General features: G+C 70.9%; 47 protein-coding genes, 1 tRNA gene and 1 other RNA gene. 21 read left to right on the top strand and 28 right to left on the bottom strand.

The genetic code is table 11. The annotated features are described in order from the left end of the window. Positions 1–109: 109 nt before the first annotated feature. The 3 genes from BL253_RS22595 (at position 110) to BL253_RS22590 (ending at position 2,729) form a co-directional block, all read left to right on the top strand. Positions 110–925, top strand: a complete 816-nt coding sequence (locus tag BL253_RS22595; protein WP_338013739.1) for an SDR family NAD(P)-dependent oxidoreductase — start codon at positions 110–112, stop codon at positions 923–925. 525 nt (positions 926–1,450) lie between these two features. Next, positions 1,451–1,681 (top strand): hypothetical protein, encoded by a 231-nt coding sequence (locus BL253_RS41850; protein WP_131831548.1) that lies wholly within the window; start codon positions 1,451–1,453, stop codon positions 1,679–1,681. Positions 1,682–1,739: 58 nt separating this feature from the next. After that, positions 1,740–2,729 (top strand): hypothetical protein, encoded by a 990-nt coding sequence (locus tag BL253_RS22590; protein WP_076819131.1) that lies wholly within the window; start codon positions 1,740–1,742, stop codon positions 2,727–2,729. 12 nt (positions 2,730–2,741) lie between these two features. Here the strand turns inward: BL253_RS22590 and BL253_RS44840 are convergent, their stop codons facing one another. Then, positions 2,742–2,876: a hypothetical protein gene (locus BL253_RS44840; protein WP_274535238.1), complete on the bottom strand. Its 135-nt coding sequence runs from the start codon at positions 2,874–2,876 to the stop codon at positions 2,742–2,744. Between the two features lie 400 nt (positions 2,877–3,276). Between BL253_RS44840 and BL253_RS22585 the strand changes: the two genes are divergently transcribed. Further along, positions 3,277–3,558 (top strand): hypothetical protein, encoded by a 282-nt coding sequence (locus BL253_RS22585; RefSeq protein ID WP_076819130.1) that lies wholly within the window; start codon positions 3,277–3,279, stop codon positions 3,556–3,558. A gap of 142 nt (positions 3,559–3,700) precedes the next feature. On the opposite strand, the gene BL253_RS22580 is transcribed toward BL253_RS22585, so the two are convergent. Continuing rightward, positions 3,701–5,263 carry a plasmid pRiA4b ORF-3 family protein gene (locus BL253_RS22580; RefSeq protein WP_081438577.1) on the bottom strand — a complete coding sequence of 521 codons (1,563 nt, stop codon included), beginning with the start codon at positions 5,261–5,263 and terminating at the stop codon, positions 3,701–3,703. Positions 5,264–5,603: 340 nt separating this feature from the next. On the opposite strand from BL253_RS22580, the gene BL253_RS22575 reads away from it, so the two are divergent. Beyond that, positions 5,604–6,179, top strand: a complete 576-nt coding sequence (locus tag BL253_RS22575) for an HhH-GPD-type base excision DNA repair protein (RefSeq protein ID WP_198946361.1) — start codon at positions 5,604–5,606, stop codon at positions 6,177–6,179. A gap of 401 nt (positions 6,180–6,580) precedes the next feature. Here the strand turns inward: BL253_RS22575 and BL253_RS22570 are convergent, their stop codons facing one another. Further along, positions 6,581–7,498 (bottom strand): NADP-dependent oxidoreductase, encoded by a 918-nt coding sequence (locus tag BL253_RS22570; protein WP_076819127.1) that lies wholly within the window; start codon positions 7,496–7,498, stop codon positions 6,581–6,583. A gap of 404 nt (positions 7,499–7,902) precedes the next feature. Then, complete coding sequence (locus tag BL253_RS22565; RefSeq protein WP_076819126.1) at positions 7,903–8,883, bottom strand: carbon-nitrogen hydrolase family protein; 981 nt, start codon at positions 8,881–8,883, stop codon at positions 7,903–7,905. A 455-nt stretch (positions 8,884–9,338) separates the two neighbouring features. Between BL253_RS22565 and BL253_RS22560 the strand changes: the two genes are divergently transcribed. From BL253_RS22560 to BL253_RS22555, 3 genes are read left to right on the top strand one after another with little or no spacing between them, the layout of a single operon-like run. After that, positions 9,339–9,983 (top strand): DUF3592 domain-containing protein, encoded by a 645-nt coding sequence (locus BL253_RS22560; protein WP_241835017.1) that lies wholly within the window; start codon positions 9,339–9,341, stop codon positions 9,981–9,983. A gap of 19 nt (positions 9,984–10,002) precedes the next feature. Then, entirely contained in the window at positions 10,003–10,179 is a 177-nt protein-coding gene (locus BL253_RS45890; RefSeq protein WP_338013738.1) for a hypothetical protein, read from the top strand. Beyond that, a complete protein-coding gene (locus BL253_RS22555) occupies positions 10,146–10,538 on the top strand; it encodes an HhH-GPD-type base excision DNA repair protein (RefSeq protein ID WP_338013737.1) in 393 nt (130 codons plus the stop codon). The genes BL253_RS45890 and BL253_RS22555 overlap by 34 nt, the downstream gene beginning before the upstream one ends. Positions 10,539–10,699: 161 nt before the next feature. Here BL253_RS22555 and BL253_RS42980 read toward each other — a convergent pair whose 3' ends face one another. Beyond that, entirely contained in the window at positions 10,700–10,852 is a 153-nt protein-coding gene (locus BL253_RS42980) for a hypothetical protein (protein WP_198946360.1), read from the bottom strand. A gap of 366 nt (positions 10,853–11,218) precedes the next feature. Between BL253_RS42980 and BL253_RS22545 the strand changes: the two genes are divergently transcribed. Together BL253_RS22545 and BL253_RS22540 are read left to right on the top strand one after the other, a co-directional pair. Further along, a complete protein-coding gene (locus BL253_RS22545) occupies positions 11,219–11,884 on the top strand; it encodes a DUF2599 domain-containing protein (protein ID WP_081438576.1) in 666 nt (221 codons plus the stop codon). A 98-nt stretch (positions 11,885–11,982) separates the two neighbouring features. Continuing rightward, positions 11,983–12,534, top strand: a complete 552-nt coding sequence (locus tag BL253_RS22540) for a methylated-DNA--[protein]-cysteine S-methyltransferase (protein WP_076819122.1) — start codon at positions 11,983–11,985, stop codon at positions 12,532–12,534. A gap of 115 nt (positions 12,535–12,649) precedes the next feature. On the opposite strand, the gene BL253_RS22535 is transcribed toward BL253_RS22540, so the two are convergent. Then, the gene (locus BL253_RS22535) at positions 12,650–13,651 is read right to left on the bottom strand and encodes a hypothetical protein (protein WP_076819121.1); all 1,002 of its coding nucleotides are present in this window, start codon (positions 13,649–13,651) and stop codon (positions 12,650–12,652) included. Positions 13,652–14,157: 506 nt separating this feature from the next. Between BL253_RS22535 and BL253_RS22530 the strand changes: the two genes are divergently transcribed. Further along, on the top strand, positions 14,158–15,669 hold the full coding sequence (locus BL253_RS22530) for an MFS transporter (protein ID WP_076819120.1): 1,512 nt from the start codon (positions 14,158–14,160) through the stop codon (positions 15,667–15,669). Between the two features lie 148 nt (positions 15,670–15,817). Here the strand turns inward: BL253_RS22530 and BL253_RS22525 are convergent, their stop codons facing one another. The 3 genes from BL253_RS22525 to BL253_RS22515 form a co-directional block, all read right to left on the bottom strand. Beyond that, on the bottom strand, positions 15,818–16,612 hold the full coding sequence (locus tag BL253_RS22525; RefSeq protein ID WP_076819119.1) for a type 1 glutamine amidotransferase: 795 nt from the start codon (positions 16,610–16,612) through the stop codon (positions 15,818–15,820). Between the two features lie 406 nt (positions 16,613–17,018). Then, positions 17,019–18,320, bottom strand: coding sequence for a M56 family metallopeptidase (locus tag BL253_RS22520; RefSeq protein ID WP_076819118.1), 1,302 nt, complete (start codon positions 18,318–18,320; stop codon positions 17,019–17,021). After that, positions 18,317–18,832, bottom strand: a complete 516-nt coding sequence (locus tag BL253_RS22515) for a BlaI/MecI/CopY family transcriptional regulator (RefSeq protein ID WP_076819117.1) — start codon at positions 18,830–18,832, stop codon at positions 18,317–18,319. Before BL253_RS22515 ends, BL253_RS22520 begins: the two co-directional genes overlap by 4 nt. A 288-nt stretch (positions 18,833–19,120) precedes the next feature. Here BL253_RS22515 and BL253_RS22510 point away from each other — a divergent pair, with 288 nt between their 5' ends. From BL253_RS22510 to BL253_RS22495, 4 genes are all read left to right on the top strand, one after another. Next, positions 19,121–20,026, top strand: a complete 906-nt coding sequence (locus tag BL253_RS22510; RefSeq protein ID WP_420801703.1) for a CPBP family intramembrane glutamic endopeptidase — start codon at positions 19,121–19,123, stop codon at positions 20,024–20,026. A gap of 218 nt (positions 20,027–20,244) precedes the next feature. Then, a complete protein-coding gene (locus BL253_RS22505) occupies positions 20,245–21,912 on the top strand; it encodes a CYTH and CHAD domain-containing protein (protein ID WP_076819116.1) in 1,668 nt (555 codons plus the stop codon). A 163-nt stretch (positions 21,913–22,075) separates the two neighbouring features. Beyond that, the gene (locus tag BL253_RS22500) at positions 22,076–23,299 is read left to right on the top strand and encodes a trans-sulfuration enzyme family protein (RefSeq protein WP_081438587.1); all 1,224 of its coding nucleotides are present in this window, start codon (positions 22,076–22,078) and stop codon (positions 23,297–23,299) included. Positions 23,300–23,710: 411 nt separating this feature from the next. Beyond that, positions 23,711–23,914, top strand: coding sequence for a cold-shock protein (locus tag BL253_RS22495; protein ID WP_007513152.1), 204 nt, complete (start codon positions 23,711–23,713; stop codon positions 23,912–23,914). A gap of 469 nt (positions 23,915–24,383) precedes the next feature. Here BL253_RS22495 and BL253_RS22490 read toward each other — a convergent pair whose 3' ends face one another. From BL253_RS22490 to BL253_RS22465, 6 genes are all read right to left on the bottom strand, one after another. Continuing rightward, positions 24,384–25,457, bottom strand: a complete 1,074-nt coding sequence (locus tag BL253_RS22490; RefSeq protein WP_076819115.1) for an aspartate-semialdehyde dehydrogenase — start codon at positions 25,455–25,457, stop codon at positions 24,384–24,386. Between the two features lie 145 nt (positions 25,458–25,602). Beyond that, positions 25,603–26,871, bottom strand: a complete 1,269-nt coding sequence (locus BL253_RS22485; RefSeq protein WP_076819114.1) for an aspartate kinase — start codon at positions 26,869–26,871, stop codon at positions 25,603–25,605. A 130-nt stretch (positions 26,872–27,001) separates the two neighbouring features. Next, positions 27,002–27,613, bottom strand: coding sequence for a response regulator transcription factor (locus tag BL253_RS22480; protein WP_076819171.1), 612 nt, complete (start codon positions 27,611–27,613; stop codon positions 27,002–27,004). 37 nt (positions 27,614–27,650) lie between these two features. After that, positions 27,651–28,916 (bottom strand): sensor histidine kinase, encoded by a 1,266-nt coding sequence (locus BL253_RS22475; protein WP_076819113.1) that lies wholly within the window; start codon positions 28,914–28,916, stop codon positions 27,651–27,653. Between the two features lie 138 nt (positions 28,917–29,054). Next, positions 29,055–29,801: an ABC transporter permease gene (locus BL253_RS22470; protein ID WP_076819112.1), complete on the bottom strand. Its 747-nt coding sequence runs from the start codon at positions 29,799–29,801 to the stop codon at positions 29,055–29,057. Then, positions 29,798–30,778 carry an ABC transporter ATP-binding protein gene (locus tag BL253_RS22465; protein ID WP_241835014.1) on the bottom strand — a complete coding sequence of 327 codons (981 nt, stop codon included), beginning with the start codon at positions 30,776–30,778 and terminating at the stop codon, positions 29,798–29,800. The genes BL253_RS22470 and BL253_RS22465 overlap by 4 nt, the downstream gene beginning before the upstream one ends. A gap of 483 nt (positions 30,779–31,261) precedes the next feature. Here BL253_RS22465 and BL253_RS22460 point away from each other — a divergent pair, with 483 nt between their 5' ends. Together BL253_RS22460 and BL253_RS22455 are read left to right on the top strand one after the other, a co-directional pair. Next, entirely contained in the window at positions 31,262–31,846 is a 585-nt protein-coding gene (locus BL253_RS22460; protein ID WP_076819111.1) for a TerD family protein, read from the top strand. Between the two features lie 338 nt (positions 31,847–32,184). Then, positions 32,185–33,222: a zinc-binding alcohol dehydrogenase family protein gene (locus BL253_RS22455; protein WP_076819169.1), complete on the top strand. Its 1,038-nt coding sequence runs from the start codon at positions 32,185–32,187 to the stop codon at positions 33,220–33,222. Positions 33,223–33,397: 175 nt separating this feature from the next. Here the strand turns inward: BL253_RS22455 and BL253_RS22450 are convergent, their stop codons facing one another. Then, positions 33,398–33,859, bottom strand: a complete 462-nt coding sequence (locus tag BL253_RS22450; RefSeq protein ID WP_076819110.1) for a hypothetical protein — start codon at positions 33,857–33,859, stop codon at positions 33,398–33,400. Between the two features lie 311 nt (positions 33,860–34,170). Between BL253_RS22450 and BL253_RS22445 the strand changes: the two genes are divergently transcribed. Next, a complete protein-coding gene (locus tag BL253_RS22445; protein WP_076819109.1) occupies positions 34,171–34,836 on the top strand; it encodes a hypothetical protein in 666 nt (221 codons plus the stop codon). A 47-nt stretch (positions 34,837–34,883) separates the two neighbouring features. Here the strand turns inward: BL253_RS22445 and recR are convergent, their stop codons facing one another. The 3 genes from recR to BL253_RS22430 form a co-directional block, all read right to left on the bottom strand. After that, positions 34,884–35,483, bottom strand: a complete 600-nt coding sequence (gene recR / locus BL253_RS22440) for a recombination mediator RecR (RefSeq protein ID WP_076819108.1) — start codon at positions 35,481–35,483, stop codon at positions 34,884–34,886. 63 nt (positions 35,484–35,546) lie between these two features. Continuing rightward, positions 35,547–35,966: a YbaB/EbfC family nucleoid-associated protein gene (locus BL253_RS22435; RefSeq protein ID WP_096336063.1), complete on the bottom strand. Its 420-nt coding sequence runs from the start codon at positions 35,964–35,966 to the stop codon at positions 35,547–35,549. Positions 35,967–36,058: 92 nt separating this feature from the next. Next, positions 36,059–36,143, bottom strand: a tRNA-Ser gene (locus BL253_RS22430). Positions 36,144–36,271: 128 nt separating this feature from the next. Between BL253_RS22430 and ffs the strand changes: the two genes are divergently transcribed. Continuing rightward, an RNA gene (gene ffs, locus BL253_RS22425) (signal recognition particle sRNA small type) lies at positions 36,272–36,368 on the top strand. A 424-nt stretch (positions 36,369–36,792) separates the two neighbouring features. Continuing rightward, positions 36,793–39,243 carry a DNA polymerase III subunit gamma and tau gene (locus BL253_RS22420; protein ID WP_076819107.1) on the top strand — a complete coding sequence of 817 codons (2,451 nt, stop codon included), beginning with the start codon at positions 36,793–36,795 and terminating at the stop codon, positions 39,241–39,243. 29 nt (positions 39,244–39,272) lie between these two features. On the opposite strand, the gene fxsT is transcribed toward BL253_RS22420, so the two are convergent. The 8 genes from fxsT to BL253_RS22380 form a co-directional block, all read right to left on the bottom strand. After that, positions 39,273–42,326: an FxSxx-COOH system tetratricopeptide repeat protein gene (gene fxsT / locus BL253_RS22415; protein WP_131831546.1), complete on the bottom strand. Its 3,054-nt coding sequence runs from the start codon at positions 42,324–42,326 to the stop codon at positions 39,273–39,275. Between the two features lie 155 nt (positions 42,327–42,481). Further along, positions 42,482–44,593, bottom strand: coding sequence for an aKG-HExxH-type peptide beta-hydroxylase (locus BL253_RS22410; RefSeq protein WP_158230400.1), 2,112 nt, complete (start codon positions 44,591–44,593; stop codon positions 42,482–42,484). Between the two features lie 48 nt (positions 44,594–44,641). Then, the gene (locus tag BL253_RS22405) at positions 44,642–44,920 is read right to left on the bottom strand and encodes a hypothetical protein (protein WP_076819104.1); all 279 of its coding nucleotides are present in this window, start codon (positions 44,918–44,920) and stop codon (positions 44,642–44,644) included. Positions 44,921–45,133: 213 nt separating this feature from the next. Further along, the gene (locus tag BL253_RS22400; protein ID WP_158230399.1) at positions 45,134–46,687 is read right to left on the bottom strand and encodes a chloride channel protein; all 1,554 of its coding nucleotides are present in this window, start codon (positions 46,685–46,687) and stop codon (positions 45,134–45,136) included. An 80-nt stretch (positions 46,688–46,767) separates the two neighbouring features. Beyond that, complete coding sequence (locus BL253_RS22395; RefSeq protein WP_076819102.1) at positions 46,768–49,557, bottom strand: SAV_2336 N-terminal domain-related protein; 2,790 nt, start codon at positions 49,555–49,557, stop codon at positions 46,768–46,770. Further along, complete coding sequence (locus BL253_RS22390) at positions 49,554–50,573, bottom strand: AAA family ATPase (RefSeq protein ID WP_076819101.1); 1,020 nt, start codon at positions 50,571–50,573, stop codon at positions 49,554–49,556. Before BL253_RS22390 ends, BL253_RS22395 begins: the two co-directional genes overlap by 4 nt. A gap of 11 nt (positions 50,574–50,584) precedes the next feature. Beyond that, the gene (locus BL253_RS22385; RefSeq protein ID WP_081438571.1) at positions 50,585–52,606 is read right to left on the bottom strand and encodes a trypsin-like peptidase domain-containing protein; all 2,022 of its coding nucleotides are present in this window, start codon (positions 52,604–52,606) and stop codon (positions 50,585–50,587) included. Between the two features lie 28 nt (positions 52,607–52,634). After that, positions 52,635–53,045, bottom strand: coding sequence for a CU044_2847 family protein (locus BL253_RS22380; protein ID WP_076819099.1), 411 nt, complete (start codon positions 53,043–53,045; stop codon positions 52,635–52,637). A gap of 1,440 nt (positions 53,046–54,485) precedes the next feature. Here BL253_RS22380 and BL253_RS22375 point away from each other — a divergent pair. After that, positions 54,486–55,928: a pyridoxal phosphate-dependent decarboxylase family protein gene (locus tag BL253_RS22375; protein ID WP_241835013.1), complete on the top strand. Its 1,443-nt coding sequence runs from the start codon at positions 54,486–54,488 to the stop codon at positions 55,926–55,928. Between the two features lie 333 nt (positions 55,929–56,261). On the opposite strand, the gene BL253_RS22370 is transcribed toward BL253_RS22375, so the two are convergent. Continuing rightward, the gene (locus BL253_RS22370) at positions 56,262–56,903 is read right to left on the bottom strand and encodes an NAD(P)-dependent oxidoreductase (RefSeq protein ID WP_076819098.1); all 642 of its coding nucleotides are present in this window, start codon (positions 56,901–56,903) and stop codon (positions 56,262–56,264) included. Positions 56,904–57,671: the final 768 nt, after the last annotated feature.

Below are 57,671 nucleotides of genomic sequence, written 5' to 3'. Positions count from 1 at the left end.
GAGAAGTTGATCGCGCGCACGTTCTGATGCTGGCGCGGTCGGCCAGGACGGCCACCCCGGCGGTGGCCGTTGGCTTCTTTGTTCGCTTCTCGCTCGCCCTACCCAACGGATGGATCGAGCCCTCATGAACCTGCAGTTGCATGACAAGCGAGCGCTGGTTACCGGCAGCTCCAGCGGCATCGGCCGAGCCATCGCGCTTGGCCTGGCTCGGGAGGGCGCCGCCGTCGTGGTGCACGGCCGGGAYGGCGAACGGGCGCGGGCCACCGCGGACGCCATCGTGACCGCCGGTGGAATGGCGGCGGTGGTACTGGGCGACCTGTCCGACGAGGCAACCACGACGCGGGTCGCTGCCCAGGCCACCGCGGCCTTCGGCGGCGTGGACATCCTGGTCAACAACGCCGGTACGGCATATGACGCCGGCTGGGCCGGGGTAACGGCCGCCGACTGGCTCACCCTTTACGAGGCCAATGTCGCCACCGCGGTGCGCCTGACCCTCGCGCTGACACCGCAGATGCGCGAGGACGCGTGGGGGCGCGTAATCCAGGTCGGCAGCGCGGCGAACTCCTGCCCATTGCCCGTCCGGGCCGCCTACAGCGCGGCCAAGGCGGCGCAGGCCAACCTCACGGTGAGCCTGGCCAAGGAGCTCGCCGGCACCGGGATCACCTCGAACACCGTCAGCCCCGGCCCGACGCTGACGGAGGGGTTTCGGGAGTTCGCCGGGAAGTTTGCCCAGAGCCACGGGCTCGACGATGCCGAGGCCGCCATCCGCGGGCTGATCGACGGCCCACTCGCCAGTCCCGCCGCCCGGCTGGCCATGCCGGAGGAGATCGCCGCCCTGGTGGCCTTCGTCGCCAGCCCGCTCGCCGCCTCCATCAATGGCGCCAACCTCCGCGTCGACGGGGGATTGATCCCTACCGTCAACTGAGCAGAGTCGGTCTGCCAATCGACGTGCGCCGTCGCGGTTGCCGCGTCCTCGCGGTCCGCGGCTGCCCGCCGTGGCCCAGCGGTCGCCCCGGAGCGGGACCCGGGTAAGCCGCGCCTGATGCCTCTTCTGTGGTGCCGCTGCCTGGAGYCGCCGCCACGAGCCAGGTCGAGGCGACACCGGCTACCCGACGCCTGACCTGCGAYGTCAGGCCTGCCCTGAGCCCGGTTACGGTATTCACCATGGGCCTGCACCTGAGCCAGATCGCCGAGGCCGACGAGCTGCTGACCAACGATCCATTGGCGCTGCTGATCGGGATGGTGCGGGACCAGTAAATGGACAAACAAGGAACGTCGCCGCACGCGTGATCTCCCGCTGATTACCAATTGGGTCCGGGGCGCAGAACCACCCGGCCCTGATCGGCGCGGTTCGCAACCAGCTCGATTGCGTCGGCGATCTTCTCGAACGGGATATCGACATGACGTGGGCGCACTCGGCCGGCCGCGAGCAGATCCCAGAGCTCGGCCGGTGCCGCTCGATCAGCTCGGGCCGGGTCCGGTTGACCGTGCCGATCGCGAAGCCGATGACCGACTTGAGGCCACCGAGGAGGCTGCCGGCATCGATGGTGCCGCCGCCGGCGCTGAACGCGACAAGGCGACTGGACGTGGCGAGGCTGTCCACGCCGTGTTGCACGAAATCGCCGCTCATCGTCTTCTGTTATATCAACAAAATTGTCATCGAACTGACAACCGGATCTAACGGGACTCATGGTGATCTATCTTCGTGACGGCCCAGATAAATCGCAGGAGGAGTGGCGATGCCGTTCCCGTTCGGCCGGAAGCGTCAGGCACCCAACCCCCAGCCGGCGACCCGTCAGCCATCCGGCCCCCGGCCCGCGACCCGGCCCGTGGCGTCCACCGCGCCGATGGCGCAGGTCGAGAAGGTCGTGACGGCCGCGGCGGCGTTGCGGCCCGTCACCGACGCCGAACTGAAGGCGGAGTTCGATGGCGTACGGCAGGTCTGGGGCGCGACGCGGATCATCGCCGTGGCCAGGGACCCGCTGCGGGCCCGCCTGACAGACGTCCTGGCCAGCAACCTCAAGGAGGGGTTCGAGATCGAGGTCGAGACGACCGACGATCCTCTCTCTTTCGTCATGATCAACTGTGTCAACCCGAGGGCCGGCACCTGGCGCCCCTACAGGGTCGCCCGGCTGGTCCCCACGAAGGAACAGCCAGAAGAACGGTTCGGTCTCTACGGCCACTCGTCGTTGTACGCCCACGACGCGGCCGTCCAGTACGTGGAAACCGACACGAAGAGTTCGGGCGCCGTCTTCCACGTTCATCGCGGCCCGAACCGGGAGGCTGCGCTGGCGTTCCTGCGGGAGCGTCCGGTGCGGGAGAAGCTCGTCTACCAGATCGTGGAGACTCCGCAGGGGAACGTGGGCCGCGACCTGATCTACATTTTCGAGGAGAAGGACGGGAAGCCGATCGAGTACGGGGTCCGCCCGCGACTCGCCCAGCCCAGGCCGTCCACCACGCACTGCGCCTGGTGTGGCTTCTACGTCGCCCCGCTGCGGGTGGATGTCGCGACCAGCGGGCCGTCCACGGCGACCGTCTACCTGACGGTCGCCGAGATGAAGGACAAGGGCAACGGATTCCGCTGCGAGAAGTGCGCGCTTCTCCAGTGCGTGTTCTGTACCGACTTCCCCCCGACCGCGTCGGTCATGGGCCACCCGGCGCCGTGCGGTTCCTGCGGCGCGGACCTGGCCCAGAGCCAGCTGGTCCAGATGAGGACGACGGACCGCTGAAGGTTTGGAGCGTCACCAGGCGCCGGTGAGCGCGTGACGCAGCTCGGGGGCCGTCGGGAAGCCGATGCTGGGCTGGTCGCGGAGCGCCTGGTCGATGACCGCCGCCAGCCCGGCGGGGATCGCCGGGTGGCGCGCCAGGACCGGCACCGGGTCGGAACCCAGAACATGAAGCCACGGGTCTCTGCCCGTAGAGAAGTGCCGAAACGGCGCCCGGCACGATGGGTACTCGTCATGTTGCCGCCGGCTGCGACTATCCGTCCACGGCCCGAACCCGTCATGTGACTGTCGCGTGTGCGATGGTTCAGGCGCAGTACGGCGATCGGGGGCCGGTCCCGRCGGACCCGTCGACCAGCCAGCAGCACAGCACGCCAGCCGTTAGGACATGGCGGGCGACAGTGATGCCCTGGGACTTCAACTGGCATCAGCAGAAAGGCTGACCACGCCTGGATCGTCGTGTCCGCAGCGGTGACGCCACGCCCGCCGGGCAGAGCGGCACGGGCCGAGGCGGGAGCCCTGTCGTCATCCGTGGGGCCGATCAGTCCTMGAGGTGGAACTCGGCCTCGCGTATACGCGCCCGCGCACGGTGCCGTTGCCACAGGGCGGCGCGGCGCCCGTCGGCGTACCCGAGGGTCAGCAGGCCGACCGATTAAACGGCGATCTGACCGGTGGCGCCGTGGGCTACGGTGACGTCGTGGGACTCCACCTGAGCCAGGTCGACGAGGCCGACGAGCTGTTGACGAACGACCCGTTGGCGCTGTTGATCGGGATGGTGCTGGACCAGCGGGTCTCGGAAGGATGGAGCGGAGCGGGACGTTTCGCATCCGCATAGACGTGCCGCGGTCAAGCGGGTTCGTCGAACTTGCCGCATTTTTTTGCTGCGGATAGGCCCGACGCGGACGGAGTGGCTCCGCGAGAATTGTCAAGACCTCTTTCGGCGACGGTCTTCTGCCAGCCGAGCCGTCGCGCCGCCGTCAGCRGAGCCGGGACAGCGCGGCTGTCACCCCCTGAGGGTCGAACGCGGTGGGTTCGAGGTCGGCCGCGCTGCCGAGGCCCAGCCATTCCAGCCGCTCGTCGTGCTCGGGATGGCTGGGGTCGCCGAGGATCTCCAGGAGCGCCTCGTAGCCCCAGATACCGCCGCAGTCCTCCGGCGGGGCCGCGCGGCGCCCGCCGGTGCAGCGCGGATAGCGGACCGACGGGTCGGGCTCGAGGATCTTTTCCAGGACGATCTCGTGATCCCAGTCGTCGCCGAAGTCGTAGATGTAACGAATCTTTGCTTTGATGGCGGGAAGTACCTGCTCCAGCGACACCGGCTGCTCGGCGCGTTGGTCAAGATCCGCGTCTGGTGTGCCGAACCTGCCGTAGGGCGTCTCGAAGGCGTGCAGATGGCTGTCGTCCCAGTCGAAGGCCGCTTGGAGGATGGTGTGCAGGCGCTCCAGGCTGGTGTTGGCCGGTACCTCCAGCCGTCGCCAGATCGGTGGTTTCGCGCCGCGCAGCCCGACCTTGACCTGGTAGACGGGGGCCCGCTGTCCCTTGGCCCGCTTCGGCTTCTTCGGGAGTGGTGGTGCCGGCGCCCAGCCCGCCGCTGACAGGCCGCGCCGCCCCCTCGGGTTCCCCGCCAGGCCCGCGAGGAGCTCGGCGGGGTTCACGCCCCGCTCGTCCAGCATCCTGACGAGCTCGGCCATGCCACCGAGTACGTCGATCACCTCGTCCCCRTCGCCGTCCGGATGAGGCGCGGGTGGTTTCCGCGGAGTTGGGAGCGTCGCGAGACGTGACCGCAGCACCAGCGCCACGGCCTCGTACGGCGGCCCGTCCTGGCCGTCTTCCTCGTCGAAGGGGATCTCGTCCTCCTCGCCGAACAGCTGGAGAAAGGACGCGACTTCCCCGTCTTCCTCGTCGTCGCCGTCGAACGGGAGCTCGCCGTCGTGCACCGCCCGTGCGTTCAGGGCGTTCTCGACCTGCCAGCGGAACTCCTCGGCGTCCAGCGTCTCGGTTCGCAGCCTGACCTTGTCCTTGCGAGCCTCCGCGGTGATCTCCTTCAGGATCACGGGAAGGTCCTCGGCCGGGAGGACGAGGATGTCGTCAGCCTCACCGCAGGCCGACGGGTCGACGCACACCAGGAACGCGTGGCGCCGGCCCGCCCGCTCGACGGTGCAGCTCAGGAAGACGGCGGCACCTTCGTCGTCGTACCGGCGCTGGAAGTCACCGGCCACCAGTGGCGCCGTCAGCTCCTGCGCCCACCCCGGCCGGGACACGCCGGCCACGGCGAGCCGGCCGGCGGCGGCGTTCGCCGCGGCACCGACCGGCCCCGACGCGACGGAACCAACCGCCAGCAGCGCCGCAAGGGCGTCCCCGGTCGCGGTGGTCTCCAGCCGCGGCACGATCTCCTGAAGAAACGCCTCCCCGACGGGTCCATCGACGAGGCCGTCAAGCACAGCGAACGTCGCACCGGCCACCTCCGCCAGTAGCGGGTCGTCGTTCTCGCGGAGCGTCCTGCCGATCTCGAGCATGTCGGTGGTGAGCGTACGCAGCCCCATCTCATCGTCGTCATGAGGCTGACCGTCGTCATGAGGCCACCGCGGAGACTGATCACGGATGTCCGGCACGGAGGACAGCGCGGGCCGGGAGCCGCGCCCGGCGGGTGCCAGCCTCTTGGAGGAGGGCTTCTTCCCGTTCTTGCGACCGCGGCTCACAGGGCTCATACCCTTGAGTCTGCACGGGCTGCGATACCTTCATGCGCCCGACGCCTGACACGTGCCTGATTGGCCCGCGACGGCCCGGCCGCGTTGGYGTCCGCGAGGGGCAGTCACCGTGGCATCGATGATCGGACGAGCAGGCGTAGCTGATCCGTCCGGCCGACCCGGCTACGGTGATGATGTGGGACTGCATCTGAGCCAGATCGACGAAGCGGACGAGCTGTTGACGAACGACCCGTTGGCGCTGTTGATCGGGATGGTGCTGGACCAGCAGTTTCCGTTGGAGCGGGCGTTCGCGGCGCCGTACGAGTTGACGCGGCGCCTCGGCCGGCCGCTCGACGTGCACGAGCTGRCCACCTTCGACCCCGACGAGCTGGGATCGATCTTCACCAGGCCCCCGGCGCTGCATCGTTTTCCCGGGTCGATGGCCAAGCGGGTCCAGGCGCTGTGCCAGCTTCTCGTGGAGAAGTACGAGGGCGACCCGACGCGGGTGTGGGCGACCGCGCCGGACGGCGAGGAGCTGCTCAGGCGGATCAGCGCGCTGCCGGGCTTCGGTGCTCAGAAGGCGAAGATCTTCGTGGCGCTGCTCGGCAAGCAGCTCGACGTGACACCGCCCGGATGGCGCGAGGCGACAGCCCCCTACGGCGAGGAAGGCAGCCGTCGCTCCGTCGCCGACATCACCGGGCCGGGGACGCTGCTCGAGGTCCGCGACTTCAAGAAGCAGATGAAGGCCGCCGCGAAGGGTGTACCTGCCTGAGGTCACTCCCTCATACGGCGGCAGCGGCTAGGCAACCGCCGACCTGGAACGGCGGGAGGTAGGACGGCTTGTCGTCCATCCGCCCCCGTATGCACGGTCGACCGAGATCCAGATGTTGCGGACCAGGACCCGTCCTGGGAAAGCCGCGGCACCACGTCGCGGACAAGCTCGAAATGCTGCGCGCCGGGTGTTCCGACCGGGCGACCGGCCAGCCGGATCTCCCGGTTCATGAGATTCGCTGTCATGGGGACCAGCCTGTTGCCCGGTCCGTGACGCGGCCAGCGCCCTTGGGTAGGTAGTCAATCCTTGGTTACTCCTGGTGGGGGCGAGATCCCAGGTGCCCTACCCAGCACCTCCGAACCGGGCTCGGGCTGCCCGTTCGGATAGACGAGGAACAGAGCTCAGGAGCGCACGCGAATGACGGTCTTGCCCTTGCGCCGCCCGGTCGGGTTGAGCGCGGGGACGGCGTCGTCGAGGGTCGCGACGGTTCCGATGTGCGTGCGCAGGCGCCCGTCCCGCACCCGGTCGACGATCTCCACCAGCTGACTCGGAACGGACTCGACGACGAAGTCGACCGCGAGACCGTCGACAGGGCGAGCCTCGGCGGGCCCGACCACCGACACCAGCGTCCCGCCAGGCCGGATGATGCTCGCCGAGCGCCTCTGGATGTCACCACCGATGACATCGAAGACCACGTCGACCCCGCCGATGCCTTCGAGATCCTCGTCGTCGAGGCTGAGGAACTCGTTCGCGCCGAAGTCGAGCGCCGCCTGGCGGTCCGCCGCCCGCCCGGTACCGATGACGTAGGCGCCGAACTCCCGGGCGAGCTGCGTCACCACAGATCCGACCGCGCCGGCGGCGCCGTGCGCGAGGACGGCCTGCCCCGACTGAAGACGACCGTGCTGGAACAGGCCCTGCCATGCGGTCAGGCCGGAGATCGGCAGGCTCGCACCCACCGTGAAGTCGACGTCCCCCGGCAGCGGCGCGAGGTTGCGTGCCTCCACGGCCGCGTACTCGGCCAGGGTCCCATCGCGGTGCCAGTCCGTGATACCGAAAACCCGCTGACCCAGCGAGAGCCCCGTCGTGCCGTAGCCAAGAGAGGTGACCACTCCGGCGAACTCGTGGCCGATGATCGCCTGGGCTCGATCGTGACCGGAGCGATCGACCCACGTCGAGGGCCACTCCCACTCCGCGGGGACGAATCCCGACGCGTGGACTTCGACGACGACGTCGTTGATCGCCGGCGTCGGCTCAGGCCGCTCCGCCAGCTTGATCCCGGCTGCTTCCGCGGCCTGATCAGTCGCGACGATTGCCTTCATTTCTACCTCCGTACATCTCGTGCTCGCTGGCTCTACGGTAGCGGCAGGCAACGCGACACGAATGCGGGGTTTTAAGCAAAATATGAGATACCGCGTGAGGTAGGAGATCCTTGTCCTTGCGGTTATCGAGTGACAGGCCGAGCGCGTCCTCACGTTTCATCACAGTCAAGGAGTAAACCGGACCTCGTTTCCCGATCCGTGCATCGGCGATAATGAAACGTGGCGGCCGCTGGAGTACGGCCGGACTCGCCGATGTCTCCTGCGACCTGCGACCTAGCCTTTCGTCTGGCTGCCCGGAGTATGCCGCCGGTGTATCAGGGGACACGTCGCAGCGGCGCCGGCCGCCCGAAGCGTCTACCCGGGATGGGCGAAACGCTTCGGGGGCGCCCGTCTAGATCTTGGTGTCAGAACGAGCTTCGTAGTGCTCGAGGGTCATCGTCGACGACCGCGGCGGCGTACCTGCCGGCACGTGCCGTTCGGCGCCAGGGGCGCGCGAGGCCTTCATGCTCGCGGTCGACATCGACGGTGGCGATGGCCGAGGTGGTGTCCGGTCCGCATCGGGTCGCCCAGTGACCGTCAGGCCCAGCGATTCCGGACGGCGCGGCGTCGGCGTCGGCGGCGACGGTGGCATAGCTGATCCAGTAGCTGTTGGTGCTGGCGTGCGCCTGTGTCTGCAGGCCGAAGACGGTGCCATTGTCCATGGTGGAGAGCAGCACGCAGTGAACGTCGGCTCGCTCGTACTCGGCGAACAGCTCCGGATACTGGCTTTCCATGCCGAGCGCGCACCCGAACCGCACCTCGTCGACGTCGAAGGTGATCGGACTGGTGCCGGGTGTGTACAAATAGGTGACCTTGATGTGGGACAACATCCGTTCGTCGTAGCGGGTGACGATACGGCCGTGGTCGTCGATCACGTAAAGGCTGTTGTGTGGACGATGCGGCTCGGTGAGCCGGTGCACGGCTCCGACGACTGTCCACAACCGCGATCCTGCGGCGTGTTTCCTGATCGCCTCAAGCTGGTCGCGCTGGGCCGCCCAGTCGAAGCGGCTCCAGTCAGCGTCCGTCATGATGGTCGGATCGCTGGACAGGATCCGCTTGTTCGGCGAGCAGAGCGCTCCCTCGCAGAAATGAATGAGGCGAGCGCCCTGATCGCGGGCCTCGGTCATCAGACGACGCACGTCGTGGCCCACCCGTTGAAACGCGGCGGCATCACGCGGATCCGTCGGCGCGTCGAGCTGGGCGACCGAGATTCGGAAGGGACTGGTGTTCGGCACGGTGGTTCCTTCGGAGGGCTGCCGGAAGTGCCGAAGTGCGGCCGTGTAGGACTCGCCCGTCCTGCGCGCTCGTGCGCGCACGCGCTGCTTGAACGCCTTGTTCGCCGTCATCGGCTCTCCCGCGTCCCGACGTCGAGCACCCAGCGGCCGTCGACGTTCGAGACGAGCGGACCAATGACGATGATCCGAGGCACAAGCCCCTTTGCCTCTCACCGTGGTCGCGCTGGGACGACCCTCCGAGGTTAGGCGTGGATCACGCCCTTCTCCCAGCTTAGCCCAGGAACCGGCCTCGGCGACTTCACAGTCGCGCTGCAGCTGAGGAGTGGCCGAGCATCTCGCCTTTTCTCGACAGGTGAAGAGCCCTGGCGGAGCTGCTTCGGGTATGAAAAGATGCGATACTCCACCGCATGCCGGAGAGGTCGCTAACCCCTGGGAGGCGGAAGCCTGACCACGTATTCACGCTCAGGGCTGAAATTGTTTGGAAGGCGCTGGCGGTCGGACTGTTACTGCTGGCCAGTGCGGGATACCTCGTCTCTAGAAATGTCTGGTTCGCGAATCATGGGATCGTGGTTACTGCCGAGGTGGTGGACGCCGGTGGTCCGCACGAGCCGATGACGGCCCGTTTCGTCACCCATGCCGGCGTGCCGATCGTTACGAGGATCAGCACTGGGGGCAGCAATTTTCGCGTCGGAGAACATCTGACTGTGGAGTACGACGAAAGTGATCCGACCAGGGCGCGTGAGCGTGACAGTTCGTGGAACTGGGGTCTACCGATTGGGTTGGCCGTGTTTGGATTGGCGATGCCAGCTGTCGCCATCTGGATATTCCTTCGCCGTCGTCGAGAGTATCCGGGATGGGAGCCCCTGCGGAGCTCCGAGATCGTCAGGATCTTCGAGGTCCTTTCGGTGCCGTGGTGGCCTGCTGGCGGGCTGTCCACCGATACGACCGGCGGAGCGCGGAATCACAAGGCGGGCTGTGTCCGGATGCTGCGTCGGGACCAGCAGGAGATCGGTCGGGTGCTTCCGGGCTGGGATCTTCACGGTGTAGGGGACGGCCGCGATCAGGGCCGCTGGCGGGCTGGTCAACGACTGAGCATGACGGTCGACGAGGTGTGGTGTCGGCGTGGCCGAGGTGAACCGTGGCGGGTGAAGGTCTTTCTCGTGGAACAGCCGCTGTCTCCTGGAACGGCTGCTCTACCCTTCCGAGACTGACTGGGATCAGCAGTTCCCCTTGGAGCGGGCGTTCGCCGCGCCGTACATCCTGACGCAGCGGCTTGGCCGGCCGCTCGACGTCGGCGAGCTGGCAGGCTTCGACCCGGACGCGCTCGGCTCGATCTTCGCGACGCCGCCGGCGCTGCACCGGTTCCGGGATCGATGGCCAAGCAGGTCCGGGCGGTATGCCAGGTGATCGTCGACAGGTATGACGGTGACCCGGCTTCGATCTGGAGCACGGCCGCCGACGGCAAGGAACTGAGGCGGGTCAGCGCGTTGCCGGGTTTCGGGGCGCAGAAGGCGAAGATCTTCGTTGCGCTGCTCGGCAAGCAGCCGGGCGTGACGCCGCCAGGGTGGCGTGCGGTCACGGCGCCGTACGGCGAAGAGGGCAGCCGCCGGTCGGTCGCGGACATCACCGGGCCGGATACGTTGCTCAAGGTCCGCGACTTCAAGAAGCAGATGAAAGGCCGCCGCCAAGGCAGAAACCGCCTGATCGCACGTTCCGGTCCACTCATTGGTCTGCCAGCAGCGCGGCCCGTGGCCGGGCCGGGATGACGGAGGCCGGTCGGGATGACGGAGGTTGGCAGGTGGCGGCTCGCCAGCGCCGCGCTGTTGGCCACGAGCAGGATCATGGTGGCGACGGCCTGCGCTCCCGGCCCGCGCCCGACCGCGAAGATCCACGCGAGCCGGTCAGTGCCGGGCGGCTCTTCGCGTTCCTACCGTCGCGTGCGGTTGACCCAGGGTGCGCTGATGGGGAAGGCGAAGTGGGCGGCGAGGAAGGCCAAACCTAGCCAGACGAGGTTGATGTCGTCCGAGTCGACTCCGAAGGCGGCGAGCAGGAAGAAGAGGGCGGCAACAAGAGCAAGCATGATCTATCGCTACCCGCTGATCGTCGAGTAAATCGCCTCAAGGTCGACAAGTCGCGTTCAAGGCTGACGAGTTGGGGCTGACCGCGAGGTACGGAGTTCGATCGGGCGGCGAGCACGACGCCGAACGCATGACCGCCGGCCCATGGTGCCGCGACCACTGGGCGGTCGGTGGTCGGGCGGCGCGGTGGCCCACCGGCCCACCGGCCCACCGACCCACCGGCCCGGCGGCCTGGCGGGTGGTCGGCTTCCGGTCGCGGTCGGCGTGGCTCTTGGCCGGTATCGGACGGGACATGCGGGTCCCGCGGGCGACGCTGCCAGGCCAGGCGGGCGCGTTCGGCCTAGGCTCTAACGGTGATGAGGCGGGCGGTGGGTAGAGCTGTCTCGGCTGGTGCGGTGGCGGCTGGTCTGGTGCTGGTGAGCGCGCTGACAGTGGCCTGTCAGCCTCAGGGCACCGCCCGTTCCGATGCGGCCGCGCGCTCCGCCGACGGGTCGAGTGCCTCCTCCTCTCCCAGTGCCACCGCCAACGCGGGCGCCACCGCTGCCCCGAGCGCGGCGGCTGGCGCGGCTGGCGCGGCCGCCGACGGTCCGCCGTACTGCGGCGCCAGCCGGTACGTCGAGGAGATCACCGTGCAGCGGTGGTCGAACGGCGACTTCCGGGTCTCGTTGCGCCCAACCAGCGACGCGCGGCACGCGAACGACCGTAACGAGGCGACAGCGGTGATGTGGCAGGCGATCCGCCGTTGCCTGACGCCGTCCGCCGGGTTCACCGGGCTCGACGGGCCGGTCGGCGGGAGTCTCCAGGACCAGTTGCGCTGCCACGAATACCTGGCCCTGGTCCCCGCGTCGGGCGGTCAGGGATATGCGACCGGCGAGACGTTCGACGTCGAGAGCTGGCGTCCGGAGGCGGGCCGGTCGCGCTGGTTCTCCACCAAGTGCGGTAACACCCTCGGAACCGACCCGTCCGGCACCTCCCGGACCTTCCGCCCTGACGGCGTCCAACCCCAGCAGACCGTCACCGGCGAGCACGAGTAGCGCGAAGGCCCGGCTCGGCTCCACTCCACTCCCGGTCGGTCCGCCCTGGTGATCCCTGATGGGGACGGAGTGTCGGTGGCCGGGAGCACGATAGGGGCATGTCTGTCAGCCATGGGATGACGCTCTTCGACACCGCGGTGGGTCCGTGCGGCGTCGTCTGGGGCGACGGCGGGATCGTCGGCATCGCGCTGCCGTCCGACCAGGGCGACGCGTCCGCCACCCGGGACGACCTGGTGGCCGCCTATCCGGATGCCGTGGAGGGGCCGGCGCCTGACGGGGTACGGACGGCGATCGACGGGATGGTCGCGTTGCTCGCGGGCGAGTCGGTGGACCTCGGCGAGGTCCGGGTMGACCTGGACGGAGTGCCGGACTTCTACCGCCGCGTCTACGAGGTGACGCGCGCGATCCCGCCCGGCTCGACGCTCACCTACGGCGAGGTCGCCGCGCGGCTGGGGATGCCGGGCGCCGTCCGGGCGGTCGGCCAGGCGCTGGGCCGCAACCCGGTCCCGATCGTCGTGCCCTGCCACCGGGTGGTGGCCGCCGGCGGTGCGCTCGGCGGCTTCTCCGCCCCGGGCGGCGCGGTGACCAAGCGCCGCATGCTCCAGATCGAAGGCGCCCTGCCCGCCCCGCCACCGACCTTGTTCGACTGACCCCTGTTCGCCCAGCGCCGCCTCCGGTGAGCCCGCGGACCTGATCGCGGTTTCGGCCCTCCGGTGGTCGGTCCCCGCCCGCCTCGTCGCGGCTCGCGTCCTGGCTCGGCCGCGTTCAGGGCTTGGTCCGCTGATGCTGGACAGGCCGGCCGGTGACGGCTCGGGCGACGGTGGAGGTGGTCTCGCGGATCGGCCGCCAGACAGTGTCGCGGGCCCACCGTGACGGCCGGAGGACCAGCACCCGTGACACGGCGCGAACCGCCCGGGCCGTGGGCATGACCACCGCCCGCCAGCACCAGGCGATGGGGACGGCGACCAGGACGCGCAGTGCCCTTGCGGTCGCCCGGCCGGCCGGAGCCGCTACCGTCCGCCAGCTCCAGACCAGTGGTACGACCACCACCAGGCGCAGGACCGCCTTGATCGCGCGGGCCGCCCAGGCCAGCGTCGCCACCGTCGCCTTCCAGCCGGGGACGAGCACCGCCAGGACCAGCCAGCGGCCGGGCCGGACGACGAGGTGCCAGGCCGACAGCACCAGCAGCCGGCCGAGTGCGCGCAGGCCCGCGCGGATCGCGCGCCAGGCGCGGACCAGCACCCACGCCAGCGCGCGCAGCACCGGGGCGGCCGTCACCCGGCTGAACCAGCGGATCGCGCGCCCGGCGCTGGCCAGGACCCACGCCGTCGCGCGCGCCGCGGGGACAAGCGCGACCCGCGTGAACCAGCGGGCGGGGCGGACCATGTGGCGGACGACCACGCGGATCGTCCACCACAACGCCTGGAGCGCGTTCACGATCTCGAGGATCAGCCTGCGTAGCGCGAGCCCGACCAGCTGGAGAACCGGCAGGCAGGCCTGCGTCCAGAGCCAGGCAAGCCCTCGTCCGACGGGACGCAGCACCCAGTTCCACAGCCCCGACAGAACGATCCACAGCGCCTTGAACAGAAGACGCAGCGCCATGAACAGGACCCGCAGCCCCGGGTACAGGAGCCATCCCCACGTCACCCGCACCAGCCCGCGCAGTACCAGCGCGATCAGCTCGTAGAGCATCCGCAACGGAAGGAAGACCGCGAACGCGACCGCACGCGCGGGCCAGACGATGAGAAGCCGGATCGGCCAGGCCACCGGTGCGGGTGCCAGCGTGGGTGCCGATGCCAGCGTGGGTGCCGATGCCAGCGTGGGTGCCGATGCCAGCGTTGGCGCCGGCGGCGGTGTCGGCTCGTTTGGTGGGAGCTCACGCGGCCCGGACGGGTTTGCGAGCCCTGACCCGGTCATCAGTCCCCTGACCCCTTTCTCTTGGTAACTACCCACAGGTAACCATCGGCGGCGCGCCACTTGTCCGTTGGTGTCGGCTGTTGGACCGCGGCCCAGGTCCGGCATCGCCGAACGGCACCGATCCTCCGCCCGGTTGCCCGGTTGCCCGGTTGCCCGGTTGCCCGGTTGCCCGGTTGCCGGCCGGCGGCGGTCGGTGGCGACGCGACCGGTCTGGCGATCACAGGCGGCGACGGCGGCGGAAACGTCACAGGCGAGCGGGGCGGCCGACGGGAGAATTAGTTGTAGCCTGCTAAATATTAGACATCCACAACGATTTCGGTGATCTCGGTGTTACCAGCTCAAAGATCGGAGAGCCGATGACGACGGCACCCACGCCGGCGGCGGAGGCTGGTGGAACGGCGGCGGCGGGTGAGCCGCCGAGTCGGGGCAGGCGCTACCTGGTACTGGCGATCTGTTGTTCGAGCCTGTTCATCGTGGGGATGGACACCACGATCCTCAACGTCGGCCTGCCGTCGCTGAAGCAGGATCTGCATGCCCCCGACTCCGGCCTGCAGTGGACGATCGACGCCTATGGGCTCGTGATCGCGAGCCTGCTGCTGTTCTCCGGCTCGATGGGCGACCGTCTCGGTCGCAAGCGGGTGTTCCGGACCGGGCTGGCGCTGTTCTCCGCCGGGTCGCTGTTGTGCAGCCTCGCCCCCGGCCTCGGCTGGCTGATCGCCTTCCGGATGATCCAGGCGGTCGGCGGCTCGATGCTCAACCCCGTGGCGATGGCGATCATCACGAACACCTTCACCGAACGGCGGGAGCGGGCTCGCGCCATCGGCGTGTGGGGCGGCGTGATCGGCCTGTCCATGGCGTTGGGCCCGGTGCTCGGCGGACTGCTGGTCGACGGGGTCGGCTGGCGGGCGATCTTCTGGATCAACGTGCCGATCGGCCTCGCCGCGTTGGTGCTCACCACCAGGTACGTGCCCGAGTCGAAGGCGCCCCGAGCCCGCCGGTTCGACCCGCTGGGCCAGGCGCTCGTCGCCGTCACCCTCGGCACGCTCACTTACGCGATCATCGAGGCGCCGGCCGCCGGCTGGACGTCGGCGCAGACGATCGTCCTGTTCGTCGTCGCGGCCGCCGCGCTCGTCGGACTGATCGTCGGCGAGACGCGCCGCGACGAGGCGCTGCTCGACATGCGGTTCTTCCGCAGCGCGCCGTTCTCCGGCGCCACGGCCATCGCCGTCTGCGCGTTCGCGGCAATGGGTGGCTTCCTGTTCCTCAACACGCTCTACCTGCAGAACGTGCGCGGCTACTCGGCGCTGCACGCGGGCCTGCTGACCCTGCCGATGGCGGGGGTGACCGCGGTGTGCGCGCCGATCTCGGGCCGTCTCGTCGCCAGCCACGGCCCGCGGCCGTCGCTGATCATCGCCGGGACGGCGCTGCCCGCCAGCGGCGTGGTGCTGTCGTTCATGGGCCCGCACACCAGCCTCGCGGTGCTTGTCTGCGCCTATGTGCTGTTCGGGCTGGGTTTTGGCATGGTGAACGCGCCGATCACCAACACGGCCGTGTCCGGAATGCCGATCGCGCAGGCCGGTGTCGCCGCCGCGGTCGCCTCGACCAGCCGGCAGATCGGCATCGCGCTGGGCGTCGCGATCTTCGGCTCCGTCGCCGCCAGCCACGTCGCCGGTCAGGACGGCCATGCCGCGATCGACCCGACCAGCGGCGCGGCCTGGTGGATCATGGTCGGCTGCGGCGTCGCCATCGGCATCCTCGGCCTGCTGACCACCGGCCGTTGGGCCCGCGACACCGCCGCCCGTACCGCCGCGCTGTTCGTCACCCAGCCGCGGCGCGACGAACCGGACGTCGCCCTCGCCACCCGGTAGCCGCCGGCCACGCCGGCTGAGAGCCGGTGCCGCTTCCCGTGAGCGGTGGCCCCATCGGCCTGTGCCAGCAGTTCGAAGATCAGTCAGACGTTTCGCGTCACCACTGGCGCCGTGTCTGACTGATCGCCAGGACTCGCGCAGCCAGTCGTCAGGCGCGGCTGAAGGCGCGGGCGYGAGCCCAGAAGTCGTCGAAGAGGGCGTAGGAGGCGGTACGGGAGGCATCGGACCGGCGCGCGATCTCCTCACGCAGCGCGGCGATGTCGACGCCCATCGCGGCGAGCTCCCGGTCACGTCCGTTGGCCTGCCAGATGGCCGCCCAGGTCTCGAACACCGTCGGGGTGATCTCGGGGTGGAACTGCACCCCCAGATGCGGGCCGAACCGGAACGCCTGCTCGGCGTCCGGCGTCCAGGCGAGCCGCCGCGCGCCCGGTGGCACGGTGAACGCGTCCCAGTGCGACTCCATCCAGGGGCCGGCCGGGACCGCGGTCTGGTCGGCGGTGGTGACCAGCAGCCAGCCCAGTTCGTGTCGCTCGGCCGGGCATACGGTGCCGCCGAGCGCGCGGGCGAGGATCTGCCCACCGAAGCAGATGCCGAGGATCGGGGTGCCGACCCGAATCGCCGCGCGCAGGTAGGTCAGCTCGGCGGGCAGCCACGGGATCGTGTCGTCGTAGCCGGACTTGTCGGAGCCCATGACGACGATGAGGTCGAGCGCCGCGGGGTCGGGAAACGGCTGCTCACCGGAGGTGATAACTCCGAACCGGATGTCGTGCTGCGCCATCCTGTCCGCGATCGTGCCGAGCTCGCCGGCGGCCGCCACACCGCTGACATCATGGACGACGATGATCGCTTGTGGGTCGCCGCCGCCCTTGCTGCCGCCGCTGCCGTCCCCGCGGTCGCCGGCGCCGTGTCCGACCGAGCCCGGGCCGATCGCCGTCGTCGTCATGCTCCTTTGTCCGCCTCCCATCGTGGCAAGGCTTCGCCTTGCGCGCGTGGCCTTCGGCCGTTTCGACCGGCAGACCTCCGGCCGAGCGGCGCTTCGCCGTGCTCACGTCACCCTTGGCCGTGTCCGCCGGCAGGCCATTGGCTGGCATGCACGGGGGATGGGTGTCCAGGGGTGTTCGCGCGGCGGTCGTCAAGGGGCCAGTACCGGCGACGTRCTCGCGGTGCTGCCACCAAGCCGTCACCGTGTCGGATCGTCCCCCCGCCCGGGCTCCACGGCTAGGAAACATGACGGCTCCGACTCCTTAAGACCCAGGTACCAGCCGATGACGTCCCAGTACCACCGCCGCCGATCCCGGCCCGTCGACGTGATCGCCGGTTGGGCCCTCTGGCGGTCGCGGAACTGCGCCTTACAGCGCGAGCAGCAGGATGGGCGTCGCGAGGATGGCGGCCGCCGCGGCGTAGGCGGCGGCCGGCCGCCACCACGGGACGGCGGGCGGTTCCAGCAGCCGGACGATGCGCGCGATCACCGGTGACCGCGACGGCGGGTGGGTGCTCCCGGCGTCCGCGAGCGTCGTGGCGCCGGGGGAGTGCTGGGCAGCCGGTGTGGCGGTCGCCGCGTCGGCCACGGCCGTGCCGGGGCCAGCCTGACGCGCGGCGCCGCGCCGGCCGCGGACTCCGGCGAGACCGCCGGGGGTGAGGTCCCCGGTGATCCCGAGGGTGCCCGCGGGGACGAGGGAACGGGTCACGCCGAGCTGGGCGAGCGCCCTGGCGAGCACCTTCCCGCTCGTGCGGCGGGCGGCGGCGTCGTCGGCGAGCATCTCGACGAGCAGCGAGACCGCCGCCGTCGCCTCCCAGGCCGGACGCAGGAAGGGGAAGGTCTGCTGCCAGGCGACGAACGGCTGGATGACCAGGTCGTGGCGCCCAGCGACGTGCGCGTCCTCGTGCGCGAGCACGGCCTGCAGCTCGCGTGGCGCCAGGGTGGTGAGCAGACCACGGGACACCACCACCCGAGCGTGCCGGACGCCGGGGACGCAGTAGGCGACCGCCACCGGATGGTCGAGGATGCGCAGCCCCACGTGACCGCAGAGCTCGCACTGAGCCTGAGCCTGCTTGTCGGCACCCGGAGGAGCCTGCTTGTCAGCGCTCGCGGCCTGCTTGTCAGTACCCACGCGGCCCGGCTGAGGGCGGGGTGGCTGCGGGCGGACCACGGCGAGCGGAGTCCAGTCGTGGATCCGGCGGGAGCGCCCGGCGCGGGCCTGGGCCGGGGCGCCGAGGTGGCCATGCGACCGGTCCCGGCAGGACGTCTGGGGGTGCTCCCGCGCCGCGAGGTCGACGAGGTGGCGGTGGCGGTGGCGGTGGCGCAGGGTCGCGTAGGTGGACGAGGCGAGTACGCCGAACAGGCGGCCAGCCAGCGCCGCGACGGCCATCAAGCCGACGATGCTGAGCCAGTCGAGCCCGGACAGCGGCCGCCCGGCCGCGATGTTACGTGCGTGGTTGGCGATCGCCCGGGGCGTCGAGCCGGACAGCGGCGCTACGGTGAAGGCGGCGGCCGCGAGCAGCGCGGAGACCCCGCCGGCGAGCCCCACGGCCTGCCACAGCACGATCGCCGCTCTGGGGCAGCCGTGCGTCCAGCGGGCGCCCGCGAGCAGCCGTGGCACCGGCCAGGCCAGCACCACGGCGAACAGCGTGAGAGCGGCCGCCGTCGTCATGTCGACGCAACGTTACCGCCGCCCGCCTTATCGGACGACGATGACAAATCGAGTTCGTCCGCGCGGGTGTCGGTGATGGGGCCGGTGGCCTCGTCACCGAGGGTGGCGATGTCGGAGTATGTGTCGTGGCCCGGGCCGATCGGCGGGAGCAGCTCGGTCTCGGTCGGCAGCGTGAGCGCGCGGCGCAGGATCTCCGCCTCCTCCGCCGACACCGCGCCGACGAAGCGGACCAGCGCGGAGCCACGGTCGTCGGCGTTGCCGAGCGCCTCGAGCATCGCCTCGGCCACGACCGCCTCGCGGGCGTCGGACGCCCGGTACCGGTGCGCGCGGGCGGCGCGCTGGCGCCGCACGAAGCCCTTCTTCTCGAGCCGCTCGAGGACCGTGAGGACGGTCGTGTACGCGAGGTCCCGCTCGTGCTGCAGCCGCGCCGCGACCTCCCGCGCTGTCAGCCAGCCTTCGGAGTCCCACAACACATCCATGACTGAGCGTTCTAGGTCTCCCAGGCGCGCCATGATCTGAATTTTACGCCGTGTAGAAGATGGTGCGCTGGCGAACCGGGAAGCGGCCAGCACGGCCTCGCGGCACCCGGCCGGCCGCGCCCGCGACCGGCGGGCTCAGGGCGAGGCGGCCTCGGGCCTTGCCCTAAGCCCCGCCTCAGGCGGGTGGGCTACGGTCCGGGAATGCGGCCAGGGATACGCCCTCGGGCGAGCGTCGGCACCGGACCGGAGCCAGTCCCCGGCTCACGGGCCCACGCCGCCTCCGACGCCGAGAGCACCGAGAGCGTCGGCACCGCCTCGGGGATGCCCGTGTCCGCCGCTTCCCCCACCAGCGCCACCGTCGCGCCAGACACGCGGCCCGCTCCGGCGGCCGCCACGGTGTCCGCGACCGCCGCGACCGCCGCGGCTCCGGTGGCCGCGGCGACCCCGGTCGCTGGAACCGCTGGCGAGGAGGCCCTCGGCCGGCGCGGGCTGGTAATCGAGATCTGGCTGCTGCTCGGGGTGTCGCTCGGGATGTCGGGGCTGTTCGCCTTCATCCGCTACATCGGGGCGGTGACGAGCGGTCCGGTCCGCGGCCAGGTGGCGCTGCTCAACGGGTCCGCGGCGCCGGGCCGGCCGTGGCTGGACCTCGCGCTCCAGCTCGCCGGGCTGCTCAATGCCATCGTCCCGGCGTTCCTGGCCGTCTACCTGCTGAGCCGCCATGGCGGCGGCGCCCGGGTGATCGGRCTGGACCGGCGCCGCCCGGGGCGCGACCTGGCCTTCGGTGCCGCGCTCGCCGCCGCCGTCGGCGGGATAGGCCTGGGGTTCTACCTTCTCGCCTGGCACAGCGGGGCGAACCTGACCGTCGCGCCCTCCGGGCTGCCCGACGTGTGGTGGCGGATCCCGGTGCTGCTCGGCTCCGCCCTGCAGAACGCGGTGACCGAGGAGGTCATCGTCGCCGGCTACCTGCTGGTCCGGCTCCGTGAGCTCGGCTGGGGTGACCGGCGGGCGCTCGCGGCCAGTGCCCTGCTGCGCGGTTCCTACCACCTCTACCAGGGTCTCGGCGGCTTCTTCGGCAACGTCGCGATGGGTCTGCTGTTCGGTCGGATCTTCCAGCGGCGTGGTCGGGTGGTGCCGCTGGTCGTGGCACACACGCTGATCGATTCGGTGGCGTTCGTCGGATATGTGTTGTTGGCTGGATCCGTCTCCTGGCTGCCAACTCCCGGATAACAATAGGAGAACAAACGGCAAACTGAGGTTGTTGCTCTGTGCGCGGGCCATGGCTGGGCAGCGTTGGCGGTCGCCGGTAGCCGAGCGTAGGCGCGTGCTTGGTTGAGCCTGGCTCCGCTCGTAGGACGACAACCCCAGTACCCCACCGCCCGCCGCCCTCGCGGCCGAGGTGGCGGGGCATAGGGGTGACCCGGGCGGGCACTCCGAAAGGGGACGACGTGGGCGGTCAGCTGGAGATCGAGCSCAAGTTCGCCGTCAAGGCGGACTTCGTGCTGCCCTCACTGGACGAGGCGGGCCGCGGCGTCGGCGTCGCGGCGGTGACGAAGCCGGAGACGTTCACCCAGGAAGCGGTCTACTACGACTCCGAGGACCTRCGGCTCGCCCGGGCCAAGGTGACGTTGCGCCGCCGGACCGGGGGCTCGGACGACGGCTGGCACCTGAAGCTGCCGGCCGGCGGCGGCGCGCGTGAGGAGATCCACCGTCCGTTGTCGGCCAGCGAGCCGGACGAGCGGGGCATCGCGCACTGCGCGCCGCCGGCCGACCTGCTCGACATCGTGTTCCTGCAGCTGCGCGGCGCGCGGGTGAGCCCGGTCGCCCGGCTGGTCACCACCCGCGGCGCGACCCGGCTGCTGGACGCGGCCGGCGAGCCGCTGGCGGAGGTCGTCGACGACCAGGTCCGCGCCCAGACCCTGGGCGATCGGGCCGTCCTGACCCAGTGGCGCGAGATCGAGGTGGAGCTGCTCACCCAGCCCCCCAACGGGGCCGCCCCGGCCGCCGGCACCTCGGCGGCCGGCGCGGCCGGCGCCGACGCGCCTCTCGGGGGCGCCGGCGGGGCGCGGCTGCTCGACGACGTGGAGGCGGCCCTGCGCGCGGCCGGCGCGACGGACGCGCCGCACGGCTCGAAGCTCGCCCATGTGCTCAGCCTGGCCAACACCGCGCCGCCCGAGCCGGCCCCGAGCCCGTCGCCGACGATCCCGGCCGGCCGGCGTCGGCGAGCCAACCTCACCGCCGGCGAGGTGCTGCGCGTCTACCTGTCCGCGCAGGTGGAGGCCCTGCTGGCGGCCGACCCGCGGGTGCGGATGGACGAGCCGGACGCGGTGCACAAGATGCGGGTGGCCACCCGCCGGACGCGCAGCACGCTGCGCACGTTCGCGCCGCTGTTCCCGGTCGACCTGGCCGCTCATCTCGACCGCGAGCTCGGCGACCTCGCACGGGCGCTGTCGGGCGCGCGCGACAGCGAGGTGCAACTGGAGTACTTCGGCGGCCGGCTCGCGGCACTGCCGCCCGACCTGGTCCGCGGACCGGTCGAGGAGAGYCTGACCCGGCATCTCAAGGCCGACATGTCACAGGGCCGGGCCGAGGCGCTCGCGGCGCTGCGCGACGAGCGCTACCTCATCCTGCTGGTCGACCTCGGCGACCTGGTGCGCGCGCCGCTGGCCGGGCGAGCACGGCGCCCGGCGGCGACCGAGCTGCGCGAGCTGGTCCACTCCGCCGACCGCAAGCTCGCTCGCAAGATCGCGAAGGCGGCGGCGACCCCGGCCGGCCATGACCGCGATGTGCTGCTGCACTCCGCGCGCAAGCAGGCCAAGCGGCTGCGTTACGCCGGTGAGGCGCTCGCGCCCGTCTTCGGCCCGGACGCCAGGACGCTCGCCAGGGTCTCCGAGGAGACGCAGGAACTGCTCGGCACCCACCAGGACGCCACGGTGGCCGCCGGGCTGCTGCGGTCCTGGGGGATCGAGGCCCAGGAGGCCGGCGACCCGACGGCGTTCACCTACGGCCTGCTGCTCGGCCTGGAGGAGCTGCGGGCGCGCGTCGCCGAGCGCGACTTCTTCGACGCCTGGCCGTCCCTCTCGCACAGCCGCCACCGCCGCTGGCTGAAGGGATAGCTTCTCAGCCGCCTCCCCTTCCCGTCGCGGGTCCTGTTGGGCTCCGGACGGGCGCCAGCTTCGGGTGGGGGTAGGGGCGGAAGGCGGCGAGTTCGGTCGCCCTGGGCGGGATGACGCCGAAATCGGGTCGCGGCCTGGCGGAGGGGCCGGGCAGGCTGTGGCCATGACCGGCGAACAGCGCAACCCCCGACAGCGGAGCCCCGAACCGGCCGCGGCCAGGAACTGGGCGGACATCACCCGGCTGATCCACCCGGCCTGGCATGACGACCCGATCGGCGAGCCGCTCAATCCGCCGATCTTCCAGACCAGCACCTACCGTCTCCCGGCGGACGAGCGGGCCGCCGAGGTCGCGAGCGCCGTCGGCCCCGCGCGGTTCTACACCCGATACGGCTCTCCCAACGCCAGGGTCTGCGAGGAGATGCTGCGGGAGCTCGACGGCGCCGAGGCCGCCCTCCTCGTCGGCAGCGGGATGGCGGCGGTCAGCGCCGCGCTGCTGTCGAACGTCTCCCAGGGCGACCACGTCGTCGCCCAGACCCAGCACTACACCGGGTCGCTCACCCTCCTGGCGGACGTGCTGCCGCGCTTCGGCGTCGAGGTGACCCTGGTCGAGCAGTCGGACACGGCGGCGCTCGCGGCCGCGGTCACCGACCGGACCAAGGTCGTCTACACCGAGACGCCGAGCAACCCGAGCCTGGTCCTCACCGACCTCGCCGCGGCGGCCGACGCCGCGCACGCGCACGGGGCGTTGATGATCACAGACAACACGTTCGCGTCGCCCTTCAACACCCGGYCGATCGAGTTCGGCGCGGACCTCGTCGTCCAGTCGGCGACGAAGTACCTCGGCGGGCACAGCGACGTCACCGCGGGCGTGGTGACCGGGCGCGCCGACCTGATGGAGGCGGCCTGGGAGACGGCCCGGGTTCTCGGCCCGGTCTGCCATCCCTTCGAGGCCTGGCTGCTGGCCCGCGGCCTGCGTACCTTCCCGTTGCGGCTGGCGCGGCAGAACTCGTCCGCGCGAGACGTAGCGGAGTTCCTCGCCGGCCATCCAGCCGTCGAGGCGGTGCACTACCCGGGGCTGGTCGATCACCCGCAGCACGAGCTCGCCCGCCGGCAGATGGCCGGGTTCGGCGGCATGCTCAGCTTCGTCGTCAGGGGTGGGTTCGACGCGGCCCGGAAGGTGCTGCGCGGGGTCGGCCTGTTCGTCAACGCGGTCAGCCTCGGGGGCGTCGAGAGCCTGATCACGCACCCGGCGACGCTGGTGTTCTCCCACCAGACTCCTGAGGAGATCGCGGCTGCCGGTGTCGACCTTGGTCTTCTGCGGTTGTCCATCGGCCTGGAGGAGCCCGCGGATCTGATCGCCGATCTCACTCAGGCACTGCCCGGCTAGCGCTKGCCCCGCGTGGCGGCCTGACGAAGTGCCACACGGCTGTGGAGATCAATGGCCCGCGTGCTCGCCCTGGACTATAGTAGGTGACTTATATCACTCACCGATCAGTGGCTGGTTTGTGGCAGGGTGCGCCGTTTCGTCATGCCGGCGTGTGGTCTCGGCCGATTGGGACGGATGCGATGTRGGCATCGGAGCGTGCCTGGACGTCGGCTTGTTACCGGCGGATGAAGTGGACTTCCTGGCCCGGAGGGCTCCCGCGCGCGCCCCTCGACGTGTACCGTCGTGCTTGGCTGCAGTTTGGTTGTGTCTCAACCGAGACACTGCGGAACTGAGCCGGTGATGAATGTCCCGGCAATTGGCCCGGGGTCCGCGCGGTGCGGGCCCTGACTGCACCAGCAGGGAGAACGGCACGTGGCTCAGGGCACGGTTAAGTGGTTCAACTCGGAAAAGGGCTTCGGCTTCATCTCGGTGGATGGCGGCGGCTCCGACGTCTTCGTCCACTACAGCGCGATCGACATGGACGGCTACAAATCCCTTGAGGAGGGCCAGCGGGTCGAGTTCCAGGTGACCCAGGGTCAGAAGGGGCCGCAGGCCGACGCAGTCCACGCCATCTGAGCCACGCAGACCTTGACGGGCCACCCTGGTCGTTGTCCTCTGGGCAGCCTCCCCGGTGGCCCGCTCTGCATATTGCTCCACGGGTGACTCCGGACCCCGAAGTCGGGCTTTGCCCGATCTAGGGCTCAGTCCTCGACCACGATCAGCCCGTTTCCCCGGGGAGGCGGGCTGATCGCTTTGCACGGTGGGCTTCGGCGCTTCCGTCCGCCTGGCCGGTGGGCGGAAGGGCCAGTCGGAACTGCCTGCGGGGCAGGGCGCCAGACCGCCAGCGGCGCATGGCGACGATCGCTGCCGAAGAGCGTTCTGGACATGCTCGTCTCAGCGGCCGGCGTGAATGTGCCGGCCGCTGGATGCCGCGAGCCCGAACGAGACCGGATGCTTCGTCGGATGTTTTCCGTTGCGTCCGACGCCCTCCGGTATTTGTATTCGCAACCGTTGTTCGGTAAATCGTCGTGCCGGACGAGCGGGGTTAGCGCAGGCCGCGGCCGACGAGGGTCTCGGCGATCTGCAGGGTGTTCAGGGCGGCACCCTTGCGGAGGTTGTCGCCGCACACGAAAAGCGCCACCTCGTTCGGGTCGTCCGGCGACTGGCGGATTCGGCCCACCCAGGTGGGGTCGGTCCCGACGACGTCCGCCGGCGTCGGGAACTCGCCGGCCGCCGGGTCGTCCACGACGGCGACCCCCGGCGCGCCGGCGAGCACGGCGCGAGCCTCCGCGGCGCTGACGGGGCGAGCGAACCGGGCATGCACCGCCACCGCGTGAGTGGTGATGACGGGGACCCGCACGCAGGTGGCCGAGACGCGCAGCCCCGGCATGCCGAGGATCTTGCGTGACTCGTTGCGGATCTTCAGTTCCTCCGACGACCAGCCGCCGTCCTTGAGAGAGCCGGCCCACGGGACCACGTTGAGCGCGAGCGGAGCCGGGAACGGCCCGAGGGCGTCCTCGCCGAGAGCCTTGCGCACGTCTCCCGCGGTCTGGCCGAGGTCGCGGCGGCCGCCGACGGCGGCCAGCTGGTCGTAGAGCGCGTCGATGCCGGCCTGGCCGGCGCCGCTGGCCGCCTGGTAGGACGTGGCGAACAGCGACTCGAGCCCGAACTCGCGGTGCAGCGCGCCGACAGCGACGATCATCGACAGCGTCGTGCAGTTCGGGTTGGCGATGATCCCGCGTGGCGTGTCGGCGAGCGCGTCGGCGTTGACCTCGGGGACGATCAGCGGCACGTCCGCGTCCATCCGGAACGCGCCGGAGTTGTCGACGGCGATCGCCCCGCGCTCGGCGGCGACCGGCGCCCACTGGGCGGAGACCTCGTCGGGCACGTCGAACATCGCGATGTCGACACCGTCGAAGACCTCGGGCGCGAGTGCCTGGACGACGACGTCCTGGCCGCGTACCCGCAGCGTCCGCCCCGCCGAGCGGGCCGAGGCGATCAGACGGATCTCACCCCAGATGTCCGGGCGCTCGTCCAGCAGCGACAGCATGACGGTGCCCACGGCCCCGGTCGCGCCAACGATGGCAAGGGTAGGACGGCGCACACTCTCGTCGGCCACGGCCGAAGTTCCTCTCCATGAGGGCTTTGCTCTTGCTGTAGTCAGGCGAGGGGTCCCCGCTGATCTGCCTGCCTACCTGTGATCAACGCCGAGCCTCCGGCATGCGTTCACCCGTGCATTGGCAGATCGGTGGGGAAGCTATCGGTCAGCGGCCGGTGCCGGCGTAGACGATGGCCTGGTTGTCGGGGTCGCCGAGCTCGAAGGCATCGTGGACCGCCTTGACGGCGCCCGCCAGGTCGGTGTCGCGGACGACGACCGAGATCCGGATCTCGGAGGTCGAGATGATCTCGACGTTCACGCCCGAGTCCGCGAGCGCGCCGAAGAACCGGGCCGACACCCCTGGGTGCGACTTCATCCCCGCGCCGATCAGCGACAGCTTGCCGATGTGGTCGTCGTACAGGGTCTTCTCGAAGCCGATCTCGGCGCGAACCTTCTCCAGCGCGGCAAGGGCGACGCGGCCGTCGGCCTTCGGCGCCGTGAACGAGATGTCCGTCCGTCCGGAACCGGCGACCGACCCGACCTGGACGATCATGTCGAGGTTGACGTCCGCGTCCGCGACCGCGCGGAACACCGCCGCCGCGACCCCGGGCTTGTCCGGGCAGCCGACGACCGTCACCTTCGCCTCGCTGTTGTCGTGCGCGACGCCGCGGATGATGGCCTGTTCCACGAGCTCAGCCTCCGGTAGATCGATGACCCAGGTGCCCTGCTTGGTCGAGAACGACGAGCGGACATGCACGGGGACGCTGTAGCGGCGGGCATATTCCACGCAGCGCAGCATGAGGACCTTGGCGCCGCTGGCGGCGAGCTCGAGCATCTCCTCGTAGGAGACCGTGTCGATCTTCCGTGCGTTCGGCACGATCCGCGGGTCGGCGGTGAAGACGCCGTCCACGTCGGTGTAGATCTCGCAGGCGTCGGCGTGCAGCGCGGCGGCCAGCGCGACCGCCGTCGTGTCCGAGCCGCCGCGGCCGAGCGTCGTGATGTCCTTGGTGTCCTGGCTGACACCCTGGAAACCGGCGACGATCGCGATCGCGCCCTCGTCGAGGGCGGTCCGGATCCGGCCGGGCGTGACGTCGATGATCCGCGCCTTGCCGTGCGTGCCCGTCGTGATCACACCGGCCTGCGAGCCGGTGAACGAGCGCGCCTCGGCGCCGAGGTTCGAGATCGCCATCGCCAGCAGCGCCATCGAGATGCGCTCACCCGACGTCAGCAGCATGTCCAGCTCGCGGGGCGGCGGCAGCGGGGACACCTGCTCGGCGAGCTCCAGCAGCTCGTCGGTCGTGTCACCCATCGCGCTCACGACGACGCACACGTCGTTACCCGCGCGGCGCTGCTCGACGACGCGCTCGGCCACCCTTTTGATCTTGTCCGCGTCCGCTACGGAGGAGCCGCCGAACTTCGCCACCACCAACGCCATGCCCATCAGGCTACAGAGTGCCGCCGCCGTTCCCGACCCGATTTTCGCGCACCGTCGCCGGCCCGCCAGGCCCCGGCGTGGTCCCGGCGGCCCCGGAGCGCTGGCGGCCCGGAAGTCGCATCGATGCTGGTCAGAGCCAGCCGGACTCGTCGGCGGCGCGGAGAGCCTCCATGCGGTTGCGGGCACCGGTCTTGGCGATCGCGGCGGACAGATAGTTGCGGACCGTCCCCTCGGAGAGAAACAGCCGCCCGGCGATGTCGGCCACGGTCGCCCCGTCCCTGGCCGCGATCAGCACGTCGCGTTCCCTCCCGGTGAGCGGGCTCGGCCCGCTCGCGAGCGTCGTGGCCGCGAGCGCCGGGTCGACAACGCGCTCGCCACGCGCCACCCGGCGGACGGCGTCGGCCAGCGCGTCCGGTGGCGCGTCCTTGACGACGAAACCCAGCGCTCCCGCCTCCATCGCCCGGCGCAGGTAGCCGGTGCGGCCGAAAGTGGTGACGATGAGCACCTGGGTCGAGGGGCACGTCGCCCGGACCGCGGCGGCGGCGGCCAGGCCGTCGATGCCGGGCATCTCCACATCCATCAGCACGACGTCCGGAGCGTGCCGCCTGACCGCGCCGACCACCTCGTCGCCGCGCCCCACCTGGCCGACGACCTCGATGTCGTCCTCCAACGACAGCAGAGCGGCCAGCGCCCCGCGGACAAGATGCTGATCGTCGGCGAGCAGAACACGGACTGTATTTATGGTTCGCTCCGTCCGGGCGCGGTGGGGTGGGTTCGGGTCAGGCTGGGATTGTGGCGCGTAGGCGGAAGCCGCGGATCGTGCCGTTGTGGCGCGGCGACGGGCCGTTGCCGGCGGCCGGGGCCAGGCCATGAGCCGGGCCGGATTCAAGCCGGCCGCCGGCGGCGGCTATCCGCTCGGCCAGGCCGACGAGACCGCTGCCCCCACCGCTCGGCCTCGCGAGGGCGGGCGCCTTCGGATCGGCCGACTCCGCGGCCGGGGAGGTACCGACACCGTCGTCGACGATCTCGATCGACCGGTCGGTGACCACCACCCGTACCGAGGACGCGCCGCTGTGCCGGACCACGTTCGTCACGGCCTCGCGCAGCACCCAGCCGAACAGCTCGCGGTTCGCGACAGGGACGTCCTCGACGGCGGCCGGCAGCTCGGTGCGGATCCCGGCGGCGGACAGCACCTCCCGGGCCGTCGCGAGCTCCGTCACCAGGCTGACCTGCCGGTAGCCGGCCACCGTCGCGCGCACGTCCGCGAGGCACTCCCGGCCGAGTGCCGCTACCTGGGACATCTCGGCGGCGGCCCGTTCCGGGGCGCGGGTGGCGAGCTTCGCCGCCAGCTCGGCCTTGACGGTGATCGTCGTCAGCGCGTGCCCGAGCAGGTCGTGCAGGTCGCGGCTGATCCGCAGTCGTTCCTGCTCCTGCGCGAGCCGTTCGATCTCCTGCCGGGCCCGCGCCAGCTCGATCTGGTGACGGGCGCCCGCGCGCATCGCGTAGATCGCGAACATGACGAGGGCGATGGGGCCGGATGTGGACCACTGGGCGCCGTGCGCGTGCCAGCTCGGCACGTACTGCGGAAGCCAGGTGACGGCGGCCGCCATGGCCACGACGATCGGCAGGCTCACGGCGGGCACCAGCAGCAGGGCGAAGGCGACCGCCAGGAAGGTCGGGAAGATCAGCCCGCCGCGGCCGACGAGGACGAGGTAGGTGACCATGATGAGCGGCCCGCCGACCAGCACGGTCACCTGGTCCCGGCGTGGCCCGGCGAACATGGCCCGCGGCAGCGGGACGACGTAGAGGTAGCAGAAGGCACCCATCAGGACGATCGCGAGCACGACGCGCGCCGGGTTCCGCTCGTCGGCCAGGTCCGCGAAGGCATAGGCGAGATAGATCAACCAGATCCCGGACGTCCGCCGCCACCGGGTGATCCCGGCCGTGCGACCGAGCGCGTCGCCGCCGCGAATCGGTTCGAACAGCCACCCGCGGACCTTCGCCCAGCCCTGGGGACCGTCCGGTGTCAGCTGGTCAGTTTCCATAGCTCGCCCGGCTCGCCCGCCACCCTCGTCGACGCTGCCTGTGGTTCTCTCATGTTCCTCGAATCGGTTCACACCAGTGCCGCCACGGAAGAAGGCCGTCGGCGACGCGAAGGAAGAGCATCATCGCGCCCCGGAGCTCTAGGCGCGCAGCTGGTCGCGGGCGTAGGAGCGGGCCGCGAGCCGACCGAGCACCAGGGTCCAGACGGCGAGGACGAGAACCCCGTGCCAGCCGACCCAGGAGCCGGCGATCACCTCTCTGCCGGCCTGCCCGGACCAGTACATCGGCAGCGCCTTCACGACGTCCGCCAACCAGTGAGGAAACTGCTCGACCGGCACCCATACGCCGCCGGCCAGCGCGAGCAGCGACGTCATGCCGCCGATGAGCTGCCCCGCGTTGTCCGCCCGCACGAGGTAGCCAAGCAGGATCCCGAGCGCCGCCAGCGGCAGCATGCCGATCAGCACCCAGAGACCGGCCTCGAGGTAGGTACCGATTGACAGCCTCGCCCGGTCGAGCGCGTACGCCTCGACGAACACCGCGACCAGCGCGGGCAGCGCCAGGGTGAACCCACCGATGATCTTGCTGGTGATGTACTGGCCGCTGGTCAGGGCGGTGAGCCGCAGCTGGCGGCTCCAGCCACCGGCGCGTTCGAGCGCGATGCGGCCACCGGTGCTGACGACGGACATCATGGCCCCGAAGCTGGCCATGCTGACCATGATGTAGGGGCCGACAGTGATGTCGCCGAGCGCGTCCGTCGCGTCCGCCGACGTGAACGCGGCGAACATGATCACCGGTAGGAACATGCTGAAGATGAGGAACCGGGGGTTGCGGCCGATCCTGGCCATCTCGAACCGGGTGTAGCGAGCGGTCACCATGACCGGGTTCATCGCGCTGTCTCCTTGGTCTGCGGCGCGTAGGTGTGTGTGTCAAGCCCGGTGATCCCGGTGATCCCGGTGATCCCGGTGGGCGCGGCGGGCGACGTCGCCGGGTCGGCGGTCAGGGCGAGGAAGGCGTCCTCCAGGCCGGCGCCGGTGATCTCCAGGTCGCGGACGGCGGGTGCCTCGGCGAGCAGCGCGCGCAGGGCCACGTCGCTGTCGGCGCAGCGCAGCTCGATGGTGTCGCCGCGCCGCGCCGCCCGGCTGACGCCCGGCAGCCTGCCCAGCGCGGCGAGCCGGAGGTCGTCGACGCCCGGCAGCGTCGCCCGGATGACCCGGCCACCGACGAGCGACTTCACCTCGGTCGTCGTGCCGTCGGCGACCACCTTGCCGCCGCGCAGCAGCACGATCCGGTCGGCGAAGTCGTCCGCCTCGGCCAGGTAGTGCGTCGCGAACACCACGGTGCGCCCCTCGGCGGCCCAGGTCCGGGTCTCCGCCCAGAAGGCCTGCCTGGCGGAGACGTCCATCGCCGCCGTCGGCTCGTCGARCACCAACAGCGCCGGGTCGGGCAGCAGCGCGGTGGCGAACCGCACCCGCTGGCGCTGGCCGCCGGAGAGCCGCTCGGTGCGCAGCCCGGCCAGGTCGGACACACCCGCCCGGCGCAGCGCCTCGGCGGTGGTCAGCGGGCGCGGGTAGAGGCCGCGCAGCGTGTCGAGCAGCGTCTCGACGGTGACGAACGGAAGCAGGCCGCCGTTCTGCAGCATCGCGGCGACGAGCCCGTCGGCACAGGCCTGCCGGGCCGGGCGGCCGAACAGTCTGACCGTGCCCGCGTCCGGGGTGGTCAGGCCCAGGAGCATGTCGATGGTCGTGGACTTGCCGGCCCCGTTCGGCCCGAGCAGCGCGACCACCTGGCCGGCCGGCACGGTCAGGGTGACGCCGTCGACCGCCCTGGTCGCCCCGTAGCTGCGCCGGACGTCGTCCAGCGTCACCGGTGCCGCGGCTGGGCCCGGCGCGGCGGCCGACGGGCCGGCGGCGGCTCGGAAGACGGTGGATCGGGCGGCGGTGGGTCCGGCGCCGYGCGATCGTTCGGCGACGTCGAGCGGTGGCCGAGGCARGGGTCGTCTGCGCATGCCAGCAGGGTGCCGCTGGGCGTCGCCTCGCCGTCAGTCATGACCGTCACGAACCCGCGATGACATCCGTCATGTCCGGTGTCTCCTCCGCCCGGCCGATCCCTCGCCAGCCGGCCCTCGGCGGTTCCACGACGGTTCCTTGTTGTCGTCTACGTGTTGCTTCGGTGGCCATATGGCGTGGAATGTGCCCGGACGTGGTCCCGGTGGCGGGTCGGGCTGTCCGGCGCGCGACGGGCCAGCTGATCGGCCGGACGAATTGTGCGAAGGTGTTCGCGACCAGCGCTGCTCACTGTCATGGCCGTCGATGCTTGTGGACACAGATCGGCCAGGAAGGACTCATACATGGCCATCAGCCTCGCCAAGGGCGGCAACGTCAGCCTGACGAAGACGGCGGCGGACGCCGGCAACCCGCAGCTCACGACGTTGACCGTCGGCCTCGGCTGGGATGCCCGCACCACCACCGGCACCGAGTTCGACCTCGACGCGTCGGCGATCGCCGTCAGCGAGAGCAACAAGGTCGTCACGGACGGGCACTTCGTCTTCTTCAACAACCTGAAGTCGCCCGATGGTGCGATCGARCTGTCCGGCGACAACCGGACCGGCGAGGGCGAAGGTGACGACGAGTCGGTCGTCATCAACCTCGGTCTCGTCCCGGCCGACGCCGCCAAGATCGTCGTCCCGGTGTCCATCTACGACGCCGTCAACCGGGCCCAGAACTTCGGCCAGGTCCGCAACGCCTACATCCGTGTCGTGGACCAGAACGGCACCGAGCTCGTCCGTTACGACCTCTCCGAGGACTACTCGACCGAGACGGTCGTCATCTTCGGCGAGGTCTACCGCAACGGCGCCGACTGGAAGTTCCGCGCCGTCGGCCAGGGCCACAACGACCTGGCCGGCCTCGCGCGCGACTACGGCGTGAACGTCTAAGCGCCTCGGAGGTTGCTCGCGCGACCGCTTGGCGCTTAGACATCGGGCGCTGAGCCTGACCTCCCAGATCACGACCTCCCAGATCTGCTTCGCAGATCCGGCAGGGACCCCGTACGCAAGCTCCGTCGATCCGGCAGGAACCCCGGATCTGACAGGGACCCTGCTCCCCGCGTTGGTTCCGGGCCGGACCAGAAAGCGCCGGGCCGGTCCGGACCAGTGGCCGGGCCTTTGGCTGGGCTGGGCTGTTCGGTGGTGGTCGTGTGGCTGGATGTCGTTGTTGGCGTCCGTCGGGCGATAGCCAGTGAGAGTCTTCGGGCATGACCTCGGGCGTGAGCACGATGGTGGGCTGGCAGGTGGCCAGGCCGGGGCCGGCGGCCACAGGGCCGTTGCGCCAGGTTGAGCTGTCGGTGCCCGAGCCTGGGTACGGGCAGGTCCGGCTGCGGGTGAAGGCCTGTGGGGTGTGCCGGACCGACCTGCATCTCGCCGAGGGTGACCTGGCGCCAAGGCGTCCGTTCACGATCCCGGGCCACGAGGTCGTCGGCATGATCGACGAGGCCGGGCCCGGTGTCGACATCGAGGCGCGCTGGCCGGGGCTTGGGCCGGACGGCCGGCTGGGCATCGCCTGGCTGGCCGGCACGGACGGTACGTGCGTGTACTGCCGCCGCGGCGCGGAGAACCTCTGCCCCGCGTCCACCTACACGGGCTGGGACGTCGACGGCGGCTACGCCCAGTACGCCGTCGTGAGCGCCGACTACGCCTACCGGCTCCCGGCCGGCTATGACGACGGCGAGCTCGCGCCCCTGCTGTGCGCCGGAATCGTCGGCTACCGGGCGCTGCGGCGCGCGGAACTGCCACCGGGCGGACGGCTCGGCATCTACGGCTTCGGCGCCTCCGCGCACCTTGCCGCCCAGGTGGCCCTCGCCGAGGGGGCCACCGTGCATGTGATGACGCGTTCGGCGGACGCCCAGCGCCTGGCGCTGAGCCTCGGCGCCTCCTCGGTGACCGGTGCCTATGACGCCCCGCCCGAGCCGCTGGACGCGGCGGTGCTGTTCGCGCCGGTCGGCGACCTGGTGCCGGTCGCGCTCCAGGCGCTCGACCGCGGCGGCACTCTGTCCATCGCTGGGATCCACCTCTCGGACGTCCCCCCGCTGAACTACCAGCGTCATCTGTTCGAGGAACGCGCGGTGCGCAGTACCACGGCGAACACCAGGGTCGACGGTGCCGAGTTCCTGGAGATCGCGGCCCGTCACCGGCTGGAGGTGACGGTGACGCCCTACCCGCTCGCCAGCGCCGACCGGGCCCTGGYGGACCTTGCCGCCGACCGCGTCACCGGCGCCGCCGTCCTCCTGCCTGACCTCGAATCCTTGGAACTCTGAGGCCCGGTCTCAGAACGCCGGTCCTCCGGAACCACGGAACTCCGGTCCTCCGAGACTCCGGTCCTCCGAGACTCCGGTCTCTCGAGACTCCGGTCCCCCGAGACTGCTGCCTCCGGAACTCCGCGCCACCGAGCCACCAAGCCCATGCCCAGGGATGGGCGTCGATGGCGTGGCTTCAGTCGGCTCGCGGGGTGCGGGCGGACCAGGCTCGCAGAGTGAGCGTGCTGATCGCCGTGAGCGCGGCGGCGGTGGCGACCTCGCGGGGGAGACGGTGGCGGGCCTCGTTCTGGATCGCCTCGTGGAAGCGGTCGAACCGGGTCGGCCAAGGGCTGTGACCTACGAAGAAGCGGCCGACCTTGTCGGTGTCCGGTAGGCAGGCGCCTGTCATCCCGGCGAGGACGGAGAGCCGGACGGCCGCCGGTGCGGACGCCGTCAGCAGCGCCATCGCCGCGAGTCCCGCGACGCCGTCCTTCTTAGCGATCGGCAGCCATTCTGGCTCGGTGTTCGGGCCGGTGCCCCAGTGCGGCAGCGCGTCCATCACAAGATGGGACAGGAAGCCCGCGGCGAGCGCCGCCCCCGGCCTGCGGACGGCCATGCCGACCAGGGCACCCGCCCCGACATGTGAACTGATGATCATCTGGTGTACCCGCTCCTGACATGACCGGCTGGGTCGGCTCCGCGTTCCACGCTGTCATCCRGCCTCCGGTGGGTTGCGACCGGGGTGGTGCGACCGGCCGACGTTTAGGGACGAGCCGGCTGGGCTATCGAATGTCGTGATAGCTCGCAAGATGCACTTGTATTGCGATGCGTAAGGGGCGGATGGCAGACTGTCCACCGGTGGAAGCGGAGCGTGGTTCACGCTGGACACGGGACATCCCGGGCCGCCTAGCTCGCCCGATCGCCCGTTCCAGAACCCGCGCTGGCGGATGGCTGGAGGAGGCGCCGGGCATGATCGGTCTGACCCAGTCGTGGACCCTCATCAACAATGTCACCCCCACCCGGATGCTGCGGATGCTGCCCGTGCGCGCCGGCTCCGCCGAAGCGGCCCCCCGCGCTCCGGCGCTGCCCGGCCTCGCGCCCGGCGCCGTCGTGTCGGTCGCCTGGCGGCTCGACGGAGCCGGCAGGGTCGTCGGCGCGCTGCTGCCGCCAGGACACCCCACCGGCGGTCCGCTGGGCGCGCGCGTCCTCGCCGGGGAGGGAGTCTGGCCGGCGACGATGTGGCCCGCCGGGCAGGAGATCTCGCGGGAGAGCTCGCTGATCGAACTGACGACGGAGCCGGCGCGCCTGGTGGTTCACGCGGCCAGCCAGGAGATCGCCGGCACGGTCGACCAGCCCAGCCGGCCGCGGGCCGGCCACCCGCGACTGCGCCGGCTCGTGGCCGACCTGCGCCGCGACAGTCGACAGGTACGCATCAGAGCGGCCGGCAGGGTCTGGTGGCTGCGCGCGACGGGTGTCTTCGGAGTGCGGGTCAGCCGCGGCGGCCAGCCGGTCTACCTGACCCGTGGCATGCTCGGGCACTTCTCCGCCGAGGCGGACGAGCTGGACATCAGCGTGGTGCTGCTGACGTTGTCGGCGATCCCCAGCTCCACCTACGCCCCGATCCTCGGCTTCTAGACATGCCCAGCCCGGCCCCGGCTGAGGCGGGGGACGGCCGGAGGCCGTCAGGGAGAGACCGTGCGGCGGCCCTCGAAGGCGCGGCCCAGGGTCACCTCGTCCGCCCATTCCAGATCCCCGCCCATCGGCAGGCCGCTCGCCAGCCGGGAGACCGTCAGGCCCATCGGGGCGATCTGGCGGGCGAGGTAGCTCGCGGTGACCTCCCCTTCGGTGTTCGGGTCGGTCGCCAGGATCAGCTCGGTCACGGAGCCGTCGGCCAGCCGCGCGATCAGCTCACGGATGTGCAGGTCGTCGGGGCCGACGCCGCCGATCGGGTTGATCGCCCCGCCCAGAACGTGGTAGCGACCGCGGAACTCACGGGTGCGCTCGACCGCGACGACGTCCTTCGACTCCTCGACGACACAGATCACCGTCGTGTCGCGACGCGGGTCGGAGCAGATCCGGCACAGCTCGGCCTGAGCCACGTTGAAGCAGATCCGACAGAACTGGACCTTCTCCTTGACCTCTATCAGCGTCTTGGCGAGCCGGCGGACGTCGGCCGGGTCGGCGGCGAGAATGTGGAACGCGATGCGCTGCGCGCTCTTCGGCCCGATCCCGGGAAGCATCCCGAGCTCGTCGATCAGGTCCTGGACGACGCCTTCATACACGTTTGCCTTACCGTTCCCGCGCCGTCAGCGCCGTCAGTCCTGAACCGTCAGGCCACGATGTCGTCAGCCGAGCTGTGGAAAACCACCAGGCAGCCCTGGCAGCCCGCCACCCGGCCCGCCCATCCCTCCGAGCATGTCGCCCAGCCCACCGGTGGCCGCGGCCATCTTCTGCTCGGCCAGCTTGTGCGCGTTCGTGGTGGCGTCGCGCACCGCGGCCAGCACCAGGTCGGCGAGCGTCTCGGTGTCGTCCGGGTCGACGGCCCGCGCGCTGATCTTCAGGTCGACCAGCTCGCCGCCGCCGTTCACCGTCGCGGTCACCAGCCCGCCACCAGCGCTGCCCTCGACCCGAGCCTCGGCGAGCTCCTCCTGCGCGGCGACCATCGCGGCCTGCATCTTCTGCGCCTGCTCGAAAAGCGCCCCGATGCCACCGGCCGCGTCACCGCCGAGCCCACCGAACGGGTCCCCAGGAATCGACATGACCATGATCCTACGTCCGACACGTACGCGCCCACGCCCACACTCGCGTTGGGTTCGGTGTCTGCACGCCGAGCCGGGACCCCGAAGATCGGAGAGAGCGGAGGACGGGGGATTCGAACCCCCGAGGGTGTAAGCCCAACACGCTTTCCAAGCGTGCGCCCTAGGCCACTAGGCGAGTCCTCCGCCGACGAGAGTACCGGATCGCGGGCCCGCCGTGGCCGGCGGGCGGGGCCTGACTGAGGATCACCGGGACGCTCAGGGCCAGAAGTGGCCCGGCCGTCAGGACCGGCGCCGGAGGGCTAGACTGCGAAGCAGACCCCTCGTGTGGCGTCATCCTCGTGAACCTCCCCAGGGCCGGAAGGCAGCAAGGATAAGCGGGCTCTGGCGGGTGCGCGAGGGGTCCTCCTGTTCGCCGCCCTTTGGGCGGCTCCCCGGGCTCGTGATGCTGCCCCGGGGGGCGACCCCCGGACCCCCGAGGTAGGGGCTTCGCCCCTACGACCCTCTTGGCTCGTCGCCTGGCGGCGACGTCGTCTGGTGGGCTCGTCGCCTGGCGGCGACGTCGTCTGGTGGGCTCGTCGCCTGGCGGCGACGTCGTCTGGTGGGCTCGTCGTCTGGCGGCGACATCGGTGGGGGTGTCTTGCTGTCGTCCTTTGTTGGGGGTCGGATCTTCGAGGTGCGCTTCGCGCTGCCTGGGGGAGGCGAGGCTTCTGCGGGTGCGGAGTGGCCCCTGCGGTGGTGGTTGGGGGAGGCGGAGAATGGGGTTGCCCCGGTCCCCTGATAGCCCAGGCACCGGATCGGGGTAGGTAGCGACGCGGGCTGCGAGGGCGAGCGAGTGAGCACAGCGCTGTACAACCGGTATCGGCCCGCGACGTTCAGCCAGGTCGTCGGGCAGGAGCATGTGACGACGGCGCTGATGCAGGCGCTGCGCACCAGCCGGCTGCACCATGCCTACCTGTTCAGCGGCCCGCGCGGCTGCGGCAAGACCTCGTCGGCGCGGATCCTCGCCGCCTCGCTCAACTGCGAGCGGGGGCCGACGCCCGAGCCGTGCGGTGTGTGCGACCAGTGCGTGTCCATCCGGACCGGCTCGTCGATGGACGTCACCGAGATCGACGCCGCCTCGCATGGCCTCGTCGATGACGCGCGTGACCTGCGGGAACGCGCGTTCTTCGCGCCGGCCTCGGCCAGGTTCAAGGTCTTCGTGGTGGACGAGGCGCACATGGTGACCGCCGCGGCGTTCAACGCGCTGCTCAAGGTCGTCGAGGAGCCGCCGCCCTACCTGAAGTTCATCTTCGCGACGACCGAGCCGGACAAGGTGATCGCCACCATCCGGTCCAGGACGCATCACTACGCCTTCCGGCTGGTGCCGCCAGGGGTGCTGCGCGACCACCTGGCGTCGATCTGCGCCCAGGAAGGCGCCGAGATCGACCCGACGGTGCTCCCGCTGGTGGTCCGCGCCGGCGCCGGCTCGGTGCGCGACTCGCTGTCGGTGCTCGACCAGCTGCTGGCGGGCGCCGGCCCCGAGGGGCTGCGCTACGACCGGGCGGTCGCGCTGCTCGGGATGACCGACGGCGTGCTGCTCGACCAGACCGTCGACGCGCTCGCCGCCCGCGACGGGGCGACGCTGTTCACCGTCGTGGACAAGGTCGTGGGGTCGGGGCACGATCCACGCCGCTTCACCGCGGACCTGTTGGAGCGGCTGCGCGACCTCATTCTGATCAACGCTGTGCCCGACGCGGTCGAGCGCGGCCTCCTCGAGGCCTTCTCGTCCGACCAGATCGACCGGATGAAGGCCCAGGCGGGCCGGGTCGGCCCGGCGGAGCTGTCGCGGACCGCCGACGTGCTGCACGCCGGGCTCGCGGAGATGCGCGGGACGGCGAGCCCCCGGCTGCTGCTCGAGCTCGTCCTGGCCAGGGCGTTGCTGCCAGGCGCGGCGACCGACCCGGCCGCGCTGCTCGCCCGCCTGGAGCGGCTCGAGCGCGGCCTGGCCGTGGGTGTTCCGGCGGCCGGTGTTCCCGTGGCGGGTGCTCCGGTCTCGGCGGCGCCCGCGGCCGCGACGCCGTGGGCCCCCAGCCCCGCCTCCGCGGCCGAGCCCACCGCCCCGGCCAGCTCGCCCGCACCGTCGGCTCCGTACCCCCCGAACACACGGCCGTCGGCGGGGGCGCCCATGGCCGAGCCCAGGCCGGCTCCGTCGACCCGGCCGGCTGACGGAGCCCCGGCGGCTCGGGCGGGCGGCGGCTGGGGCGGCCCGGCGAGCGGGCAGACGGCCCCCGCCGGGCGGCAGTCTCCGCCTCAGCCGGTCACCCAGCCAGCGCCGCCACCGCCGGCCGCGGCTGGCGGTGGCGGCGGTGCTGACGCGGCGGCGGTGCGCGCCAGGTGGGACCAGGTGCTCGCGGCGGCACGGCGCCGCAGGGTGGTGACAGCGAGCCTCCTCGTGGAGCACGTCAGGGTGCTCGACGTCCGGTCGAACGAGGTGTTTCTCGCGCTCTCGACGCCCCCGATGGCCAAGGTGTTCGGCCAGGGGAACCACGCCGAGGTGCTGGGCGAGGCGCTCGCCGAGACGTTCGGCGGCGTGTGGCGGGTGACGATCGGTGAGCCTGGCGCGAGCGGGGGGCGTCCCGGCGTCGACGGCGCCCGGGGCGGGCCGACGCGACCCGCTGGTGCGCCGACCGGCCACACGCCGACCGTCCACGCACAGACGGCCGACGGCCCGGGCCGGGCGACGCAGCCCGGGCCGCCGCCCTCGCCGGCGGCGGCCGCCTGGTCGGCACCACAGCCGGGCCAGGGGGTCCGCCCGCCCACCGGCTACGCCGCCCAGCCGTCGCCGTCGCCGCAGCCGTCAGCCGGGTATGGCGCTGGCTTCGCGGGTGGCGGGATGCAGCCGCCCCGCCAGGCCGGTGTCGCCGGTAGCGCGGGGGGGTTCGCGGGCTCCGCCATCGCCACGGCGGAGCGCGGGCCGCTCGGCCCCGGGCTCGACGCCGCACCAGGCCCCGCGTTCGCCCGCCAGGACACCGGACCCGGCCTCACCGCGTCACCCGCTCCGGTGRCCATGGCCACGGTTGGGGGCTCCGCGGTCGCCGGGGGGGCCGCGGCGATGCCCTCCCACGCCACGACCGCGGCGCCCGGGGCCTTCGGCGCGGGCGACGACGCGACCGACGAACCGTCGCCGGACGACGAGGACGCGCCGACGCATCCGGGCGCGACCCTGACGGGCGAGGCCGCCGCCGTGGAACTGCTCCGGGTTGGCCTCGGCGCGACCGTCATCGAGCAGCGCGGCGACGGCTGAGCGGGCCTGGCGGTGCCTGGCGCGGGACGTCACATCGGCGGCGGCTCGATGTCGAGGTCCATGCGGGCGTGCTGGACGGTGGCGCCCACGGTCTCGGGATGGTCTGGACCGAGAGTCTCCTCGTAGCCGACGGTGACGGTGGCCAGGAGTTCGCCGGCCTCCTCGGGGTTGCCCGCCGCGTGCAGGTCCGCGGCCAGGTTGGCGCCGCAGGCCAGGGTGTAGGGATGTCGCTCGCCACGTACCACCACATGGCGCTGGTAGGCGCGCCTCCCATACTCGACGGCCTGCCCGAGGTCCCCGGCGGCCGCGCGGTCGCTCGCCAGGTTCGCGAGGCACGCCAGGGTGTACGGATGGTCCTCGCCGAGGATCTCGGTCAGCAGGCTCCATGTCGCGCGGTTCCGCTTCTCGGYGTCCGCCGGCCGGCCACGAAGACGGTCGATGATGGCGAGGTTCACCGCGCAGCAGAGGGCGTACGGGTGGCGCTCGCCGAGTACCGCGGTCGTGAGTTCCAGGGCCTCGTTCGCGTGCGCGCTCGCGCCGACCATCTCGCCCGCGAGCCGCAGGTCRCTGGCGTAGTTGGTCCGTGCCGCGATGGTCTCCCGGTTGTTCGCGCCCAGCGCGGTCTCATGGTCGGCGAGCAGTTCGGCGGCCAGGTCCTTCGCCTCCCTGAGCAGGCCGGCCTTGCGCAGCGACAGCGCGAGGTTCTTCCTCGCCCGCAGCGAGTCCGGGTGGGTGCGGACGATGGCGTTGAGGTAGAGGTCGACCGTGCGCCGCTGCCGGTCGACGGACTGCCGCACGAATCCGCACTCGCGCTCGTCGCGGGCGATGTTGTTAAGGGCCAGCAGGGTCGACGGGTGAGTGGGTCGGAGCCGCTGACCGACCGCGTAGGMATCCTGGTCGAGCCGCATCGCCTCCGCGAACCGTCCGTTCATCCGGAGGCACACGGCCAGGTTGTGGGCGTGTCTGGTCGCCGTCAGCTCGTCGACGCTGGGATCGGCTGAGGCCTCCTCGTAGTTGCGCAGGTCGATGGGCAGTGCCTCCCGCCAGTCGCCGCGGAATCGCAGCGACGCCGCGTAGCCGCCGGCGGCGTCGTACCGCCAGTGCTGCCCGGGCCCGTCGGTGGTGCGGGCCGCCGTCCAGGCGGCCTCGCTGTGCTTCAGCGCCTCGTCGAAGGCGCCAAGGGGGCGCAGCGCGGCGGCGGCCCGCAGGTGCATGACGATGATCGAAGGGTCGTCGTCGGGCAGCCGTCCGGGACCGCCCCAGCTGGCCAGCGCCCGGAGGGCGAGATCGCGGGAGTCCGCCCATTCGCCCACGACCTGCAGGTAATCGACGACAGAGATCATCATCCGGCGGGTCGGCGTGTCGTCGTAGCGGTCGACCGCGCCGGACGACCCGAGAGAGCGCAGCAGTTCCTGGTAGCGGGGGTACGCGTCCGAGTCACGCGGGGTACCTGGCTCCGCGACGACCAGGATGGACTGTGCCAGACGCTGGATCGTGTCGTGCTGACCTTCCGCCTTCAGCAACGCCCGAATGGCGTCCTGGAGGAGGAGGTGCATCATGACCGTGGTGGCGTCGGAGCGCGTGTCGTGGGCCACGGTCGCGAGTGCGTAGTGCCCGAGGGTGGCGAGCAGGTCGGCCGACAGGTCCGGCTGCTCCAGCGCCTCGGCCAGCTGGCGCGGCAGCGGCACACCCTTGTTCGCCGCGTTGGCGAGCAGCGCCAGCGAGATCGGGTAGGGGCCGAGGAATGAGCACAGCTGCAACAACTGCAGCGCCGCAGGCTGCTTGTCGCGCAGCTCCCACACCGCCGGCAGCCAGGCGGACAGCATTGTGCGATCCGTGCCAGGCCGTTCGTAGTTCGGTGGAACGGCACTGGCCATGCGCAGGAAGTATGAGTCCTTCAACTGCATGTAGCCATCGACTGACACACTGGAGTCGGCGACGAGACCCGCGGCCAGCGCGAGCCCGATCGGGAGATGCCCGACCTGGTCTGCGAGCCGGCGGGCGTCGGCCTCGGGCACGGTCGCCGCTCGGCGGCGCAGATAGGTGACGCTTTCCTCCGGGGTGTACAGMTCGACGGGCAGCACCTGGGCGAAGCCGGACCACTGGTCGGTCCTGGCGGTCAGGAGGACCTGCCCGCCGCCCGACGGCAGCAGCCGGTCCTCTGGCCGCCTGGTCCGGACGATGTCGTCTACGTCCTCGGCGGCGTCGTAGATGAGTAGCCATCGCCGGCCGCCGGCACCCTGGCTGAGCTCTGCGAGGACGGCGCGTGCCATCCGCCTGGGATCGGGTTCGAGGCGCAGACCGAGCAGCAGCCCCAGGCGCGCGAGACTGGCGCGGACCTGATGCGCGCCGCCCGCGTAGATGAACCAGATGATGTCGTAGGCCGCGCCGAAGCGATGCGCGTACTCGATCGCGAGCTGGGTCTTCCCGACACCGGGTTGTCCACGCAGCACGGTGGGCGAGGAGCTGCCCGTCGGCGTCAGCCGGTCGCGGATCAGGTCCAGCTGCGCCTCCCGGCCGGTGAAGTACGGATTGTGCGGTGGCAGGTCGCCGATGATCTCTGGCGGATGGCCGGGGAAGCGTGCGGCCGCGAAAATCGAGCCGCGCCGGGCCATGCGCGGCCCCGTAGGCGTCTCAGCGGCGGTGCCGGGGCCCGCGACAACGCGCAGCAGGCGGGCGCGGGCGGCCTCCTCGCCAACGTCCGTCAGGTCGACGAACGGGAGCTCCCTGGGCAGGTCGGGCCTCGTCCGTACGGTCGTGGTGACTACCGGCGTTATCCGATCGATCTGATCGTCGTCCAACGCCGCGAACCCCACCGTCCAGTCGTCGACCGAGGACGGACCGGCGCCGAACAGTTCGTCATTGAAGATGACCAGAACATGGTCGGCTTGGTCGACGCAGCGGGACAGCAGCGCCGTGGGCGTCTCGGCCGTGCGGTGCTCGACCCGGCGCCGGCCGACGTTCCGGCCGCGACGCTGTAGCTGGCTACTGATCCACTCTACCCACAGTTGATCGACGCCGGCGAAGACGACGAGAACGTCAGCCTGCCGCAGCATGGGCGGCAGACCTGGGTCAGACGTCACAGGACTCCCTTTCCTGGGCACCCGAGCCCGTCGTCGACACCATCGGCCGCCGATCAGGACGCGGGCGGAATGTGCGTAAAAGTAGTGGTCTGATCGCTGTGGGAGACCTATGGCGTGGGGGAGTGCCCGCACCGGGCCGAAGATCCACTAAAATCTCATCGGGCGAGGAAATAGCGCCCCGCCTCGGCGGCCATCGCCGCTGAAGCTGGCGGGGCTGAAGCTGGCGGGGCTGAACCAGTGACGGGGGCCGGCCAGACCGTGGCGGCTGCCGGCGGCGCGTACGCGCTCAGCCACGCGACCAGCGGTTCCGGTTCCGGGGCCATGCCCATCAGCTTCTGGACGCGAACACTCACCGCGCGGACGAGTTCGGGGCGAGCGAGCAGGAAGGTAGCGAGCTCCGGCTGGCCGGCCCGCCGCCAGGCGAGTCCCAGGCCTACCCAGGCGGAGCAGGCCTGAGGATGCCGGATGAGCGCGCGCCGGTATCGGCCTGCGGCCGTCCAGGCGTCGCCCGCGACGTAGCTCAGATCCGCGTTCACCAGCGCCACCGTCCTCTCGCCCACTGCGACCAGCTCCGCGAACCCGCGCGGGTCCCGCAGTCGATGCAGGCGCAATGCCCGGCGCACCTCAGCCTCGGTCGGTGGCGAGTCGGTGGCCGAGCCCGCGGCCGGTATGCCGGTCGCGACGGCGGACTGAGCCCGCGCGATCCAGGTGCGCGCGAGGCGTTCAACCTCGTCTCCCCTCGCTGGCACATGGCGTAGCCGCCAGGCCAGCCGACGGTCGAGCGCCAGTTCGTCGGCCTCGTCGGCCAGTCGCGCGGGCAGCGGCTCGTGCTGCCAGTGAGCGAGGATCGTGTCGATACCGTCGACGAAGCGCTCGCCGGCCCCCGTCAGCAGGCCGCGGTGACGCAGCTGATCGATCGCGTGCCTGGTCTCGTCGCGCCACATCCCGAACTTGACCCGGGCCAGGTCGGCCATCGGCCCCTCCGGTACCCGCTCCCGGCGGACGCGCCAGAAGTCCGTGATGGCGAGGTGCGCGTAGATTCCCTGCAACAGGGGCCAGACGGGGCGCGGGTCGCGTCGCCACGGTGCGTAGAACAGGGCCGGAGGCTGGCCAGCCGGTTGTGGGCGGACCAGTGGACACAATCCGGCCAGCCCGTCGAGCTTGGTGTGTTGCGACTCATGGATCAGCGTCAGGGCGAAATGGGCCGGGTCCGAGGGGAGCGTCAACGCGACCGAGCCATAGGCATCCGGACAGGTCATGCTGGATGCCTGGCGAGGAGTCGCGYCGTCAGCGGCAGTGGTACCGCCACCAGGAGCGGCGCCGCGAGCCGGATCTGCCTCCTTTCGGACGGAGAGCGGGACCACTGAGCCGAGAAGCGTGGCCAGCTCTGTGGCGTAGGCCGGCAGCTCCTGGCAGAGCAGTGCCCAGGCCTGCACGAAGAGGCTCTGCCAGACCGCGAACGTCTCCGCGTCCAGTCGGGCGGTCGGGATGGTGCCGACACCAGTAGGGAACGGATCCAGGTCGTCAAGCGGGACGCTGATCGTCGAGTCGGCCCAGGTCGCGGTCAGGCGGCGCATGCCCAACCAGCCCGGGGCGTCCGACGCGTGATCGGTGGGGATGCGGACGCGGCCGGCCACCCCGATGATCTCGCCTCCGCCGTGGCCGCACCTGAAGAGGGCGGACCGGCCGATATCGTCGGCTGCCGGGGCCCCGGAAGGCTTGGTCGCCCCTGTCCAGTCGGGGAGGACGTTCTCAGCGGCGACACTGACGGCGCCGGCCGAGGAACGGGCCAGCACAGGCCCGGCCGGCTCTGGGTCGAGGACGGCGACGCCAAGCGTCGGCAGGTACACCCGGCCGTCGCGGACCGGGACAGCTATCTCGGCCTCTATCCCGGAGCGCAGCGCCGCCGCCGCGGCGATGGACGCCAGCTGGGCGAGACTCTCGGTGAGCGTGGCGGCCGGTGGCACCCCAGAGCCGGCGGCGCTGGATGCTCGGGACCTGGGCCCGGTGCGCAGCGAGCGGACACAGCTCACGGCCCAGGCGCCGACTGACGGGAAGCCGAGAACGTCGCGTACCGCGTCGCGGTCCTGCCGTTCCGCGCGCTCGAGCAGCGCGTAGGCGGTGTCCAGCCAGGCGGCGAGTGGTCCGTCGAGCTTGGTCGCGTCCTCGAGAATCACCCGTAGCAGGAGCAGGATCCGACTGCGCCGGCCGGCCAGCAGGAGAGCCAGGGCGGCCGAGGACCCATGGCCGCGGGCAAGATCGTCCAACCATGCGATCGGCACCGACATGGGTGCGATGGGCCGGGACATGTGCCGTCAGCCCAGCGGAAGCTCGCCGGCTCGCCTGGCGGCGGCCGGGTCGGCTGCCCGGGCTTCGGCGGACAGAACCAAACCGAGGAGACTGCCGGACCTGATGTTGTCGCTTTCGTCGACAACCGCGCAGAATGCCTGGGCCGGATCAGTCACGTCCGCGAGGACCCGCCAGGTCGCCTCCTCGATCCGGGGATCGCGGAGTGACCGCAGCTCGGACAGCGGAGTTGTGGACAGGTCCACGGCCGCGGATTTCAGCATCGGCATGAGCTCGTCCATCGTCATCCCCCCGATGTCCTCGCGTCACACGGCGGATACCGTCCCTCTGGGGCCGGGCAGGGGGGCGGTGGAGGTCAGGGCGTCCTGGTTTGGCCGCCGATTCCACATGTTGTTCCGGTGGTGTTCTTGCCAGCCGTTCTGTCGTGGTGTCCGCGAGGCGCGTTCTGCGTAGAAGTCTAGACACATCCGAAGGTTTCGCGTCGGTGAAGCTTGGTTCGGCTAACTGCCGCCCGCTGTCGGCGGTCCGACGGACGTGTCGTCATAACAGAACCGGGCGGGCTCGGCGCCGGCCGGCCCACTGGCGGACCCGGAGGGTAGGCCAGCGACTGGTCCCGTGGCCAGGCCGCTCGGCTGCGGCTGCGGCGTCGGCCTGGCTGTTGGTACGGAATGCACTGGTACTGAATGCACGGGTACGGAGTGCGCTGGTACGGGGAGCGGCGATACGGGGGGTATGTGCGCTGGTGCCGGCGCGAAGGCGGGGTGCGGGACGGCCTGCCCGACTTGGCCAGGCTCCAGCGGCTGGTTGCGGTAGAGGGTGCGGTCACCCACCACCAGGTGTGCCACCGCCATCGAGATCATGACGGGGATCGCCGCGTTCAGATCGTGAGTGGTCTCGATCGCCATCACGGTGAGCGCCGCCGGCGCGTGCACGATCGGGCCCAGGCACGCGGCCATCCCCGCGATCACCAGTGTGCTCGGCTCTGACGGAGCCAACCCTGCCAGATCGAGCAGCCGCCACAAACCCGCCCCGGCGCCGGCGCCGATGACCAGGCCGGGACCGAATACGCCGGCTGAGCCGCCGGAACCGACGGAGAGCGCGGTGGCTATCAGCTTCGCGGCAGGAAATGCCAACACCACCCACAAAGGCACCGCGAGTAGCAGGCTCCGGTCGAGGCCTACCTGAATCTCGCCGTAGCTGGTGCCGAGGACTCCGGGCAGCGCCATGCCGATCAGTCCGACCGCGAATCCGCCGGCTGCCGGGCGCAGGAGGGCAGAGAGCGCCCCTCGGCGACCCACCCGGCCGAACGATGAGACCGCTTGCCAGAAAAGCCAGATATATGCTCGGCCAAGCGCGCCGACGACCAGCCCGAGTAGTACGAACGAACCAATCTGCCGCACGTCGACGGACGAGGGAAAGACCGTTCCAAACATACTGTCAAAGCCCACGACCGACCCGAACACCAGGTAACCGGCGGCACAGGCGATGAACGCCGGAAGAAGTATCTCGGCGGCCATGGCACGGACATACAGCAGCTCGACCCCGAGCAGCGCGCCCGCGACCGGTGAGCGGAAGATCGCACCAATGCCGCTGGCCAGGCCGATGGTCGCGGCGATCTGGGTGTCCGCGCGCGAGAGCCGCAGCCGCCGGCCGAGGACATCCCCGATCGCCGCCGCGATCTGCGCGATCGGTCCCTCCGTGCCACCGGACCCGCCCGAGCCGAGCAACCCGGCCGAGGCCACCAGCTTGACGGCCGGCACGCGAGCCCGCATCGAGCCAGGGGCCGTGTGGATCGTGTGGATCGCCGCGTCGGTGCCGTGCCCGGCGGCCTCGGGCGCCCACAGCCGGACGAGGGCCGCGGTGACCAGTGCTCCGGCGGCGACGACCAGCGGCAGCAGCCAGCTCCGCCCACCGGTGATGACGTCGTGCACGCCGGTCGAACTGGCCGCCACCGTGGCCGGCTCGACGGTCGTGGACCAGGTCAGCAACCAGTGAGTGGCCAGTTCGAGCAGGAAATACAGCGCGAGTGCGGCCAGTCCCGCGACCRCCCCCACCAGCGAACCGACCGCGAGCCATTTCGAAGCGTAGGGCCAGTCGGCCACCGGCCGTGGACGCGCGGGGAGGAGGGTCTTGATCATTGTTCGTGACCATACGTGTCGGGCCGGTCTAGTTCGGTGAGTAGCCGCATGCTCTCGACCGTGTCGGGATGGTCTGGACCGAGTGTCGCGCGGCGCTCGTCGACGACCTCGGTCAGCTCGGCGCGCGCCTCCGTGACCTCGCCGGCCGCGATCAGACCCCTGGCCAGCTCGTGGCGGACCGCGAGTTCCCGCACGCTGCCGGTGCCGAACAGCGTGTCCGCGACGTCGACCGCCTCACGAAGCCGCAGCAGATGGTCATCGACGCGGTGGCGCATCAGCAGGACGCGGGCGTATCGGACCAGCCGGCCAGGAAGCTCGGGGTCCTCGTCATCGGACCGCGCGACGGCCTCGCGGTATGCCGCGAGTGCGTCCTCGGCGTAGCCCGCGTCGTCGATGCGGTCGGCGATGGCCAGCAGCGTGTCGCCGAGCGCGGTCTGGAACCGGGCCTCGTCGCGAGACGAATCCGAGCGCTGCAGCAGCGCCTCCCACCGAGACTGGGCATTGAGGAGATCGTCGACGCGGCCTTCTCGGAAGATCCCGCGGGCCAGCAGGGTGGCGGCGAGCGCTTCCTCGACGGTTGACCAGACGGGCTCCTCGGGCAGCACCTCCCGCAGAGCGGCGCTCAGCAGCCGCACAGCCTCGTCGAGGCAGGCCTGCCGGTCGGGCGCGTCATCGGGGACCGTCCGCAGCGCCGTGGCGAGCCCCGCGGTGTAGGCCGMTCGATCCGGACTGTCCGGCTCGGCCGCGGCGATGGCCTCCCGGTAGGCGTCGAGGGCCTCGGCCAGATCGTCGGGCCGGTGAGTGCGCTCGTACTGCCGCAGGTGGACGGCGGCGAGCTCGGCCAGGTCGTGGGCCCGTTCAGGATCCGGTTCGTCCTCGGCCTGGGTGTCCTCGTCCCAGTCGCCTACTGTCGAGAGCTGGTCCGTTTCAGCCGCGGCGTCGGCGTCGGCGTCGGCGTCGGCGCGGTCCGTGGCCCAGCGCGCGAACGGGCCGCCCGCCAGGCGCGCGTGGTCGCGGGTCAGATATGCGAAGGGAGACTGAAGGCCCCCGTCCTCGCCGGGCTGGTCGCGCCCGGCGATGCCAGCGAGCCACTCCCGGGCCGAGGTGCCCAGATTTCGGCCGATCAGGTCGGAGAGCTCGTCGACAACGGTCAGCATCCGGTCGAGCTCGTCGGGCGTGACCACGCTGGCGAACAACTCCCGCGCGCCGTCACGGAACCCGTACCGGATTCGCCCACGCGCCGACGGCGCTGCGGGCCGACGGCCGACCAGGCCGCTGGCCAGGACCTCGGCCCGCAGCGACGGCTCCGACCGAGGCAGCAGGTAGCTCTGCGCCAGCGACATCAGCTCGATGCTGAAGTCGCCCAGCACGGCCAGGTAGGCAGCCAGGCGGAACGCCTCGGGGGTGGCGTTGGCCCGGAAGGCACGGAAGCGCTCACGGACCCAGGTGGCCGGGTCGACGCGCTCGCGGCGGGGGTCGGAAGGGTCGGCAGGTGGCTGCCCGAGCGTGCTCACGGCGACGGCATCCAATTCCGTCAGCTCACCGAGGGCGTCCTCGTGAGCGCCGATCGCCGGCACGTGACCGTTGGCGTCGACCGGGCGGGTGCCGCTGGCAGGGCCGGCGCTTCCGCCGTTCCTCACCGGGCCCGCGGCGGGTGCGGCGCCGACCAGATGTACGGCCGCGTCGATCGCGCCGCCCCGAAGCAGGCGTACCCAGCTGCGCAGCCAGGCGTCCTGAAGCTGGAAGACCGGCACCGGGAACTGGCCCGGTCGTGGCCGGGGCGCCGACAACGGAACGAAGCGCGACGCTCCGTTGCCGGTCCCGGGCGAGCGGGCCAGGAGCCGGCCATGGCTGACACGAAGCGCGGTGTGCCGCCACAAATACTCGGGAAAGGGCTGAATGATGGCGACCTGGGCACGCCGCGCCCAGGCGGTCAGCGCGCGGTCGACCGCGCCCGTCTGCCAGCCGACGCCGACGCAGTCGCTGAACACGACGACCAGCTGGCGGTCGACCGGGCCTTCGGGCCTCCCCAGCCCTGCCGGCCGGGCAAGTCCTGCCGACCCGGATGCCGAGCCCGGCCGGATGCCGGCCGACTCGGTCGGCGCGCCGACGCTGGCCGCCATCACATCCCCGGCGACGGCACTCGAGTCGAACCGACGCAGGCGAACCGGGCCGAACGCGCCGAGGTCGCGCAGCAGTGCCTCGAACGTGACGGCCGACCGCTCCCAGACCGTCATGGACGGCGACGTGTCGCTGAGCAGGAGCACATCGAAGCGCGGGCGCTCGTCCTGCGCCGAGACGACCACCCACTGGCCAGCACGCGCGCTGTGTTCGGCGGTCTTCTCCTCGTCGATCGCGAAGGTCGGCTGCCGCTCGGTGAGGGTCTTCAGCGGCCGCAGCGCGCGCTCAAGACCCTGAGGCAGAGGCCGCCCGGCGGGTACCCGGATCGGGCTCGGCACCGGTCCGAGCATCCCGCCGAGCCCAGGCCCGGACAGCACGTCGTACAGGTCGGCGACCGTTTCGGCCGGATTCTCGGCTGGCGCCGGATCGCCGGCTGGCGTCGGTCCGCCCGGCTCCGGCTCCGGCGGTTCGTGGCCGGTCGGCGGCTCGTCGGGAGACCGGGTCTCGTTGAGGTGTTCCGGCGCCGCCGTACCCGCGTCGCCCGCCGCCCCGGCGCCGGCCTCGGCGAGCCGGGCCGCGAGCCAGACCACCTCGGCCAGCTCGATCTCGTCGACATCGGGGTCCAGACGGCGCAGGAGGGTACCCAGCCGCCCAAACCCGGTCACGGCTCCCCGACGCTCTCCAGGCCACTCAGCAGCAGGTCGACCAGCCGGGAGCGGGACTGGGACTGTTCGCGGACGGCCTTGGATGTCAGGAAGATCGTGTTCAGGAGCTGATCCGTGGCGAGGGTCCGCGTCTCGCTTCTGGCAAGGAAGGTGTCGACGATCTCCGAACCCGTCGTGGCGTCAGACCCGAGATGGGCCTCGACGATCTCGTTCAGGCGGCCCTGGTCCGGTTCGTGCAGGGTGAGCCGCAGGCAACGGCGCAGGAACGCGGGCGGGAAGTCGCGTTCCCGGTTCGACGTCATAATCACCACCGGAAAATCTCGGCAGCGGACGATCCCGTTGGTGATCCGGACCGGCTCGAGCTCCTCGTACGGCAACACCTCAAAACTACTCTTCGCCTTGGCCACCCGGCGTAGGACCGGGATTTCAAAATAGCCCGACTCGAAARGGTTCAGGAGATCGTTGGGCAGGTCGTAGCTCGCCTTGTCGATTTCGTCGATCAGCAGAATCCGCGGCCGTTTGTAGGGCAGCATCGCCGTGCCGAGCGGGCCCAGGGACAAGAAACGGCCGATGTCGTCCGGGTCGTCGTCGGCCATGCCTCGCCGGCGCAGCCCGAAGCGCCGCTGCGCCTGCCGGTTCGCGGCCTCGAGCCGGCTGATCGGGTCGTAGACATACAGCGCCTCCGCCAGACTCGAGGCGCTTGTGATCGACCATTTCAGCACCCGGCCAAGACCCAGCTCATGGGCGATCGCGTAGGCGAGGCTGGACTTTCCCACCCCCGGGTTCCCCTGTACCAGCAGCGGACGCCGCAGGTACATCGCGGCGTTGACGACCTCGATCTCCTCCTCGGTGGGCCGGTAGGTGACGGCGCGGCGCTTCTCGGCGTCGGGCATCTCCGGCTGCGGAATCGTCGCGGGCGTCCTGCCGTCAAAAGTGCGCCAGGGCGGAGGAGGAGGTAGGCGCTCGATTCCGTCGTGGGGTTCCCGCTCGTCCCGGTAGATTAGCCAGTCGTCCACCTGGGCTCTCCTTAATGGGGTTCTCGGCTGGCTGGGACCGACTCGTCGAGGCCGCGATCAAGCGGGACAACCTCATGCCGCGCGACGGGGAGGTCCTCGGGCGTGACATAGCGAAATGGCTGCGTCGGCTTGTTCCAGAAAAAGACAAGCCCGGGCCGTCCGTCCACCCTGCGTTTTCGCCGGATCTTTATGGAGCGCCCGGGGATCGCGTCGGCCAGGGTGCCGTCCAGCTCGCTCGCCAGGTCGCGCTGGAAGTTCGCGCCGGAGCAGCGCCCGATGGAACCGCATCTGCTGGCGTCGTCGCAGTCCTCTCGTGGCCAGAAAGCGATCGCAAGGCCGTTGAGGACGCCGGCCGCCAGAGCCAGCCAGGCTGGTTCGTCGCGCGGCCTCGCCTGCAGCAGCACGAGCGCGTCGGCGGCCACCTGCGACCCGTACCAGGTGTCCCAGGTCTCCGGGTTGTCGCGGATCTCGGCGGAACCATTGTCGACGCAGCGCGCGTTCGCGGTTGGTAGAGCGGTCGTCGCCCTGTGCAGTGCCGTCCAGCGTGCCGCTCGCTCGCGTTCCGCGGCACGCATCGTGACCGGGTCGAGAAGGCCCTCCGGGCCGAACGGTTCCAACGCGCCGACGACGACGGGGTGCCGCTCTCCCAGCCTCCACGGGGTACCAGCCCAGAGCTGCCAGTCCTCGAATCGCTGGTCGCATTCCCGTAGCAGACGGCCGGTCAGCAGGAACCGGACGATCACGTCGCTCTGGGCGCCGAGCTCGTCGAGGAAGACTGACAGCCGCTCCCTGGCTCTGCCCCACAGGGCCTGTTCCGACAGCGGAGCCTGTTCGAGCTCGCGGGACACCTCGGTGCCGTCCTCGTCAAAGGCGAACGACAGCTGGTAGCGGCTCAGATCGTTCCCGTAGGAGGCGACCTTGACGATGACCGATCGGTGGGCCGTGCCCCGGCCGCCCGGGCTGGGTCGGCTTCCCAGCAACGGGCGCTCGCCGCGTTCCTGGGCGATGATCTCGGCGGTGTTCCAGAGCGTCCCGGCGGCGTCCCGGTGGCTGTCGCCGTAGCGGGCCACCAGCTGCCGGAGGAAGTCCGGCAGCGGATGCAGCTCGCCCCGCCTGCCCTGGCTGGCGGTGTCCAGGTACCGGACGACGTCCCGGTAGTCCGAGATGTCCTGGGCCTCGTCCGCGGTGTCGCCGGGCAGCAGGTCGGGGAGCATCGCCCGTGCCTCGGCCAGCGCCGACACGGGGGCCGGCAGCCCGGCGAGCGCTCCGAACAACGCGGTCCGGGCGGAGATCCGCAGGAGCGGGCGGTCATCGTCGCGCAGGCCCCGCCGGGCACGGTCGGACTCACGTGCCCCCGTGAGATCCTGCAGGATCCTTGTCCAGACGCCCTTGTCGGCGTGCCAGCGGTCGTGTGCGCGCCGGATCTCATTGCGCAGTTCCACCGGCAGCTCGCGCAGCGCGTCAGCGAGGACGATGCCCACTCCACCACGCTCGGTGCCCCGCTGCCGCGCGGATTTCACCATCGCGCAGACCTCGCCGGTCGTCCCGTCGAGCAGCGGGCTGCCGGACATCCCCTCGTCGGCTTCGTCGCCCAGGAACCGCAGCGCCAGGCCACCGCGGATGGTGGTCTCACCCGCCGCCCTGTACATGCGGGTCGACTCCACGAGCTCGTCGGTGTAAAGACGCTCGAAGCCGTATGCGTGCAACCCCGCGTCGTCATCCGGCCAGCGTTCGCCCAGCCACACGCAGGCGTGGTCCGCGGGCGCCGCCGCCACCTGGAGAACCGCCAGATCCGGGAAAGCGGCGATTCTGTCGGGCGGTAGCGGCTGAGGCCGGGCGAACCGAAGCTCGGCGGCATACCACTCCCGGCCGATCCAGATTCCCAGCGTTCCCGGCTCCGCATCAGCGGCGACGTGGGCGCAGGTGAGGACCGTCGCGGGCGCGACGAAAAACCCCGTCCCCACCAGGCGGCCTCGGACCTTGACGATCGTCTTCCTTAACTGCGCCCGCAGATCCCGCGATGAGCTGGTCATCGGCAATGCCCTCGGCCCGCTCCGGGGCCTACTGGCCAGCCGACGGCGCCGCGGCCTCGGCGGGGGCCGGACCCGGCTCGGCCGATCGTTCCACCGTCCAGCTGAGTGAGACGGAGACGGACGACGTGGCGGAGCCCTCGGCAAGCACGCCGAGAATCTTCCCGGACTTGGCGGAGAGTTCCATGCCGAAGGCGACGTTCACACTCACGGTTGTCTGTGACGTCGCGGTGAGTGCCGCGTTGATGCTTCCCGCGATGCCGCGTACCAACTCGCCGAAACCTTCGACGCGGGGGGCCGACCCACCGGGACGTGCACCCACATCGCTGGGAAGCCCGGAGTCGTCAGGGAGGTCGCCGGCCCCCGGCGGCAGGTCGGCCGTCRCGACCCGTGCCCAGATGACCTCGCCACTCGGCAACACCACCTGGCTGATCTCGGCCACCGTGTGCCGCCCCCATCCTGACCCGTGCTCAACCCGCGGATCGGACCTTACTCATACCCCCGTGTATGCGCGAGCCTGACAGGAATCCGTAACAGATACATAATCTGCCCGCGCCGGAAAATCGTAGCAGACGGCGCGGATCGGTGGAGCGGTAGCGCGGAATCTCTGTGATCTTTCCGGTGCGCCGGTGGCACCGAACGGGAATCCGCTGGTAGTTCGACTCGTGTGGGGTCGCCCGCGGACCCTCGTTCGCGTGTCCTGGGAGGATTGCCATTGAACGGCACACCGCCCGGGATCGGACCCGGCTACCCCGTTTGTGCTGGTGGCGCTCTTGTGGTCTGTTTGGGGTTGCCTCGCGGTGACGAGCAGCCGATACCRCTTGATGTCGGCCTTCCGACTGGCCGAGTGGACAGCCTGCCCATCGCCGTGCCTGCCGCGCCGCGGCCGGGTGTCGTGCCGTGCCGTCAGGATCTCCACCTGCCTGGTGGAGCCGGGAGAACGGCACCATGAGGCGGCGCCCCGGTGGAACACGCAGGTTTGACCTGGACCCGCGCCAGACGGATGGGTTGGGGCCGTTGGGCCGATCCACTCGGCCGGGGTCGTCTCTCGTCGATCCTGCACACAAGTAGTGATGAACAGGGTGACAACGGGTGGTCATATCGGGTGTCTGGCTGATGTGGCGGTGGAGACATCCGGTCTCCTCCACGCTGGTCGAAGCGGGGAACCAGCTCACAGCACCCATCGGCGCGCCGGATCTTTGGGGTAAGCCGGGCACGTGCCGGTGCCGGTACCTTGCTGCCGTGCGGTGCGTGGCATGCTCTGGCCATGCCGGGCGGAAACCTCGCCGTGACATTCGGTCGGAACCTGATCCGGCGGCGGCGACCCCAGGGGTCGGCGTCCACAAGTCTTCAACAGGTATTTCGGAGGTTGTCATGAAGCGTGTCGGCATCGTCGTCCTGCTGGTCGCCCTGGCCACCGGTGGCTTCTTCCTGCGCCAGCGCAAGGGCAAGCAGGAGGCCTGACCGGTTCCGTCGGGACGCGTTCCGGGCGGAAAAGGGTGAAACCAATAGTTATGCGGGTGGGCCTAGCACCGTCCTGATGGTGCTGACAGCCCGGCCCGGAGCGAACGGGCAGGCGGCGACGGTCTCCGCGCCGCTGTCCGCCGCCCGCTCATTCGGTGCCGCCCGGGGCATGTCGTGCCCATGGCGCGGCGTGCCCCGGACGGCGTCCGGCATGCCTGCTCCGCGGACCGGAAGGGGCTGGCGCGCGAGCCGTCCCGCACTGGGCCAAGCCAAGCCCTACCGCGTGGTCTCGTCGCCCTGAACCGGAAGAGCACCGAACCTGCGGCCGCCACGTCGGCAATCGGGTGGGAGAAGTGCCGCGCTACGGATAGGCGCGACGCGGGCGGTCGGATGGCGAGCGCTGGAGCACGGGAGGACTGTGCACCGCTACGACGACCAGACGGCCGCACTGGCCCGCGCCGTCATCGCGTACGCGCAGGAACGGATGCGGTTCGACCCGGCCCCGCTGGACGCGCCGCGATCGCCTGCCGAACTTGCCATCGCCGTGGGCGAGACGGTCACCCCCGACGGCCTCGGGGGTGTCGAGGCACTGCGCCTCTATGACGAGGTGCTGGCCCGCGCCTGCATCTCGACGGACCATCCGCGCTACCTCTCGTTCATCCCCGCCGCCCCGACCAGGGCCGCCATACTGTTCGACCTGGTTGTCGGTGCTTCGTCGATCTACGCGGGTAGCTGGCTCGAGGGCGCGGGCGCCGTCTTCGCGGAGAACCAGGCGCTGCGCTGGCTCATCGACCTGGCGGGCCTTCCGGCCGCGGCCGGCGGCGTGTTCGTGCCAGGTGGGACGGTCGGCAACCTGTCCGCGCTGGTCGCCGCCCGCCACGCGGCTCGCGCGAGGTGCGACGCGGCGGGCATCTCACCGCGGCGGTGGAGCTTCGCCTGCGGGCAGGAGGCACACTCGTCGCTGGCCGAGGCGGCGCGGGTGATGGACGTCGACATCGTCGACGCGCCTTCCGACGAGCACGGACGGCTGACCGGCCCCGCGCTCGCCCACGCTCTCGATGGTCTGCCCGCCGACCGACGCGATGGGGTCTTCGCCGTCGTAGCCACCGCCGGCACCACCCAGTTCGGCATCGTCGACGACCTGCGCGGGCTGGCCGAGGTCGCCCGAGCGCACGGGCTGTGGATGCATGTCGACGGGGCATACGGGTTGGCCGCTCTGGCCGCGCCGTCCGCGAGGCATCGGTTCGACGGCCTGGAACTGTGCGACTCCTTCATCGTCGATCCGCACAAGTGGCTGTTCGCGCCGTTCGACGCCTGCGCGCTGATCTACCGTGATCCGGCGCTCGCCCGGGCCGCCCACACCCAGCAGGCCGGCTACCTGGAGGTGCTCGACGCACCGGACGTCTGGAACCCCACCGACTACGCGGTGGGGCTGACCAGGCGAGCCCGGGGCCTGCCGTTCTGGTTCTCGCTCGCCGTACACGGCACCCGGGCCTACGCCGAGGCGATCGAACGCGCGCTCGCCACCGCGGCCGCCTGCGCGGAACAGATTCGCGAGGCTCCCCACCTGGAGCTCGTCGGCGAGCCTGAGCTGTCCGTGGTCGTGTTCCGCCGGCTCGGCTGGGCCGCGGGTGACTACCACGCCTGGTCCGAGCGTCTGCTGCGTGATGGCTTCGCGTTCGTCACGCCGACGGTGCACCAGGGCGAGACACTCGCCCGCTTCGCGGTCGTCTCGCCGTTGACGACTCCGAAGGACACCGCCGAGATTCTCGACACGATGCGAGCCGACCCATCACCTCCGCGAGCGGAGGATCAGGCAGCCCGCCGCGCTCGAGACCGCGCGGACCAGTCGCATCCGTAGACCGCCAAGGCTCGCGCGAAAAAGTAGCCCCCGGGAACCACGCGACACTGGGTGGCCCCGGGGGCGATTGCGATGAAGACAGATGAAGACAGGCGCCGCCCGGATACCCGCGTCAACGCTGACGCCGGCCGTGGCGTGCGTGTACCTGTTCCGTCGCGGCGTCCGGACCGCCGTCTCGAACTCTTCAGGGACCGGTCTGGACCGCTGCCCGACACAATGACGGACGGCGCGGCCTGGCTGGCCCGGGATCAGTGGGAACACCGGGAGGTCGGCGGCCGGCGGTTGGCAGAGAAACTCCGCGAAACTCCGCGCCCGCCGGCCGCCGTCCGCCGGTCAGTAGCCGATGGTGTAGCGCTGGTTGATGTGCTTGGCCTTCTCGATCTCGTCGCAGATCGCGACGGCGAGGTCGTCGGCCGACATCGCCATGTTGCCGCGGCCGTCACGGACCGGCTGGTCGGTGCCGGTGCGATAGGTGTCCCGGCGCTTGCCCTGGGCGAGGTTCACCGGGGGCGGGCAGATGACCGTCCACCGCACGCCCTTGGCGGCACGCAGCGCGTCAAGCGCCTCCGCCTGGCCCTGCGCGTCCTTGCGCATGCCGTTCGGGAACTCGGGGTCGTCGAGGATGCGGGCACCCTGTCCGTCCTCGAGAGTGCCCCCGTGGCCGACGTGGATGACACGAGGCGCGTTGTCGCCCATCTTGCTCATCGCGTCGATCATGGCGCGGGCGGAGTTCGCCCAGACCTTCTTGTCGTTTCCACCGATCGCGACGACCACGGCGTCGGCGCCGTCGGCGAGGCTGTGCACCGAGTCACGCGAAGTGGCGTCACCGGCGGCGGACTGGGCCTTTCTGGGCAGCTTGGCGAGCTTCGCCTCGTCGCGCRCCACCGCGGTGACCTGGTGGCCGCGCCGGATCGCCTCGCTCACGACGGACTGCCCGATCTTGCCGCTCGCTCCGAACACCACAACCCTTGCCATTCTCGGTACCTCCTGGCTGGGATCGATTGTGCGTGCCGACCCCGCCGAAAGTCCTTTTCCCACGCCTGGTCCGCGACCGTTCAGAAATCATTTCTCATCGCGTGGTGGCCTTCCGCGGAGTCATGGTCACGCATTGTTTTTCTGTTCGTCACGACTATTGCACGCCCCGCCATGGCCGCAACCCGACCGATGGGTATACCCGCAGGACCAGCCGCCACCCCATTTCCCGCGTCGAAGCCTCCCCGCCCCGCAAACCCCCAAAGCCGACCGCCCCCAAACCCCTGAAACCGCTCACCCCACCCMCCCCCGCCGATGTACCCGGGCCCAATTCCACCCCCACCACGCCGTTCTCCCCCACCCCCGAACCGCCCCATTCTGATAGGGCGCCACCCGGCCCGTCCGCACGGCCGCCTCCACAAGGGCCTGGTCGCGATCTGGCCAGGCGCGGAAGCCCGGTCCACATACGCAGGCGATGATCTCTGACGTGTCCAGGAGTTGGATCATCCGAAAATCGCGGCCCAGGCATGCGCAAAGTGGGCAGGACGGGACATGAAGCGCCAGTCCGCAAACAAGAATGTCGAAGCAGTCTGAGAAAGGTCGCAGTCGGCCCGCCACCCGATGTCGCCGTCAGGCGACGAGCCGAGGGGGTCGTAGGGGCGAAGCCCCTACCTCGGGGGTAAACATTCAGGTGCTTTGTTGATGTTGCTTTGGGTCGCTGGCTTCGGAGCCAGGCGCTGATGTTGGTGGTCGCGTGGCGTGCCAGGTCTG

The organism is Pseudofrankia asymbiotica, from assembly GCF_001983105.1.
Classification (GTDB): Bacteria; Actinomycetota; Actinomycetes; order Frankiales; family Frankiaceae; genus Pseudofrankia; species Pseudofrankia asymbiotica.
This window is presented reverse-complemented; position numbering and strand designations above follow the sequence as displayed.

Coding starts and splice junctions, on each gene's coding strand:
- BL253_RS22590 (WP_076819131.1), top strand. CDS start 1,740: ATGCCGTTCCCGTTCGGCCGGAAGCGTCAGGCACCCAACCCCCAGCCG.
- BL253_RS22405 (WP_076819104.1), bottom strand. CDS start 44,920: ATGACGATGGACGAGCTCATGCCGATGCTGAAATCCGCGGCCGTGGAC.
- BL253_RS22470 (WP_076819112.1), bottom strand. CDS start 29,801: ATGAACCCGGTCATGGTGACCGCTCGCTACACCCGGTTCGAGATGGCC.
- BL253_RS22515 (WP_076819117.1), bottom strand. CDS start 18,832: ATGGCGCGCCTGGGAGACCTAGAACGCTCAGTCATGGATGTGTTGTGG.
- BL253_RS22450 (WP_076819110.1), bottom strand. CDS start 33,859: ATGATCATCAGTTCACATGTCGGGGCGGGTGCCCTGGTCGGCATGGCC.
- BL253_RS22385 (WP_081438571.1), bottom strand. CDS start 52,606: ATGACCAGCTCATCGCGGGATCTGCGGGCGCAGTTAAGGAAGACGATC.
- BL253_RS22530 (WP_076819120.1), top strand. CDS start 14,158: ATGACGACGGCACCCACGCCGGCGGCGGAGGCTGGTGGAACGGCGGCG.
- BL253_RS22435 (WP_096336063.1), bottom strand. CDS start 35,966: ATGGTCATGTCGATTCCTGGGGACCCGTTCGGTGGGCTCGGCGGTGAC.
- BL253_RS22565 (WP_076819126.1), bottom strand. CDS start 8,883: ATGACGGCGAACAAGGCGTTCAAGCAGCGCGTGCGCGCACGAGCGCGC.
- BL253_RS22475 (WP_076819113.1), bottom strand. CDS start 28,916: ATGGAAACTGACCAGCTGACACCGGACGGTCCCCAGGGCTGGGCGAAG.
- BL253_RS22520 (WP_076819118.1), bottom strand. CDS start 18,320: ATGACGACGGCGGCCGCTCTCACGCTGTTCGCCGTGGTGCTGGCCTGG.
- BL253_RS22570 (WP_076819127.1), bottom strand. CDS start 7,498: ATGAAGGCAATCGTCGCGACTGATCAGGCCGCGGAAGCAGCCGGGATC.
- BL253_RS22445 (WP_076819109.1), top strand. CDS start 34,171: ATGATCGGTCTGACCCAGTCGTGGACCCTCATCAACAATGTCACCCCC.
- BL253_RS22555 (WP_338013737.1), top strand. CDS start 10,146: ATGGCCAAGCAGGTCCGGGCGGTATGCCAGGTGATCGTCGACAGGTAT.
- BL253_RS42980 (WP_198946360.1), bottom strand. CDS start 10,852: ATGCTTGCTCTTGTTGCCGCCCTCTTCTTCCTGCTCGCCGCCTTCGGA.
- BL253_RS22485 (WP_076819114.1), bottom strand. CDS start 26,871: ATGGCGTTGGTGGTGGCGAAGTTCGGCGGCTCCTCCGTAGCGGACGCG.